Annotated in this window: 55 protein-coding genes, 2 tRNA genes and 1 other RNA gene (2 of these 58 only partly in view); 24 read left to right on the top strand and 34 right to left on the bottom strand. The window is 70.8% G+C overall.

The window, feature by feature from the left end:
• The 4 genes in view from ACVW00_RS21845 to nth are tightly spaced (at most 56 nt apart) and all read right to left on the bottom strand, a layout consistent with a single transcriptional unit that may run on beyond the window.
• On the bottom strand, nt 1-1001 hold the 5' portion of the coding sequence (locus ACVW00_RS21845; RefSeq protein WP_457112996.1) for a MarP family serine protease. The gene continues 169 nt to the left of window position 1, outside the view; 1001 of the gene's 1170 nt are visible here — the first part of the coding sequence; the start codon lies at nt 999-1001; its stop codon lies off the left edge, out of view.
• A gap of 56 nt (nt 1002-1057) precedes the next feature.
• Nucleotides 1058-1720 (bottom strand): NUDIX hydrolase, encoded by a 663-nt coding sequence (locus ACVW00_RS21840; protein WP_457112995.1) that lies wholly within the window; start codon nt 1718-1720, stop codon nt 1058-1060.
• Nucleotides 1717-2211 (bottom strand): TlpA family protein disulfide reductase, encoded by a 495-nt coding sequence (locus tag ACVW00_RS21835; protein ID WP_457112994.1) that lies wholly within the window; start codon nt 2209-2211, stop codon nt 1717-1719. Before ACVW00_RS21835 ends, ACVW00_RS21840 begins: the two co-directional genes overlap by 4 nt.
• Complete coding sequence (gene nth / locus ACVW00_RS21830) at nt 2208-2936, bottom strand: endonuclease III (RefSeq protein WP_457112993.1); 729 nt, start codon at nt 2934-2936, stop codon at nt 2208-2210. The genes ACVW00_RS21835 and nth overlap by 4 nt, the downstream gene beginning before the upstream one ends.
• Nucleotides 2937-3126: 190 nt before the next feature.
• On the opposite strand from nth, the gene ACVW00_RS21825 reads away from it, so the two are divergent.
• Complete coding sequence (locus tag ACVW00_RS21825) at nt 3127-3804, top strand: Crp/Fnr family transcriptional regulator (RefSeq protein ID WP_457112992.1); 678 nt, start codon at nt 3127-3129, stop codon at nt 3802-3804.
• Between the two features lie 92 nt (nt 3805-3896).
• On the opposite strand, the gene ACVW00_RS21820 is transcribed toward ACVW00_RS21825, so the two are convergent.
• The 5 genes from ACVW00_RS21820 to ACVW00_RS21800 all read right to left on the bottom strand — a co-directional run bounded on the left by ACVW00_RS21820 (nt 3897) and on the right by ACVW00_RS21800 (nt 7332).
• Complete coding sequence (locus ACVW00_RS21820) at nt 3897-4817, bottom strand: DUF559 domain-containing protein (protein WP_457112991.1); 921 nt, start codon at nt 4815-4817, stop codon at nt 3897-3899.
• A 166-nt stretch (nt 4818-4983) separates the two neighbouring features.
• Nucleotides 4984-5805, bottom strand: coding sequence for an MBL fold metallo-hydrolase (locus ACVW00_RS21815; protein ID WP_457112990.1), 822 nt, complete (start codon nt 5803-5805; stop codon nt 4984-4986).
• Nucleotides 5802-6686: an NUDIX hydrolase gene (locus ACVW00_RS21810; protein ID WP_457112989.1), complete on the bottom strand. Its 885-nt coding sequence runs from the start codon at nt 6684-6686 to the stop codon at nt 5802-5804. The genes ACVW00_RS21815 and ACVW00_RS21810 overlap by 4 nt, the downstream gene beginning before the upstream one ends.
• Before the next feature lie 5 nt (nt 6687-6691).
• Nucleotides 6692-7180, bottom strand: coding sequence for a RidA family protein (locus ACVW00_RS21805; RefSeq protein ID WP_457112988.1), 489 nt, complete (start codon nt 7178-7180; stop codon nt 6692-6694).
• The gene (locus tag ACVW00_RS21800; protein ID WP_457112987.1) at nt 7177-7332 is read right to left on the bottom strand and encodes a DUF4177 domain-containing protein; all 156 of its coding nucleotides are present in this window, start codon (nt 7330-7332) and stop codon (nt 7177-7179) included. Before ACVW00_RS21800 ends, ACVW00_RS21805 begins: the two co-directional genes overlap by 4 nt.
• Before the next feature lie 42 nt (nt 7333-7374).
• Here ACVW00_RS21800 and ACVW00_RS21795 point away from each other — a divergent pair, with 42 nt between their 5' ends.
• Nucleotides 7375-8097, top strand: a complete 723-nt coding sequence (locus ACVW00_RS21795; protein ID WP_457112986.1) for an alpha/beta hydrolase — start codon at nt 7375-7377, stop codon at nt 8095-8097.
• Here the strand turns inward: ACVW00_RS21795 and ACVW00_RS21790 are convergent.
• Both ACVW00_RS21790 and ACVW00_RS21785 read right to left on the bottom strand, forming a co-directional pair.
• Nucleotides 8090-8716 carry a CoA transferase subunit B gene (locus ACVW00_RS21790; protein ID WP_457112985.1) on the bottom strand — a complete coding sequence of 209 codons (627 nt, stop codon included), beginning with the start codon at nt 8714-8716 and terminating at the stop codon, nt 8090-8092. The two genes, ACVW00_RS21795 and ACVW00_RS21790, sit on opposite strands and share 8 nt — an antisense overlap.
• On the bottom strand, nt 8716-9492 hold the full coding sequence (locus ACVW00_RS21785; RefSeq protein ID WP_457112984.1) for a CoA transferase subunit A: 777 nt from the start codon (nt 9490-9492) through the stop codon (nt 8716-8718). The genes ACVW00_RS21790 and ACVW00_RS21785 overlap by 1 nt, the downstream gene beginning before the upstream one ends.
• Before the next feature lie 109 nt (nt 9493-9601).
• Between ACVW00_RS21785 and ACVW00_RS21780 the strand changes: the two genes are divergently transcribed.
• Together ACVW00_RS21780 and ACVW00_RS21775 are read left to right on the top strand one after the other, a co-directional pair.
• Nucleotides 9602-10603, top strand: a complete 1002-nt coding sequence (locus ACVW00_RS21780; protein WP_457112983.1) for an ArsA-related P-loop ATPase — start codon at nt 9602-9604, stop codon at nt 10601-10603.
• Nucleotides 10604-10637: 34 nt separating this feature from the next.
• The gene (locus ACVW00_RS21775; protein ID WP_457112982.1) at nt 10638-11801 is read left to right on the top strand and encodes an ArsA family ATPase; all 1164 of its coding nucleotides are present in this window, start codon (nt 10638-10640) and stop codon (nt 11799-11801) included.
• Nucleotides 11802-11847: 46 nt separating this feature from the next.
• Here the strand turns inward: ACVW00_RS21775 and ACVW00_RS21770 are convergent, their stop codons facing one another.
• Nucleotides 11848-12141 (bottom strand): WhiB family transcriptional regulator, encoded by a 294-nt coding sequence (locus ACVW00_RS21770; protein WP_457112981.1) that lies wholly within the window; start codon nt 12139-12141, stop codon nt 11848-11850.
• A 179-nt stretch (nt 12142-12320) separates the two neighbouring features.
• On the opposite strand from ACVW00_RS21770, the gene ACVW00_RS21765 reads away from it, so the two are divergent.
• Nucleotides 12321-14708 carry a penicillin-binding protein gene (locus ACVW00_RS21765; protein ID WP_457112980.1) on the top strand — a complete coding sequence of 796 codons (2388 nt, stop codon included), beginning with the start codon at nt 12321-12323 and terminating at the stop codon, nt 14706-14708.
• 26 nt (nt 14709-14734) lie between these two features.
• Here ACVW00_RS21765 and ACVW00_RS21760 read toward each other — a convergent pair whose 3' ends face one another.
• Entirely contained in the window at nt 14735-15199 is a 465-nt protein-coding gene (locus ACVW00_RS21760) for a GatB/YqeY domain-containing protein (protein ID WP_457112979.1), read from the bottom strand.
• Between the two features lie 138 nt (nt 15200-15337).
• Here ACVW00_RS21760 and ACVW00_RS21755 point away from each other — a divergent pair, with 138 nt between their 5' ends.
• The 3 genes from ACVW00_RS21755 to ACVW00_RS21745 all read left to right on the top strand — a co-directional run bounded on the left by ACVW00_RS21755 (nt 15338) and on the right by ACVW00_RS21745 (nt 17778).
• Nucleotides 15338-16264: a metallophosphoesterase gene (locus tag ACVW00_RS21755; protein ID WP_457112978.1), complete on the top strand. Its 927-nt coding sequence runs from the start codon at nt 15338-15340 to the stop codon at nt 16262-16264.
• Between the two features lie 70 nt (nt 16265-16334).
• Nucleotides 16335-16411 (top strand) — tRNA-Pro (locus ACVW00_RS21750).
• 380 nt (nt 16412-16791) lie between these two features.
• On the top strand, nt 16792-17778 hold the full coding sequence (locus ACVW00_RS21745) for a hypothetical protein (RefSeq protein WP_457112977.1): 987 nt from the start codon (nt 16792-16794) through the stop codon (nt 17776-17778).
• Nucleotides 17779-17784: 6 nt separating this feature from the next.
• Here the strand turns inward: ACVW00_RS21745 and ACVW00_RS21740 are convergent, their stop codons facing one another.
• The 6 genes from ACVW00_RS21740 to ACVW00_RS21715 all read right to left on the bottom strand — a co-directional run bounded on the left by ACVW00_RS21740 (nt 17785) and on the right by ACVW00_RS21715 (nt 23900).
• A complete protein-coding gene (locus tag ACVW00_RS21740; RefSeq protein ID WP_457112976.1) occupies nt 17785-18825 on the bottom strand; it encodes an aspartate-semialdehyde dehydrogenase in 1041 nt (346 codons plus the stop codon).
• A 121-nt stretch (nt 18826-18946) separates the two neighbouring features.
• Nucleotides 18947-20239: an aspartate kinase gene (locus ACVW00_RS21735; RefSeq protein WP_457112975.1), complete on the bottom strand. Its 1293-nt coding sequence runs from the start codon at nt 20237-20239 to the stop codon at nt 18947-18949.
• A gap of 70 nt (nt 20240-20309) precedes the next feature.
• Nucleotides 20310-20888 carry a DUF5063 domain-containing protein gene (locus ACVW00_RS21730; protein ID WP_457112974.1) on the bottom strand — a complete coding sequence of 193 codons (579 nt, stop codon included), beginning with the start codon at nt 20886-20888 and terminating at the stop codon, nt 20310-20312.
• 24 nt (nt 20889-20912) lie between these two features.
• Nucleotides 20913-21512 carry a recombination mediator RecR gene (gene recR, locus ACVW00_RS21725; RefSeq protein WP_457112973.1) on the bottom strand — a complete coding sequence of 200 codons (600 nt, stop codon included), beginning with the start codon at nt 21510-21512 and terminating at the stop codon, nt 20913-20915.
• A complete protein-coding gene (locus tag ACVW00_RS21720; RefSeq protein WP_457112972.1) occupies nt 21505-21882 on the bottom strand; it encodes a YbaB/EbfC family nucleoid-associated protein in 378 nt (125 codons plus the stop codon). The genes recR and ACVW00_RS21720 overlap by 8 nt, the downstream gene beginning before the upstream one ends.
• Before the next feature lie 8 nt (nt 21883-21890).
• The gene (locus tag ACVW00_RS21715) at nt 21891-23900 is read right to left on the bottom strand and encodes a DNA polymerase III subunit gamma and tau (RefSeq protein WP_457112971.1); all 2010 of its coding nucleotides are present in this window, start codon (nt 23898-23900) and stop codon (nt 21891-21893) included.
• A gap of 98 nt (nt 23901-23998) precedes the next feature.
• Here ACVW00_RS21715 and ACVW00_RS21710 point away from each other — a divergent pair, with 98 nt between their 5' ends.
• On the top strand, nt 23999-25759 hold the full coding sequence (locus ACVW00_RS21710; protein WP_457112970.1) for a metallophosphoesterase family protein: 1761 nt from the start codon (nt 23999-24001) through the stop codon (nt 25757-25759).
• Nucleotides 25760-25911: 152 nt separating this feature from the next.
• Nucleotides 25912-26571 carry an acyl-CoA thioester hydrolase/BAAT C-terminal domain-containing protein gene (locus ACVW00_RS21705; protein ID WP_457112969.1) on the top strand — a complete coding sequence of 220 codons (660 nt, stop codon included), beginning with the start codon at nt 25912-25914 and terminating at the stop codon, nt 26569-26571.
• Nucleotides 26572-26590: 19 nt separating this feature from the next.
• On the opposite strand, the gene ACVW00_RS21700 is transcribed toward ACVW00_RS21705, so the two are convergent.
• Together ACVW00_RS21700 and ffs are read right to left on the bottom strand one after the other, a co-directional pair.
• Nucleotides 26591-27544, bottom strand: coding sequence for a hypothetical protein (locus tag ACVW00_RS21700; RefSeq protein ID WP_457112968.1), 954 nt, complete (start codon nt 27542-27544; stop codon nt 26591-26593).
• A gap of 50 nt (nt 27545-27594) precedes the next feature.
• Nucleotides 27595-27684: signal recognition particle sRNA small type (gene ffs, locus ACVW00_RS21695), an RNA gene on the bottom strand.
• Nucleotides 27685-27743: 59 nt separating this feature from the next.
• On the opposite strand from ffs, the gene ACVW00_RS21690 reads away from it, so the two are divergent.
• The 3 genes from ACVW00_RS21690 to ACVW00_RS21680 all read left to right on the top strand — a co-directional run bounded on the left by ACVW00_RS21690 (nt 27744) and on the right by ACVW00_RS21680 (nt 29865).
• Nucleotides 27744-27831 (top strand) — tRNA-Ser (locus ACVW00_RS21690).
• 175 nt (nt 27832-28006) lie between these two features.
• Nucleotides 28007-29539 carry a hypothetical protein gene (locus tag ACVW00_RS21685; RefSeq protein WP_457112967.1) on the top strand — a complete coding sequence of 511 codons (1533 nt, stop codon included), beginning with the start codon at nt 28007-28009 and terminating at the stop codon, nt 29537-29539.
• Between the two features lie 53 nt (nt 29540-29592).
• Entirely contained in the window at nt 29593-29865 is a 273-nt protein-coding gene (locus ACVW00_RS21680; protein ID WP_457112966.1) for a transposase, read from the top strand.
• Here ACVW00_RS21680 and ACVW00_RS21675 read toward each other — a convergent pair whose 3' ends face one another.
• The 6 genes from ACVW00_RS21675 to ACVW00_RS21650 all read right to left on the bottom strand — a co-directional run bounded on the left by ACVW00_RS21675 (nt 29866) and on the right by ACVW00_RS21650 (nt 35509).
• Complete coding sequence (locus tag ACVW00_RS21675) at nt 29866-30297, bottom strand: Lrp/AsnC family transcriptional regulator (RefSeq protein ID WP_457112965.1); 432 nt, start codon at nt 30295-30297, stop codon at nt 29866-29868. It abuts the gene before it with no gap.
• A gap of 125 nt (nt 30298-30422) precedes the next feature.
• Entirely contained in the window at nt 30423-32159 is a 1737-nt protein-coding gene (locus ACVW00_RS21670; RefSeq protein ID WP_457112964.1) for an ABC transporter substrate-binding protein, read from the bottom strand.
• 134 nt (nt 32160-32293) lie between these two features.
• Entirely contained in the window at nt 32294-33331 is a 1038-nt protein-coding gene (locus ACVW00_RS21665) for a DUF5937 family protein (protein WP_457112963.1), read from the bottom strand.
• A 92-nt stretch (nt 33332-33423) separates the two neighbouring features.
• Nucleotides 33424-34443: a TIGR03617 family F420-dependent LLM class oxidoreductase gene (locus ACVW00_RS21660; protein ID WP_457112962.1), complete on the bottom strand. Its 1020-nt coding sequence runs from the start codon at nt 34441-34443 to the stop codon at nt 33424-33426.
• The gene (locus tag ACVW00_RS21655; RefSeq protein ID WP_457112961.1) at nt 34440-35273 is read right to left on the bottom strand and encodes an alpha/beta fold hydrolase; all 834 of its coding nucleotides are present in this window, start codon (nt 35271-35273) and stop codon (nt 34440-34442) included. Before ACVW00_RS21655 ends, ACVW00_RS21660 begins: the two co-directional genes overlap by 4 nt.
• Nucleotides 35274-35326: 53 nt before the next feature.
• The gene (locus tag ACVW00_RS21650) at nt 35327-35509 is read right to left on the bottom strand and encodes a hypothetical protein (protein ID WP_457112960.1); all 183 of its coding nucleotides are present in this window, start codon (nt 35507-35509) and stop codon (nt 35327-35329) included.
• Between the two features lie 97 nt (nt 35510-35606).
• Here ACVW00_RS21650 and ACVW00_RS21645 point away from each other — a divergent pair, with 97 nt between their 5' ends.
• Nucleotides 35607-36536: a LysR family transcriptional regulator gene (locus ACVW00_RS21645; protein WP_457112959.1), complete on the top strand. Its 930-nt coding sequence runs from the start codon at nt 35607-35609 to the stop codon at nt 36534-36536.
• 136 nt (nt 36537-36672) lie between these two features.
• Nucleotides 36673-36822: a hypothetical protein gene (locus ACVW00_RS21640; RefSeq protein WP_457112958.1), complete on the top strand. Its 150-nt coding sequence runs from the start codon at nt 36673-36675 to the stop codon at nt 36820-36822.
• A 54-nt stretch (nt 36823-36876) separates the two neighbouring features.
• Here the strand turns inward: ACVW00_RS21640 and ACVW00_RS21635 are convergent, their stop codons facing one another.
• Complete coding sequence (locus ACVW00_RS21635; RefSeq protein WP_457112957.1) at nt 36877-38448, bottom strand: helicase HerA-like domain-containing protein; 1572 nt, start codon at nt 38446-38448, stop codon at nt 36877-36879.
• A gap of 68 nt (nt 38449-38516) precedes the next feature.
• Between ACVW00_RS21635 and ACVW00_RS21630 the strand changes: the two genes are divergently transcribed.
• Together ACVW00_RS21630 and ACVW00_RS21625 are read left to right on the top strand one after the other, a co-directional pair.
• A complete protein-coding gene (locus ACVW00_RS21630; RefSeq protein ID WP_457112956.1) occupies nt 38517-38813 on the top strand; it encodes a type II toxin-antitoxin system VapB family antitoxin in 297 nt (98 codons plus the stop codon).
• Nucleotides 38810-39328 (top strand): LytR C-terminal domain-containing protein, encoded by a 519-nt coding sequence (locus ACVW00_RS21625; RefSeq protein ID WP_457112955.1) that lies wholly within the window; start codon nt 38810-38812, stop codon nt 39326-39328. The genes ACVW00_RS21630 and ACVW00_RS21625 overlap by 4 nt, the downstream gene beginning before the upstream one ends.
• A gap of 22 nt (nt 39329-39350) precedes the next feature.
• Here the strand turns inward: ACVW00_RS21625 and ACVW00_RS21620 are convergent, their stop codons facing one another.
• Nucleotides 39351-40850 (bottom strand): potassium/proton antiporter, encoded by a 1500-nt coding sequence (locus ACVW00_RS21620; protein WP_457112954.1) that lies wholly within the window; start codon nt 40848-40850, stop codon nt 39351-39353.
• A gap of 173 nt (nt 40851-41023) precedes the next feature.
• On the opposite strand from ACVW00_RS21620, the gene ACVW00_RS21615 reads away from it, so the two are divergent.
• The 4 genes from ACVW00_RS21615 (at nt 41024) to ACVW00_RS21600 (ending at nt 48987) form a co-directional block, all read left to right on the top strand.
• Nucleotides 41024-42511 (top strand): FAD-binding protein, encoded by a 1488-nt coding sequence (locus tag ACVW00_RS21615; RefSeq protein ID WP_457112953.1) that lies wholly within the window; start codon nt 41024-41026, stop codon nt 42509-42511.
• 201 nt (nt 42512-42712) lie between these two features.
• Nucleotides 42713-46903 carry a YDG domain-containing protein gene (locus ACVW00_RS21610; RefSeq protein WP_457112952.1) on the top strand — a complete coding sequence of 1397 codons (4191 nt, stop codon included), beginning with the start codon at nt 42713-42715 and terminating at the stop codon, nt 46901-46903.
• 69 nt (nt 46904-46972) lie between these two features.
• Nucleotides 46973-48148 carry a pyridoxal phosphate-dependent aminotransferase gene (locus ACVW00_RS21605; RefSeq protein WP_457112951.1) on the top strand — a complete coding sequence of 392 codons (1176 nt, stop codon included), beginning with the start codon at nt 46973-46975 and terminating at the stop codon, nt 48146-48148.
• The gene (locus ACVW00_RS21600; protein WP_457112950.1) at nt 48145-48987 is read left to right on the top strand and encodes an MOSC domain-containing protein; all 843 of its coding nucleotides are present in this window, start codon (nt 48145-48147) and stop codon (nt 48985-48987) included. The genes ACVW00_RS21605 and ACVW00_RS21600 overlap by 4 nt, the downstream gene beginning before the upstream one ends.
• Here the strand turns inward: ACVW00_RS21600 and ACVW00_RS21595 are convergent.
• Nucleotides 48984-49847 (bottom strand): polysaccharide deacetylase family protein, encoded by an 864-nt coding sequence (locus ACVW00_RS21595; protein WP_457112949.1) that lies wholly within the window; start codon nt 49845-49847, stop codon nt 48984-48986. The two genes, ACVW00_RS21600 and ACVW00_RS21595, sit on opposite strands and share 4 nt — an antisense overlap.
• Before the next feature lie 13 nt (nt 49848-49860).
• The gene (locus ACVW00_RS21590; RefSeq protein ID WP_457112948.1) at nt 49861-50460 is read right to left on the bottom strand and encodes a TetR/AcrR family transcriptional regulator; all 600 of its coding nucleotides are present in this window, start codon (nt 50458-50460) and stop codon (nt 49861-49863) included.
• Nucleotides 50461-50517: 57 nt separating this feature from the next.
• Between ACVW00_RS21590 and ACVW00_RS21585 the strand changes: the two genes are divergently transcribed.
• The 3 genes from ACVW00_RS21585 (at nt 50518) to ACVW00_RS21575 (ending at nt 53065) form a co-directional block, all read left to right on the top strand.
• Nucleotides 50518-51744 carry a cytochrome P450 gene (locus tag ACVW00_RS21585; protein ID WP_457112947.1) on the top strand — a complete coding sequence of 409 codons (1227 nt, stop codon included), beginning with the start codon at nt 50518-50520 and terminating at the stop codon, nt 51742-51744.
• Nucleotides 51745-51803: 59 nt separating this feature from the next.
• Nucleotides 51804-52370 (top strand): hypothetical protein, encoded by a 567-nt coding sequence (locus ACVW00_RS21580; RefSeq protein ID WP_457112946.1) that lies wholly within the window; start codon nt 51804-51806, stop codon nt 52368-52370.
• 95 nt (nt 52371-52465) lie between these two features.
• The gene (locus tag ACVW00_RS21575) at nt 52466-53065 is read left to right on the top strand and encodes a hypothetical protein (RefSeq protein ID WP_457112945.1); all 600 of its coding nucleotides are present in this window, start codon (nt 52466-52468) and stop codon (nt 53063-53065) included.
• Here ACVW00_RS21575 and ACVW00_RS21570 read toward each other — a convergent pair.
• The 3 genes from ACVW00_RS21570 to ACVW00_RS21560 form a co-directional block, all read right to left on the bottom strand.
• On the bottom strand, nt 53062-53808 hold the full coding sequence (locus ACVW00_RS21570; RefSeq protein WP_457112944.1) for an enoyl-CoA hydratase-related protein: 747 nt from the start codon (nt 53806-53808) through the stop codon (nt 53062-53064). The genes ACVW00_RS21575 and ACVW00_RS21570 overlap by 4 nt on opposite strands.
• A gap of 155 nt (nt 53809-53963) precedes the next feature.
• Nucleotides 53964-55124 (bottom strand): acyl-CoA dehydrogenase family protein, encoded by a 1161-nt coding sequence (locus tag ACVW00_RS21565; RefSeq protein ID WP_457112943.1) that lies wholly within the window; start codon nt 55122-55124, stop codon nt 53964-53966.
• Nucleotides 55121-55759 carry the 3' end of an ATP-binding protein gene (locus tag ACVW00_RS21560; RefSeq protein ID WP_457112942.1) on the bottom strand. The gene runs 1323 nt beyond the window's last position, so 639 of the gene's 1962 nt are visible here — the last part of the coding sequence; its start codon lies beyond the right edge, outside the window; it ends in the stop codon at nt 55121-55123. The genes ACVW00_RS21565 and ACVW00_RS21560 overlap by 4 nt, the downstream gene beginning before the upstream one ends.

The following is a 55759-nucleotide window of genomic DNA, read 5'->3' as shown; positions in this document are numbered from 1 at the left end:
TTGCCCGGTCGCACCAGGCCACGCACGGAGAACACCTCGCGCGTCACGGTGCCGCGACCGTAGATGTCCGGCGACCGCAGCCGCTGCTGCGCCCGGATCCGCGCCGGCTGCGCGTCGAACGGACCGTCGTTGGGGTAGCCGAGGATCACCCCTGGCTCCTTGGCCTCACCGCTGTCGTCGAAGTGGACGACCGGACCGTCGATGTCGACGTCGAGGACCGCGATGTCGATGTCGGAGTTGTAGTAGACGACCTTCGCGTCGACGTTGCGGGTGCCGACCCGCACGGTCGGGTCGGTGACCCCGGCGACCACGTGGGCGTTGGTCATCAGCCGGTGCGGCGAGTAGAGGAACCCGGTGCCCTCGATGCCGTCGCCGCAGCGGTTGTTGCCGCGGATCTTGAAGACGCTCAGCTCGGCCTTCTGGACCTCGGGATCGTGCACCACGTTGCCGGGCGCCGGGCTGACGTCGATGATCCGCTCGGGCGCGAACGGCTCGAGGTAGCGCGGGAAGAAGCTCGACCCGACGACGCGGTCGAACTGGCGCAGCACGCCCTGGGCGGCCGACGGCATCACGTCGTTGACCGAGGTGAGCACCTTGGAGTCGCGGACCATCGGGCCGATGCCGGGGATCCGCGACCCGCTGACGGCGACGCCGAGCATCCAGGTGACGATCAGCACCGCGACGACGCTGAGGACGGCTCCGCCCACCGCGTCGAGGGCCCGGACCGGCTGCCAGGTGATCTGGTCGCGCATCCGCGTGCCGGCGTACTGGAGCACGGCCTGGCCGAACGAGGCGCAGACCAGGACGGCGAACAGGGCGGTGAGCGACACCCACAGGGACGGGTCGGCGTCGCCCAGCAGGTGGGGCGCCAGCCAGATGCCGAGCAGCCCGCCCAGGAGAAGGCCGATGGTGGCGAACGCGCCGGTGATGAAGCCCTGCCAGTAGCCGGAGAGCGCGTAGGCGATGACGATGACCACCAGGCACCAGTCGAGCAGGTTCATCGTCACCTTCAGTCATGGCCCGTTGGTCGAGCCTGTCCAGACCCGTGGCCGCCGGGTCAATCCTGTCGTATGCCGAGCATGTAACCGGGCAGCGTGTGCGTCACCGACGTGTCCCACTCCCGGGTGAGGCCGACGAAGTCGAACAGCCGGTTGATGAGCCCGGCCGTGAATCCCCACAGGATCAGGTCCTTCGAGTCGCCGATGAGGAAGCCCGGGCTCGAGTACCCCGAGGGATGGGTGACCATGACGCGGTGTGCCGGGTCGAGCAGCTCCGCGATGGGGACTCGGAGGACGGCGTGCACCTCTCGGGGATCGACCACCCCGATCGGCGACTCCTCACGCCACCAGGCGAGCACGGGGGTCACCGCGAAGTTGCTCGGCGGCAACCACAGCTCCGGCAGCGTGGCCAGGACCTCGACGCCGGCCGGGTCGACGCCGACCTCCTCCTCGGCCTCGCGCAGGGCGGCCGCCACCGGGGACTCGTCGGTCTCGTCGACCGAGCCGCCGGGGAAGGACACCTGGCCCGGGTGCGACCGCATGTCGTGGGCGCGCTCGGTGAGCAGCAGGTCCGGACCGTGGTCACCCTCGCCGAAGAGCATCAGCACGGCGCCAGGTCGCGCACCGGCGTCCTCGGGCGGCAGGAACGCCGTGAGGTCCTTGCCGGTGATCGTCAACGCGGCGTCGCGGATCGTCGCGAGCCACGGCGGTACGTCGCTCACAGCGTCACTCCCAGGTGCTTCTCGACGAGCGCCTCGAGCTGGGCGAGGGACTTGATCTCGACGTACTCCTCGTAGGCGATGCGCCCGTCGGCGTCGACGAGAACCAGCTTGGGAAGGAACCGGCCGCGGATCGCCGGCTCGCGGTCGACGACCAGGGGATAGGTGAGGCCGGAGTCCTTCGCCAGCTGGCGGGCGCGCCCTGCCTGCACGTCCTGCCAGTCGACTCCGAGCACCGAGACCTGGGCGTGGTGGCGCTGGTAGAACGACTCGTAGATGGGCAGCTCGCGGCGGCACGGCTTGCACCACTGGGCCCAGAGGTTCACCACGGCCGGGCCGCGCAGCCGGCCGAGATCGACCGCCGCACCGCCGGTGAGGCTCGCCAGCGAGACCTCGGGCAGCCGGTCGGACGGGCCGGCCGTCGGCGCGGGGGTCCCGCTCGAGCACCCGGTCGCGAGCAGGGCGACGACGAGCGCGAGCGCCGCCTTCCTCACGCGGGCCCCTGCGTCTTCACCAGCTTCGCGGCCGCCTCCGGGTCGGTCGGTCCCTCGCCGAACGACGGGCACCACCGGGCCACCGTGCACGCGCCGCAGGCCGGCTTCTTGGCGTGGCAGACGCGGCGACCGTGCCAGATCAGGTGGTGGCTGAGCATCGTCCAGTCGCTCTTGGGGAACAGGGCGCCGACCTCGTGCTCGACCTTCACCGGGTCGGCCTCCGCGGTCCAGCCGAGCCGACGGGCCAGCCGCCCGAAGTGCGTGTCGACGGTGATGCCGGGGATGCCGAACCCGTTGCCGAGCACCACGTTCGCGGTCTTGCGGCCGACCCCGGGCAGCGTCACCAGGTCGTCCAGGCGCGGCGGCACCTGTCCGTCGTACCTCTCGACGAGCGCAGCGGAGAGCTTCAGCAGAGCGTCGGTCTTGGCGCGGAAGAAGCCGAGCGGCCCGATGATCCGCTCGAGATCCTCGCGCGGCGCCGCGGCCATGGACTTCGGGTCCGGGTACGCCGCGAAGAGCGTGGGCCGCACCGCGTTGACGCGCCGGTCGGTGGTCTGGGCGCTGAGCACCGTGACCACGAGAAGCTGGAAGGGGTCGTCGAAGTCGAGCTCGATCGTGGCCTCGGGGTAGGCCTGTGCCAGGACCCGGTCGACCTTGCGGGCGCGCCTGACCAGTCCGGTGTCGAGGCCGGTCGCGGCGGTCGCTGCCGGGGCTGTCTTGGGCACGAGCAGAAGAGTACGCGGGCGCACGTGAGGATCTCGGGGCCGATCTCAGGGCCACCTCCCAGGGCCACCGAGGGCAGGGCGCCGTGACGTGGAGCGCGTCGATGGGACAGACTGTGACCTGAAACACCGGGGCGGCCGGCTTTGCTGGCTGCCCTGATGGTGGAAGGGCTGACCATTGGAAGGATTGGCCGTGGACAACGACGTATTGCGCCAGGCACCGCTCTTCGGCGCCCTCGACGACGAGGCGGCCATGGCGCTGCGCTCGTCGATGACCGAGGCGCGGCTCCGTCGCGGTGAGGTGCTCTTCCACGAGGGCGACTCCGGCGACAAGCTGTACGTGGTCACCGACGGCAAGGTGAAGCTCGGGCGCACCTCGTCGGACGGCCGCGAGAACCTGCTGGCGATCCTCGGCCCGGGTCAGATGTTCGGCGAGCTCTCGCTCTTCGATCCCGGACCGCGCTCGGCCACGGTCACCGCCGTCACCGAGACGACCCTGCTCGCGCTCTCCCACGACGACCTCATGCGCTGGCTCGAGGGCCGGCCCGCCGTCGCCCTCGGACTGCTCTCCCAGATCGCCGGTCGGCTCCGGAAGGCCAACGACGTGAACGCCGACCTGGTGTTCTCGGACGTGCCCGGGCGGGTCGCGAAGGCGCTGCTGGACCTCGCGGACCGGTTCGGCCGCACCGCCGACGACGGCGTCCACGTCCACCACGACCTCACCCAGGAGGAGCTCGCCCAGCTCGTCGGCGCCTCCCGCGAGACCGTCAACAAGGCCCTCGCCGACTTCGCCTCCCGCGGCTGGCTCCGCCTCGAGCCCCGCTCGGTGGTCATCATGGACGTCGAACGGATGAAGCGCCGCGCCCGTTGAGTTGGGAGTCCCTGACCGTCGAGTTGGGAGTCCCTGCCCGTCCAATCGGGAGTCCCTGACCGTCGGGAGTCCCTGCCCGTCCAGTTCGGACTTCACCACCGACGGTTGCTGTACGCCGGCCTCAAGGCCGCCCGCAGCTCGGCGAGCCAGCGGTCGAGGCCCGCGCCGGTGAAGTCGCCCCGCCTGACGACAACGACCGTCCAACCGTTCTCCTCGAGCCACTCGCGCCGTTCGCGGTCACGCTGCCGCTGCCCCTCGTTGCGGTCGTGGAACTCCTCGCCGTCGTACTCGATGACGATGCGGTGCCGGGGATAGGCCAGATCCAGCCGGTACGTCGGCACCCCGTCGATCTCGATCCAGAACTGCAGCTCCGGCGCCGGCAGACCTGCGTCGATGATCTCGAGCCGGGTCCACGACTCGCGGGGCGACTCGGCACGGGGATCGGCGAGTGGGATCAGTCGCCGCAGCTGGACCACGCCGCGGCGGCGGAAGAAGCGCACCGCTGCGGCGGCGTACTCCTCGCGGCTCAGCCCGAACCCGCACATGAACTGGTCGAGCGCCGCCAGCGCATCACGACGACGCAGGTTGCAGCCGAGATCGAGCGCCGTGCGCAGTGGGGTCGTGACGCGCACGCCGTGGATCACCATGATGTCCTCAGGCGCCAGGTCACGGGTGCCGCCGTCGACACCGCGCCGATCGGATGGGCAGCGGAAGCGCACCACACACGTCTCGAGGGGCGGCATGACCTCGTGCTCGGGATGAGTGAGGACGTCCACGCCGTGCAGCCAGGCTGCTGTGCGGTCACGCAGGACGGACCCGGGCGCGATCACCAGCGCTGCGCACGCCGCCCGGTTCTCGACCGAGTCCGCCTGGTCGGCACGCAGGTACACGCCCTGCAGCACCCGACGGACCAGCTGGTTGCGCACAGCACCGGTCAGCTGTTTGCCGGAGATGCCGAGCTCACGGGCTCCAGCCGTGGTGAAGGGCGTCGGGGGAAGGTCGTCGAGGCGCATGACCGAACGGTTCGGGAGGAGCTCAACCGAGGCAACGGTCGCCTCCGCAGTTGTTGACGGAAGCCCCGATGAGACCGGTGTGGAGGGAAGAGGGCGACGCCGTACGGGCGGCCTCATCCAACTCGACGGTCAGGCTCTCCCAACTCGACGGGCAGGGAGGCCCAACTCAACGAGCCTGGAGGTGGGCGAGCTGGGCGCGGACCGAGAGCTCGGCGGCGCCCCAGAGCACCGGGTCGACATCGGTGTAGACGATCTCGACGACCCGGCGGGGGAGCTCGTCGGCGGCGACACCCTCGGGGTGCGGCTCGGCGGCGAGCTGCTCGAGTGCGGCCCGCACCTGGTCGAGGCGCTCGTGACGGTGCGCGATGTAGTAGTCGAGCGCGCCGAGCGCGTTGTGGATCACCGGGCCGTGGCCCGGCCAGATCGACTCCACCTCGTGTGAGTCGGCCAGCGCGTGCAGCCGGTCGAGGGAGTCCAGGTAGGCCCCCAGCTGACCGTCCGGGTGCGCCACGACGGTGGTCCCGCGACCGAGGACGGTGTCGCCCGTGAGGACCGACTGCTCGGCCGGCAGCAGGAAGGACAGGGAGTCCGCGGTGTGCCCGGGCGTGCCGACCACGCGGATCTCCAGGCCGTCGACCTCGACCACGTCTCCGTCGCGCAGGCCCTCGTCCCCCAGCCGGTACGCCGGGTCGAGCGCCCGCACGCCGCAGCCGAGTCGTGCCGCGAACTCCTTCGCCGACTCCGAGTGGTCGAGGTGGTGGTGGGTCAGCAGCACCACGCCGACCGGCCCGGCCGCCTGCTCGACGGCGCTCAGGTGCGCCGGGTCGGGAGGACCGGGATCGATCACCACCGCACGCCGGGCGCCGGGCTCGCGCAGCACCCAGGTGTTGGTGCCGTCCAGCGTCATCATGTTCGCGTTGGGGGCGAGCACGCAGGTGCCGCGCGCACCGACCGACCCTCCGGTCCAGCTCGGCGACGGGTCGCTCACGAGCGGGAGCCCCAGGTCGCCGTCTTCGCGCGCCGCTCCAGCAGCTCATCGGCCTGCGGCGGCCGGGAGAGCGTGAAGCCGCCACCGGCGTCCTCCTCGACGGCCGGGCAGAACATCTCCACCCGACGCCCGGAGGCGGCGTCGATCACGGCCTGCGGGTCGGCGTACTGGCTGACGTCGAGGCTGGTGATGTAGGTCGGCGGCAGCATCAGGATCTCGCGGGCCTCTGCCTGCTCGACGGCCTTGATCGCCGGCAGCCAGACCACCTGGTCGGACTCCGTGGAGACGTCGCGGGTGCGCTGACCTTCGGGCAGCTCGGCGACGAAGAACCAGGTGCGGTAGCGCTTCGGCTCGAAGACGGGCGTGAGCCAGCCCGCCCAGGCGCCGAGGAGGTCGGTCCGCAGCACGAGCCCGCGGCGCTCGAGGAGCTCGGTCATCGGCAGCTCTCGGCTCTCGAGCGCCGCCCGATCGGTCTCCCAGTCCTCCCCCGTCGTGTCGGCGACGACCGATCCGGCCGACTGCCCGGCCAGCAGCACCCCGGACTCCTCGAAGGTCTCGCGGACGGCGGCGCAGACCAGCGCCCTGGCCTTCGCCTCGTCGGTGCCGAGCCGCGCGGCCCACTCGGCGGGCGACGGCCCGGCCCAGCCGACGGAGTGGTCGAAGTCGCGGGGGTCGACGCCCCCGCCCGGGAACACGCACATCCCGCCGGCGAACTCCATCGACACGTGCCGGCGCAGGAGGTAGAGCTCCGGCCCGCCGGCTCCCCGGCGGAGCAGCACGACGGTGGCGGCATCGCGGGGCTCGGCAGGCGTCTTCGAGCCGTCGGCGAACGCGGCGGCCTGGACGGCGAACTCCTCCGGGAGGTGGACGAGGCCGGCCACTGCGCTCAGACCTCCACGACCAGCTCGACCTCGACCGGGGCGTCCAGCGGCAGCACCGGTACGCCGACCGCCGACCGGGCGTGCCGGCCGACGTCACCGAACACGTCGCCGAGCAGCTCGGACACGCCGTTGGCGACGAGGGGCTGTCCGGTGAAGTCCGGCGTGGAGGCGACGAACGCGACCAACTTCACGACCCGCTTGATCGCGGACAGCTCGCCGATCTCCGCCCGGATGGCGGCGAGCGCGTTGAGCCCGCACTGCCGGGCGCACGCCACGGCCTCTTCCTGGGTGACCTCGCCGCCGACCTTCCCGGTCGCCATCAGCTGGCCCTCGCGCATCGGCAGCTGCCCGGAGGTGAAGACCAGGTCACCGCTGCGGATCGCGGGGATGTACGCCGCGACCGGCGCCGCCACCTCCGGCACGCTCAGGCCGAGCTCGGCAAGCCGCTCCTCGGGAGTCGCAGCGTCGGACCGTCGCTCGCTGCGCTCGCTCATGCCAGCGGGCGCTTGAAGTAGGCCACCAGGTTCTCCGGGTTCATGCCCGGGACGACCTGGACCAGCTCCCAGCCGTCGGCACCGAAGTTGTCGAGGATCTGCTTGGTCGCGTGGACCAGCACCGGCGCGGTCATGTACTCCCACTTGTCCATGCGGCGACTCTAGCCTCCGGCGCACCGGCCTACGATCGCCCGGTGATCGTCCCCGCCGACCTGCCCGACGCGGTGCTCCGGTACGCCGATCACGAGGATGGCCTTCTCGACGTGCACCTCCCGGAGCGAGCGAACGGAGTCACCGTGCTCCTGCTGCACGGCGGCTTCTGGAAGACGGCCTACGACCGGACGCACACCCGGCCGATGGCGGTCGCGCTCGCCGCAGCGGGCTTCCAGGTCGTCATCCCGGAGTACCGGCGCGTCGGCCCCGGCGGCGCCGGCGGCTGGCCGCGCACTGGGGCGGACGTGCACCTGGCGGCCACGCGGCTGCCCGAGCTGCTCGCCGGCATCGGTCGAGAGGTCGGGACGCTGCGGGTGACCGGCCATTCCGCAGGCGGGCACCTGGCGCTCTGGCTGGCGACCCGAGGCATCCCCGTCGACCGGGTGGTCGGGCTCGCGCCCGTCTGCGACCTCCGTGAGGCGCTCCGGCTGCGGCTCGGCAGCGACGCGGCGCGCTCGTTCCTCGGCGACAGCGACCCGGACGTGGCAGACCCGATGGTGCTCCTCGACGAGAGGCCGGGCGTCGAGATCCGGATCGTGCACGGGGTCGACGACGACACAGTCCCGGTCTCGCTCAGCCGCGGGCTCGTGCGACGACACCCCTGGGTGCGACTCGAGGAGGTGCCCGGCGGGCACTACGAGCTGATCGAGCCCGGCTCGATCGTCTGGCCCGAGGTGGTCCGCGCCCTGGCCGACGTCAGCTGAGGACGGGCTCTGTCTTCTCGCGGACCTCGTCCTCGGTGATGTCCGGGGCGAGCTCGACCAGGTGCAGCCCGTCGGGTCGGACGTCGATCACGCACAGGTCGGTGATGATCCGCTGGACCACGGCCCGGCCGGTGTAGGGCAGCGAGCACTCGTCGACGATCTTGTAGGACCCGTCGCGGGCGACGTGCTCCATCAGCACGATCACCCGCTTCGCGCCGTGGACGAGGTCCATCGCCCCGCCCATGCCCTTGACCATCTTGCCGGGGATCATCCAGTTCGCGATGTCACCGGTCGCCGAGACCTGCATCGCCCCGAGGATCGCGGCGTCGATCTTGCCACCACGGATCATCCCGAACGAGGTGGCCGAGTCGAAGAACGACGCGCCCCGCCTGATCGTCACCGTCTCCTTCCCGGCGTTGATCAGGTCGGCATCCTCCTCACCGGCGTAGGGGTAGGGCCCGACCCCGAGGATGCCGTTCTCCGACTGCAGCACCAGCTCGACGTCCTCAGCGACGTAGTTCGGGACCAGCGTCGGCAGCCCGATCCCGAGGTTGACGTACGACCCGTCGGTCAGCTCGGAGGCCGCACGCGCGGCCATCTGCTCACGAGTCCAGGCCATCACGCACCTGCTTCCTGCGGACGCTCCCGGACCGTTGCCTTCTCGATCCGCTTGTCCGCCGCCTGCGCCGGGCTCAAAGCCACCACCCGCTGCACGAACACCCCGGGCGTGTGCACGTTGTTCGGGTCGATCTCGCCGGGCTCGACCAGGTGCTCGACCTCGGCGATCGTGACCCGCCCGCACATCGCCGCCAGCGGGTTGAAGTTGCGCGCGGAGTCGCGATAGACGAGGTTGCCGTGCCGGTCGCCCTTCCAGGCCCGCACCAGACCGAAGTCCGCGACGATCGCCTCCTCCAGCACGTACTCCCGGCCCCCGAACGTCCGCGTCTCCTTCGGCGGGCTCGAGACGATCACGTTGCCCTCGGTGTCGTACCTCCACGGCAGCCCGCCCTCGGCGACCTGGGTGCCGCCGCCGGTCGCGGTGAAGAACGCCGCGATGCCCGAGCCGCCGGCCCGCATCCGCTCGGCGAGCGTGCCCTGCGGGGTCAGCTCGACCTCGAGCTCGCCGTGCAGGTACTGCCGGGCGAACTCCTTGTTCTCTCCGACGTACGACGACACCATCCGCCGCAGCCGCTTCGCGAACAGCAGCCGGCCGAGCCCCCACTCGTCGACGCCGCAGTTGTTCGACACCGCCTCCAGGTCGGTCACGTCGGTCTCCAGCAGCGCGTCGATCAGCACCGACGGGATGCCGCACAACCCGAAACCGCCGACCGCGAGCGTCGAGCCGCTCGTGATGTCGGCAACCGCGTCGGCCGCGCTCGCGACGACCTTGTCCACGACACTCCACCTCCCGCATCGTCCGGCGACGGCCGGATCTCCCGTGATCCTAGTCACGCACCCGGCCGCAGAAGCGGTGCCCCGGACCTCCTCATCTAGGCTGCAACGCATGGCGTCGGCGAGCCCTGACTTCCCGGACGTGCAGCTGCACGTGGTCACCGGCAAGGGTGGCACCGGGAAGTCGACGGTGTCCGCCAGCCTCGCGCTCGCGCTCGCCTCGCGCGGCAAGACGGTGCTGCTCTGCGAGGTCGAGGGCCGGCAGGGCATCGCGCAGATGTTCGACGTGCCGCCGCTCCCCTACGAGGAGCGGCTGGTCGCGAAGGCCACCGAGCACGGTCACGGCGACGTCTACGCGCTGGCGATCGACGCCGAGGCGGCACTGCTCGAGTACCTCTCGATGTACTACCGCCTGGGCAGGGCGGGCAAGGCGCTCGACCGCTTCGGCGTGATCGACTTCGCCACCACCATCGCCCCTGGTGTGCGCGACGTGCTCCTCACCGGCAAGGTCTACGAGGCGGCGCAGCGCAACTCCCGCAACAAGGGCGCCCGCCGGTACGACGCCCTGGTGCTCGACGCGCCACCGACCGGCCGGATCGGCCAGTTCCTGAACGTCAACAGCGAGCTCGCCGGGCTCGCGAAGATGGGCCCGATCAAGTCCCAGGCGGACACCGTGATGACGCTGCTGCGGTCACCGCGCACGGCGGTGCACCTGGTCACCGTCCTGGAGGAGATGCCGGTGCAGGAGACGATCGACGGAGTCGCCGAGCTGCGTGCGGCCCAGCTGCCCGTCGGCGGCGTCATCGTGAACCTCGTCCGGCCGCAGGACCTCGACGACCAGGCCCGTGCCGCACTGCTCGAGGGCACCGTCGACGAGGTCGCGCTGGCCAAGGCGCTCTCGTCTGCCGGCATCGACGCGACGCCCGAGCTGGTCGGCACGCTCGTGGCCGAGGGTCGCGACCACGCGGAGCGCCGCCGCCTGGAGGACAGCCAGCGGGCCCTCGTCGAGCAGATCGACGTGCCGGCGTACGAGCTGGATCTGCTGGCCGGAGGGGTGGACCTCGGCGGGCTCTACGAGCTCGCGGAGTCGCTGCGCGAGCAAGGGCTCGCCTGAGATGCGCGCGCGGACCAATCCCCGCGTGGGACCGATGACCGCCACGCACGATCCGGTCCCGCGGCTCGACGTGGACGCACTCCTCGACGACCCGGCCCGCAGGATCATCGTGTGCTGCGGATCCGGCGGAGTCGGCAAGACGACCACCGCGGCGGCGCTCGCGCTGCGCGCCGCAGAGCGAGGTCGCAAGGTCGTCGTCCTCACCATCGACCCGGCCCGTCGCCTTGCCCAGAGCATGGGCATCGAGGCGCTCGACAACGTGCCCCGGCCGGTGCCGGGCGTCTCGACAGGCTCGACGACCGGAGGCTCGCTCGACGCGATGATGCTCGACATGAAGCGCACCTTCGACGAGGTCGTCGAGAGCCAGGCGAGCCCGGAGAAGGCGCAGCAGATCCTCAGCAACCCGTTCTACATCGCGGTGTCCAGCTCGTTCGCCGGCACCCAGGAGTACATGGCGATGGAGAAGCTGGGCCAGCTCGACAAGGACGCGCGCGCCTCGGGACGCTGGGACCTGATCGTCGTCGACACGCCGCCCTCACGGAGCGCGCTGGACTTCCTCGACGCTCCCGAGCGGCTCTCCAGCTTCCTCGACGGGAAGTTCATGAGACTGCTGCTCGCGCCTGCCAGAGGTCCCGCGAAGCTGATGAGTGCCGGCTTCAACATGGTCACCAAGGCGGTCACCACGATCATCGGTGGCCAGGTGCTCTCCGACATGCAGGCGTTCGTCTCCGCCTTCGACACCCTCTTCGGCGGGTTCCGCCAGCGCGCCCAGCGCACCTACGAGCTGCTGCAGGCCGACCGTACGTCGTTCGTGGTGGTCGCGGCGCCCGAGCCCGACGCGCTCCGCGAGGCGGCGTACTTCGTCGAGCGGCTGAGCGCCGAGCGGATGCCGTTGGCCGGACTGGTGGTCAACCGGGCGAGTGTCCAGCCCGGGGTCGACCTCAGTGCGGCGTCGGCCATGTCCGGCTACGAGAAGCTGCGTGACTCCACCGACGACGCCAGCCGGATGGCGGCAGGGCTGCTGCGGCTGCACGCCGACCGGCGGCTGATGGTGGAACGGGAGACGCGCCTGCGCGGCCGGTTCGCCAGGGCGCACCCGGATGTCCGGACGGTCGTGCTGCCCGCGCTGCCGACCGACGTGCACGACCTCGACGGCCTGCGCAGCATCGGAGACCTGCTCGGCGAGGGCGCTGCCTAGCAGAGCCCGTCGCCGGCCGTGTGCGGTTCGTCGAAACCGGTAGGGCTCAGGCGGTTGCGGAGGCCTCGAGGTGGGCCTCCTTGGCTGCTGCCAGGAGCGCGCGCCACGACGTGATGTTGGGGCGCTTGCGGAGCACCGCGCGACGCTCCCGCTCGGTCATGCCGCCCCAGACACCCCACTCGATGCGGTTGTCGAGCGCCTCGGCGAGGCACTCGGCCCGCACGGGGCAGCTCGCGCAGACGACCTTGGCCTTGTGCTGCTCGGCACCACGGACGAACAGCTCGTCAGGACGGGACTGCTTGCACGTTGCGGCTGCGGCCCACTCTTCGTTCCAGCTCATTGCACTACCCCCATTGGAAACCCGCGGCGCCGGTCCTCTAGACCAGCTCCCCCACATACAAGAACTTAAGGTTCTTTACCGTCTCGGAAACAGGGCCGTTTGTACCGAATCGGGATGACCCAGAAGGACTACCCGGGTGACCTGACTAGGTGGTCGGGGTCCCGACCTAGACTCACTGCATGCCGCGCCAGCGCTCGACAACGCCCCACGGGCTCACCTACGGGTCGGTGACGTCGCAGGTCACCGTGCTGGTCGCGTTGTCGGCACTGATGGGCGTCCTGGTGGCGGGCCTGGCCATCCCCTTCGCCGGCGTCCTCGGCATCGGCACCAAGTCCGTGTCGAAGTCGATGAAGAACTTCCCGATCAAGATCGCCGACCAGCCCCTCGCGGAGCGCTCCCGCGTCCTGGACGCGCAGGGAAACCTGATCGCGACGTTCTTCGACGAGAACCGCGTGAACGTCCCGCTGAGCGAGGTGGCTCCGGTGATGCAGCACGCGCTGCTGGCCATCGAGGACGCCCGGTTCTACGAGCACGGCGCCCTCGACGTGAAGGGCACGTTGCGCGCGTTCATCACCAACCAGGCGAACGACGGGGTCACCCAGGGCGGTTCCTCGATCACCCAGCAGCTGGCCAAGATGACCCAGCTCAACCAGGCGAAGACGAAGGCGCAGCGCGAGGCCGCCACGGCCGACACCTACCAGCGCAAGCTCCAGGAGCTCCGGCTGGCGGTCGCGTTCGAGAAGAACTACTCGAAGGACTGGATCCTCGAGCGCTACCTCAACATCGCCTACTTCGGCGACGGCGCCTACGGCATACAGGCCGCCGCGCGGCACTACTTCAGCGTCAACGCCAAGGACCTCGACCTCCAGCAGGCCTCACTGCTGGCCGGGCTGGTGAAGAACCCCGTGGGCTACGACCCCACCACGTTCCCCGACCGCGCCCTCGCCCGTCGCAACACCGTGCTCACCCGGATGGCGGGCCAGCACATGATCAGCCAGGCCGAGGCCGACCAGACGGCGGCGACCAAGCTCGGCCTCGAGGTCAGCCCCACCCGCAACGGGTGCCTCGGGTCGTCGGCCGCCTTCTTCTGCGACTACGTGCGCCGCTACCTGCTCGCCGACCCGTCGCTCGGCAAGACCGTCGACGACCGTCAGCAGCTGCTGAACTCCGGGGGCCTGACCATCAGGACCACGATCGACATGAGGTACCAGCGGGCGGCCGACCGGGCGACCTCGGCGCACGTGAAGCCCACCGACCAGGCGATCGGGGCGCTCGCGATGGTCGAGCCCGGCACCGGCGACGTCAAGGCGATCAGCCAGTCACGACCGATGGGCCGGAAGAAGAAGCAGGGCCAGACGTTCCTCAACTACGTGGTCGACAGCAAGTACGGCGACTCCAACGGCTTCCAGGCCGGGTCGACGTTCAAGCTGTTCGTGCTGGCCAGTGCCCTCGAGCAGGGCCTGCCGACGAGCACGAGGTTCCACTCGCCCAACACGCTGAACATCCCCGGCAACGACTTCCAGGACTGCGACGGCCCGTACAGCGACCCGACGGTGTGGGCGGTGCACAACTCCACCGGCGAGGGCACCTTCGACATGTACAAGGGCACCCAGCTGTCGGTGAACACCTACTTCGCGCAGCTCGAGGAGAAGACCGGGCTGTGCAAGCCCTACGCGATGGCCCGGTCCATGGGTGTCGACCTCTCGGACCCGGCACACGAGCGGGTGCCGTCGTTCACCCTCGGTGTCGCCGACGTGAGCCCGCTCGAGATGGCCGGCGCGTACGCCACCGTGGCCGCACGCGGGCTGCACTGCGACAACCGCCCGGTGGCGCGCATCCTCAACAGCGAGGGCCGGGTCTTCAAGACCTACCCGAAGGTCTGCCAGCAGGTGATGCAGCAGAACACCGCGGACACCATCAACGACATCCTCAAGGGCGTGATGGCGCCGGGCGGCTTCGGCGCCGCCCTCGTCCTGGACAAGCCGTCGGCCGGCAAGACCGGCACCCGGTCGGAGAACAAGGCGGTCTGGTTCGACGGCTACACGCCGGCGCTGGCGACCGCGTCGATGATCGCGGGAGCCAACCAGGAGGGCCAGCCGATCACCCTCAACGGGCAGACCGTCGGCGGGTCGTACATCGCCAGCGCGCACGGCTCGACGACCGCGGGACCGATGTGGGCGGACGCAATGCGGGCGATCCAGGACCTGCTGCCGGACCTCGACTTCGTGCAGCCGATCAAGACCCAGGGGTCCCCTGACCTCTCGATCGTGCCGAACGTGGTCGGCATGACCGCGCAGGACGCGCGCACCACGCTCGAGGGGCTCGGGTTCATCGTGAACCTCGCCGGTCAGGTGCCCTCCGCCCTGGAGCCCGGACTGGTCGCCCAGACCAGCCCGGAGGCCGGTTCGACGATGTACAACGGGTCGACGATCTCGCTCTACGTGTCAGCCGGTCCGGGAGCGCCGGTGACGACCGCTCCACCGGCGCCTGGCGGCACGCCGACCTCCGGCACGTCGCCCGGTCCGGGCAACGGCAACGGCAACGGGCACGGCCCCCCGCACCACTGAGCCGGCGACCAGCGCTTCGACCGGGCTCAGGAACCGGCGAGCTGGCGGCGTACCTCTGCGGCGACGACGCCGCCGTCGGCCCGGCCCTTGACCTTCGGCTGGAGAGCACCCATCACCTTGCCCATCGCGCGCGCACCCTCCTCGCGAGCCCCGGTCGCCTCGATCGCCCCGGTGACGAGCGCAGCGATCTCGTCGGCGCCGAGCTGCTCGGGAAGGTAGTCGGCGAGCACGTCGAACTCCGCGCGCTCCTTGGCCGCCTGCTCGGTGCGGCCGGCCTGGTCGAACGCCTCGGCCGCCTCGCGGCGCTTCTTGCCCTCGCTGGTGAGCACCCCGAGCACGTCCTCGTCGGTGAGCTCGCGCGCCTCCTTCCCGGCGACCTCCGCGTTGGTGATCGAGGTCAGCACCATCCGCAGGGTCGAGGAGCGGATCTCGTCCCGCGCCTTGATCGCGGTGGTGAGGTCGGCACGAAGACGGTCCTTGAGGTCACTCATGCCGCGTCCTCGCTCCGCTGCGGGCGCACATGAGGCACTCGCACTCTGTGTTGGATGATTCGCTCGCTTCGCTCACTCATGGCGCCATTGTCGCAAGCGGCTCCCAGCACGGCGCGGGCCGTGTGGCAGCCTTGTCGCGTGGCACCCTCCCCGCTGGCACGACTGGTCGGCCTCGGCGCGCTCGCCGGCGCCGCTGGGCTCGGCTACGCGGCGGGGATCGAGGTCCGCAGCTTCACCCTGCGCCGTGTCGACGTGCCGGTGCTGCCCGCCGGCAGCAAGCCGATCAAGGTGCTCCACCTGAGCGACCTGCACCTGACGCCACACCAGGCGCACAAGCTGGCCTGGCTCGAGTCGCTCTCCCGGCTCGGACCGGACCTCGTGGTGAACACCGGCGACAACATCGCCCACCCCGACAGCGTCCGGCCGCTGGTCGCCGCCCTCGGACGCCTGCGCGACGTCCCGGGGGTGTTCGTCTTCGGGTCCAACGACTACTTCGCGCCGGCGCTGCGCAACCCCGTGCGCTACCTGCTGCCCGACGACGGCAGTCGCAACGTGCACACACCGCAGCTTCCCTGGAAGGACCTCCGCGCGGAGTTCGCCGACGCCGGCTGGACGGACCTGACCAACACCACCGCGAGGCTGGCCGTCGGCGACAGCCTCCTCGCGTTCGCCGGGGTCGACGACCCGCACCTGGGGTACGACGACCTCGCGGCTGTCGCAGGGCCAGCGCCCGCAGATGCCGACCTCAGGGTCGGGGTGACGCACGCGCCGTACCTGCGGGTGCTCGACCAGTTCGCCAGCGACGGCTACGACCTCACCTTCGGCGGCCACACCCACGGTGGCCAGCTGTGCCTGCCGGTCAAGGGAGCTCTGGTCACCAACTGCGACCTCGACACGGCGCGCGCCAAGGGTCTCCACCGGCATCCCGCGGACTCGCGGCCGGGCGATCCCGGGTCGTCGTGGCTGCACGTGTCCGCAGGGGCCGGCACGTCGCCGTACGCGCCGGTGCGGTTCTGCTGCCGTCCGGAGGCCACGCTGCTGACGCTCCTGCCGACCGCGTCCTGAGCCTGCGACGGACGCCGTCCGGAGCCCGGTTCGGAGCACCCCTCGGGCTCTAGTAGACTTCCCACGCCTTCGGGCTGTGGCGCAGTTTGGTAGCGCGCGTCGTTCGGGACGACGAGGCCGCAGGTTCAAATCCTGTCAGCCCGACCATGTGATGTCTCAGGACATCGGTGACACCCGGACCCACGGAGACGTGGGTCCGGGTGCTCGTGGTTTCGGGCCCGGTCTGCGCGCGGCGGCAGTGCCGTGGAGGCGGGTTGTAACGCCGATTCTCGCGCGCAGTAGTGGCAGAATCCGCGGCATGCCCCCAGAGTCGGACGTCCCCGGCAAAGAGCCGAAGCTCGAGCTGCCCAGCATCGGGTTCGGGCGGAAGAAGAAGCGCGGCAAGGCCACCCGTGAGGACGCGGCGGAGCAGCCGGGCGAGGGCGCCCCGGCGGCGGAGTCCGGACCCGGACCGGCTGGATCCTCGCCGGCACGCCCGGCGGCACCCAGGGCACCGGCTGCGCCTCCGGTGCCCGCCCGCACGACCGGTGCGGGACCGACCCCGCCGCGCCCTCCGGCTCGACCGCCGGCGCGCCCCCCGGCCCGCCCCAGCCCTGACCTCGACGCCACATCCGGCCACCCCGGCCGCGGCCGCCGCTCCGACCCCACCGAAGCCGGCGCCGGCGAAGCCCCCGACCCGGCCTGCGGAGCCGACGGTCGACGCGACCGAGGAGACGACCGCCGAGGAGACCGCCGCCGAGGCCACCGTCCAGCTGCCGGTCGACCTGAGCACGCCGGCGCCGGCCGCCGACACGCCGTCACCGGACGTGCAGGACGACACCACGACCGACCCGATCGAACGTGCCGGGGCCGCCCTCGACGCCCGCGCCGCGAGGAAGCCCAAGCGCGACAAGACCGCCGCCGAGGCACGCGGTCGCAGGCGGGAGCAGAAGCGCGACGCGAAGGAGCAGAAGCGTCAGGCCAAGCGCGCGCAGGAGGAGGAGCGCGAGGACCGGGCACTGGTCGCACCGGCCGAGGCGCTGGTCGCCCGGCTGCCCGCGATCAAGCCCGTCTACGCGGCGCTCCTCACCGGTGTGCTCACCGGGCTGTCGGCCGTCCTGCTCACCCTCGGTGCGAGCAAGGGCTGCGAGGCGGTCCGGGACACGTCGAGCTGCGGCGGTGGCGTCGGACTGCTCGCGGTGGTCGCGATCCTGGCGGTCGAGGTGCTGATCGGTGCGAACCTGCTGAAGGCCTGGCAGATCTCGGACCCCTTCAGCACCAGCTTCCTGGGCGTCGGCATGGTCGCGATCATCGCGATGCTGACGTTCCTGAGCCACCTCGACTCGCCCTGGATGCTGCTGGTGATCCCGCTGATGACCGCGGTCGCGTTCGCCTTCTCCTGGTGGGTGACCGTCCGCTTCGTCGACGAGCATCCGATGGCCAGCGAGGTCGACGCCGAGCGCGGTGAGCCGGCGTTCGCCGAGAAGCCGGCGACACCGGACGACGCCAGCGAGGACGACGCTCCGCGCAGCTGAGCGCGGTCAGAGCCGCGCGGCCACCAGCTCGGCGATCTGCACCGTGTTGAGGGCCGCTCCCTTGCGCAGGTTGTCGTTGCTGACGAAGAGCGCGAGGCCGCGGTTGTCGGGCACTCCGGGATCATGGCGGATCCGCCCCACGTACGACGGGTCGCGACCCGCCGCCTGCAGCGGGTTGGGGATCTCGGTCAGCTCCACACCCGGAGCGGCGGCGAGCAGCTCCCTGGCCCGGTCAGGGGTCATGCTGCGCGCGAACTCGGCGTTGATCGCCAGCGAGTGCCCGGTGAACACGGGGACGCGCACGCAGATGCCGGAGACGGCCAGGTCGGGGATGCCGAGGATCTTGCGCGACTCGTTGCGCAGCTTCTGCTCCTCGTCGGTCTCCTCCAGGCCGTCGTCGACCAGGTTGCCGGCGAAGGGCAGCACATTGTAGGCAATGGTCCGGCGGTAGATCGAGGGCTCGGGGAACGAGACCGCCTCGCCGTCGTAGGCGAGCTCACGGGCCTTGTCGCCCGCGGCCGCGATGCCGGTCGCAAGCTCCTCGACGCCGGCGACACCGGAGCCCGACACCGCCTGGTAGGTCGAGGCGATCAGGCGCACCAGGCCTGCTTCGTCGTGCAGCGGCTTGAGCACCGGCATTGCCGCCATCGTGGTGCAGTTCGGGTTGGCGATGATGCCGCGACGTGCGGCCACGACCGCGTCGATCGCCTCGGGGTTGACCTCGGAGACGACCAGCGGGATGGCGGGGTCCTTGCGGAAGGCCGACGAGTTGTCCACGACGATCACGCCGGCGTCCACGAACCGCGGGACCTGCGCACGCGACGTCGTGGCTCCGGCGGAGAACAGCGCGATGTCGAGCCCGTTCGGATCGGCCTCGGCGGCGTCCTCGACGACGACGTCGCGATCGCCGAAGGGCAGCACCTTGCCGGCCGAGCGAGCCGAGGCGAAGAACCGGACCTCGTCGAGCGGGAGACCGCGCTCGAGGAGGATCTGGCGCATCGCGACGCCGACCTGCCCGGTAGCGCCGACAACACCGATATTCACCATGACGTCTCCCGGCAGAGCTGGGGTCCCCGCGACGTTGTTCGCGGGGGAGCGAAGCGGAGGAGGGGAGAACGTCGTGGGGTGTGCTGTCCGGTGGCGCCGACGACGCCGATGCGGAGGCCGCTCATCGCCCGGTCCCGCCGTAGACCACGGCCTCGACCTCGTCGGAGCCGAGGTCGAACGCGTCGTGCGCGGCGCGCACGGCGTCCTGCACCTGGGTCTCGGCGACGACCACGGACACCCGGATCTCCGAGGTCGAGATCATCTCGATGTTCACGCCGGCGTCCGACAGCGCCTCGAAGAAGCGCGCCGAGATGCCCGGCGACGTGCTCATGCCGGCGCCCACGATGGACACCTTGCCGACGCTGTCGTCGTACTGGAGGCTCTCGAAGCCGATCGACTCCTGCAGGCGGGCCAGGGCGGTCATCGCCGTCTGGCCCTCCCCACGCGGGAGGGTGAACGAGACGTCGGTGAGGTTCGTCGCGGCCGCGGAGACGTTCTGCACGATCATGTCGATGTTGATCTGCGCGTCCGCGATCGCCCGGAAGATCGCCGCGGCCTCGCCGGGCTTGTCCGGTACGCCGACGACGGTGATCTTCGCCTGGCTCCGGTCGTGAGCGACACCGGTGATGATGGCAGCTTCCATGGCGGTCTCCCCGTGGGTGTTGGGCGCGACGACGTCCTCGGCCTTGACGACCCAGGTGCCCTCCTTCTCGGAGAAGGACGAGCGGACGTGGATGGGCATCCCGTAGCGGCGGGCGTACTCGACGCAGCGCAGGTGCAGGATCTTGGCGCCCTGCGCCGCCATCTCGAGGGTCTCCTCGTAGGAGATGCGCGGGACCTTGCGGGCGCGTGGCTCGATGCGGGGGTCGGCGGTGAAGATGCCGTCGACGTCGGAGTAGATCTCGCAGACGTCGGCCTGCAGGGCGACCGCGAGAGCCACCGCAGTCGTGTCGGATCCGCCGCGCCCGAGGGTGGTGATGTCCTTGGTCGTCTGGGAGACGCCCTGGAATCCGGCGACGATGGCGATCGCGTCCTCGTCGATCGCCGCCTGGATCCGGCCGGGCGTGACGTCGATGATCTTCGCCCTGCCGTGCTCGGAGTCGGTGATCACCCCGGCCTGCGACCCGGTGAACGAGCGCGCCTGGTGGCCGAGGTTCTGGATCGCCATCGCGAGAACCGCCATCGAGATCCGCTCCCCGGCGGTGAGAAGCATGTCGAGCTCGCGGGCCGGCGGGAGCGGCGAGACCTGGTTGGCCAGGTCGATCAGCTCGTCGGTGGTGTCGCCCATGGCCGAGACGACGACGACGACGCTGTTGCCCGCCTTCTTCGTCTCCACGATGCGGCGGGCGACGCGCTTGATGCTCTCGGCGTCGGCGACCGAGGAGCCGCCGTACTTCTGCACGACAATGCCCACGGCTCGCCTCCTGGTCGCTACTCGGGGTCGCCCTGTGGGGACGTCCGCACCAGCGAGATTCTACCGACTCCTACAGGCCGTCCCCGGCGACGTCCAGCACGGACTCCGCCTCCTCGACCAGCTCCGACTCGCCCTCGATGTCGAGGTCGAGCCGCGAGTGGGCGACGATCGAGTGGAGGGCAGTGAGGACACCGCACGCGTTGTTGCCCCACGAGGCGAGGTAGGAGAACTGCCACCACCACAGCGCCTCCTCGACGTTGCCCGTCCGGAAGTGCCGCAGCCCGTTGGCGACGTCGGTGGCGATCAGGGTCAGGTCGTCGGAGATCTGGGCGGGAACGGTGTCGGGGTCGTACGGCTCGATGTTGTGGGCATAGGTGTCCAGCTCACCGAGCTTGTCGGCCAGGCGGAGGCGCATCGCGTCGAGGTCGGGGTCGGGCCCGACGTCGGGCTGGTACTGGGTCTCCGGCTGGAAGTCGCGCTGCGCGCCCAGCCGCGCGCCGGCGAGCAGCAGCTGGCTCACCTCGAGCAGCAGCAGGGGCACGGCCGCCCCGCCGTCGTCCTCGCTGGAGATCGCCTGCAGGCCGAGCAGGAACGCCTCGCAGGCGTCCGCGATCTGCTGGCCGAAGTCCTCGAGCTCACTGTCGGTCATCGGCTTCCCACTCTCCCGCCCCAGTCATTCACCAGCACTGCGCCGTCCGGCGAATGCTCTCCCCAGGGTGACCTCGTCGGCGTACTCGAGATCACCGCCTACCGGTAGTCCACTCGCCAAACGCGTCACCTGCAAGCCCATGGGCCGCAACATGCGCGTGAGGTACGCCGCAGTGGCGTCGCCCTCGATGTTCGGATCGGTGGCCAGGATGATCTCGGTGACGGTGCCGTCCTCGAGCCGGGCGATCAGCTCGCGGATGCGCAGCTGCTCCGGTCCGATGCCCTCGAGCGGCGAGATCGCGCCGCCGAGCACGTGGTAGCGGCCGCGGAACTCGCGGGTGCGCTCGATGGCCACGACGTCCTTGGACTCCTCGACCACGCAGATCTGTGAGGGGTCGCGGCGCGTGTCGCGGCAGATGCGGCACTGCTCCTCCTCGGCGACGTTGCCGCACACCGAGCAGAAGCGTGCCTTGGCCTTGACCTCGAGGAGCACCTCGGCGAGACGGCGTACGTCGACCGGGTCGGCGGCGAGCAGGTGGAACGCGATCCGCTGGGCTCCCTTCGGCCCCACCCCCGGCAGCGTGCCGAGCTCGTCGATGAGGTCCTGGACGACACCCTCATACACCGGGTGAGCCGCCCGTCAGTCCTCCGAAGCCGCCGCCGAGGTCGCCGCCGAGACCGCCGGCGAGCGGGCCGAGCGCCTGGGCGGCCAGCCCGTCGGCCTTCGCCTTGGCGTCCCGGAAGGCCGCGACCACCAGGTCGCCGAGATCGGCGAGGGACTCCTCGTCGTTGGCGTCGAACGTGCCCGTGGGCAGCCGTACGCCGACCAGCTCACCGGTGCCGGACACGACCGCGGTCACGCCGCCGGCGCGGCCCTCGACCGTCTGCGCGGCCAGCTCGGCCTGGGCGCTGACCAGCTGGGCCTGCATCTGCTGCGCCTGCTCGAGCATGGCGCCGAGGTCGAATCCACCCATCGGGCTCGGGTCGTCGGTCATGGCCTCTCCTACTCGTGGGGGATCTCGTCGATCACGGTGGCACCGAGCTCGCGCTGGAGCAGCTCGGCCCCGCCGATCCCGGAGTCGTCCGCGTCGGGGTCGTCGCGGTCGACCTCGGCGTCGCGGTCGTCGGTGGGCCTCGCGGGTCGCTCGCCCGTGCGGGTGGGCGCGATGTTGCTGCGCACGGACGCGATCGCCTCGGGCTGTCCGGCCGGGCGCGCGGCGGGCGCGGGCGCAGCGGTCGGCTCGACCGGCTCGGGCGCCGAGCTCTCGACGGCCGGCTTGGTGACCCGGGGCGCGATGCCGGCTCCGGGATCGGCGGACGGGTCGACGATCGCCTCGACCTTCCAGTCGACCCCGATGACGTCGATCGCGGCCTGGCGCAGGATCTCCTCGCTGCCGCCGCCGATGAACGAGTCGCGGGCGCCGGCGTTCTTGAACCCGACGGTGAGCACGTTGGCCTCGAGGGCGACCACCTGGGCGTTCTGGCTGAGCAGGATCCAGGTGTAGCGGCGCATCTCGCGCACCTTCTCGAGCAGGTCGGGCCAGATCCGGCGGACGTCGACCAGGCCGAGCGTCGTCGTCGCGGGTGTCGCCGGTGCGGGGGGCGGCTCCGGCCGGGTCTGCTGCGCAACCTCCGCGGGCGCGGGGGCAGCCTGCGGTTGGGTCTGCGGGGGCGGCACGGGATCTCGAGACGGTTGCTGCGCAACCTCCTCGACCACCGGAGGCCGTGCGGGTGCGGGGGCAGCCTCGGGCTGGGTCTGGTCCGACGACCCCTCGTTTCGAGACGGTTGCTGCGGGTCTCGGGACGGTTGCTGCGCAACCTCCTCAACCACCGTTGCCGGGGGTGCCATCGCCATCCGCCGCTCCAGGCGGTCCATCCGGGCCGCGAGCCCGTCGGTGCCGTGGTCGGCGGCGGGCAGCAGCACCCGGGCGCAGATCAGCTCCAGGAGCAGGCGCGGCGTGGTGGCTCCCCGCATCTCGGTGAGGCCGGCCGCCACGCAGTCCGCGGCGCGCACGAGCTCAGCCTTGCCGAACCGCGCGGCCTGCGCCACGAGCCGCTCGGCCTGGTCCTGTGGGGCGTCGATGAGTCCGGTCGCCGGCGCATCCGGCACCGCGGCCACGATCACCAGGTCGCGGAGCCGGCGCAGGAGGTCCTCGGTGAACCGGCGCGGGTCCTGACCGGTCTCGATGACCTTGTCGACGACCGAGAACACCGTCGCCCCGTCGGCGGCGGCGATGGCGTCGACGACCTCGTCGAGGAGCGTGTCGGGCGTGTAGCCGAGGAGGCCGGCGGCGACGGCGTACGTGACGCCCTGCGGGCCGACCCCGCCGAGCAGCTGGTCGAGCACGGACAGGGAGTCCCTCGCCGAGCCGGCTCCGGCACGGACCACGAGCGGCAGCGCTGCCGGCTCGATGCTGACGCCCTCCGCCTCGCAGATCTGGGCGAGGTAGTCCGACAGCACGCGCGGCGGGATCAACCGGAACGGGTAGTGGTGCGTGCGGGACCGGATGGTCGCGATGACCTTCTCCGGCTCGGTGGTGGCGAAGATGAACTTCAGGTGCTCGGGAGGCTCCTCGACCAGCTTGAGCAGCGCGTTGAAGCCCTGCGAGGAGACCATGTGGGCCTCGTCGATGATGTAGATCTTGTAGCGGCTGGCGACCGGGGCGAAGAACGCCCGCTCCCGCAGGTCGCGCGCGTCGTCGACACCGCCGTGGCTGGCCGCGTCGATCTCGATCACGTCGAGCGAACCCGGCCCGCCGCGGGCCAGGTCGCGGCACGACTGGCACTCGCCGCACGGGTCGGCGATGGGAGCCTTCTCGCAGTTGAGCGCGCGGGCGAGGATGCGGGCGCTGGTGGTCTTGCCGCAGCCGCGGGGACCGGAGAACAGGTAGGCGTGGTTGACCCGGTTGTTGGCCAGCGCTGCCCGGAGCGGCTCGGTGACGTGGTCCTGCCCGATCACCTCGGCGAAGGTCTCCGGCCGGTAGCGGCGGTACAGGGCAAGGGTGTGCTCCACACGTGAACACTAGCCAGCGCCGGGGACATCCGGGCGGGCGCACGGGATCCGGTCGGGAACCGCCCGTGCCCTCGGACCCGGCCGGTAGCCTCGGAGCGATGGACACCCGCAGTCGACCGCCTCGAGCGAACGTCGCGGCGCGGGGTCGTCGGCTCGTGTCGATGGTGGACTCGCGCCACCGCCGGGCGGTGGTCGCGTTCCTGCTCTGCGTCCTGGCAGCTGCGGTCGTCGCAGCGCCGGTGACCATCGAGCGGGCCATCGAAGGCGTCCGGTTCCGCGACGCGGTGGGCACGTTCCCGGTCGAGGTGAGCCTGTGCCACGACGGGCGGTCGACGCTCGACACCGGAGTCCTCGGCAGGGTGTTCTGGGACCAGACCGGCGCGCTCGGCTTCGGTGCCTACGCCCGGGCGACCGGTCCGCCCGAGGCCGGCGGCACGCTCGCGTCGTACGTCGATCCGGCGTTCTTCCAGGCCAACGTCGCCTTCATCCGTGACCCGGACACCGTCGTCGCGGCGTACTCCGACCAGATGCGGGACTCGCTGCGCCGGCAGATCCTGCGCGAGGAGCTCGTCGCCGGCCTGATCGGCGGCACGGTGCTCTTCCTCGTGGTTCCGCGACGCCGCCTCCGGGGTGTCCGCCGCGCGCACGCGGCGGTGGCGGGGTTCCTCGTCGTCGATGCGGCACTGGGACTCTCCGCCCTCGGAGCACTGCAGATGTTCCGCGACTGGGACTGCAGCAAGGCGACGGGCGCGACCTACGCGGCCCACGACATGAGCAATCCGACCTTCAGCAGCCCGCAGCTGAGCGAGATCGTCTCGCAGGTGCGGCCGTTCATCGACAAGAACACCCGTCGCCTCGACGCCGCGGCCGAGCAGTACGAGCAGACCGCCGCTGCCAGCCTCGCCACGGTCGTCCCGCAGCACGCCGGAGCCCTCGCACCGCGGGACGGCGAGAAGGTCGTGCTCGGCGAGGCCGACACCCAGGGCAGCTTCGTCGGCGTGAACGTCCGCACGACCTTGTACGCCGACCTCGTCGACGCACTCGGCAACGACGCGATCGCCCTGCGGACCATCGCCGGCGACGTGACCTCGAACGGCACCGTCGCCGAGCGGTCCTACGTCAAGGCGGAGGCCAAGGTGGCCCCGGACGTGCCGGTCGCCGCCGTGGGCGGGGACCACGACTCGGAGAACACGTGGAAGCAGATGAAGGGCGCCGGGATCGCCGTACCTGACCTGACGACCGCGACCGTCGGCGGGCTGTCTGTGACCGGCGCCAACGATCGCGAGCACAAGACCCTCTTCGGCGGCGAGGTCACCAACCCGTCCGGCGTCAGCGAGGAGGAGCTCGGCCAGAAGCTGCGCGGGAAGGCGGGCAGCACGGCCGGCATCGTCGTGATGCACCAGCCGTCCGCACTCGTCGGGTACCTCGGGCTCGACTCGCTGAGCCCGTTGCGCGACCGTCCGGACAGCGCCTCGCTGACCACGCCGTACGACGACGGCATCGCGGACCTGCCACCGGGCATCGTCGACGTCGGGCACCTCCACGAGCCCGACGGACCCTGGGTCGTGTGGAACACCGACGGCCCCGCGGTCACCTGGACGGTCGTCGACCAGCTCGGCACCGCCGGGGGCGTCGAGAACGCGCCGACGTTCAGCCGGTTCAGCACGCCGGTGTCGGCACCGCTGAAGCCGGTGATGGTGCGGCTCCAGTACGTCAACACCGAGACCGGCCTGCAGACCGGCTACGTCACCGTCGAGTGCGGCCTCGACGCCACCTGCACGATCTCGGACCGGACCGACGTGGGCCTCCCCGGCGGGCGGCCGGGTACACGCGACACGGGCCTGCCAGGCACGCCGTGATCGCGGACTCCGACCTGCACTGGGCACGACCCGCCGACGCCACCGGCACCGGCGCGCTGGTCGTCGCGGGCTCCAGCGGCGCCTCGACGTCAGCCGCGCACAGATGCTCGCCTCGCAGGGCGTGACGGCGCTCGCGCTGCGCTGGTTCGGCGGTGAGGGTCAGCGCAGCGTGCCGTGCGAGATCCCGTGAGACGTTCACCGAGGCTCTGGACCTGCTTGCCGCCCGGTGCGACCGGATCGTGCTGATCGGTCTGTCCTACGGCGCGGAGGCAGCGCTCTTGACCGCGACCCTCGATGACCGCGTCGACGCGGTCGTCGCACTGGCTCCCACCGACGTCGTCTGGGAGGGACAGCACCAGCACCACGAAGATCCCCGGCGCAGCAAGTGGACCCACCGCGGCGCACCGTTGCCGTTCGTGCCGCTCGACCGCGACTGGGAGCCGGGGCCCGGTGCCCCGGCGTACGTCGAGCTCTACGAGCACAGCCGCGCCCTGGCCGGACCCGGCGCCGTGGAGGAGGCGACCATCGCCGTCGAGCGGTTCGGCGGAGACCTGGTCCTCGTCGTGGGCGGCGACGACCGCGTGTGGCCGAGCGGCCGGGCGGCACGGAACATCACGGCTCGCCGCGCACGCCACGGTCTGGAGACCGTCGTCGTCGAGGACCCGCTCGCCGGACACCCGGTCGTGCTGCCCGGCGAGCCACCGGGGAACCCGGCGCGGCCCTACCAGGTCGGCGGCGACGCGGATGCACCGCAGCGCCTGGGCGCATCGGCGTGGCCGGCTGTCCGGCGAGTGCTGCGGCTCGCAACCTGACCGGCGAGGGCGACCAGGCTCAGTACTGGTGGAACCACGTCGCCAGGTCGTCCACGGCGCCCGGGCACGTGATGTCGCGGTCACGGCCGTCCTCGATCCACTGGCCGAGGACAGCCGGGCCACCCTGGAACGACCAGTCCGCGCCGCAGCGGCTCAGCGCCTCGGCCTGGCCGCGCGATCCGGCTGGCCGCCACTCAGGTGCACCGAACCTCAGGCCACCGACGGTGCGGCTCCACAACGACGCGAGCGAGTAGAACCCGATCCGGTAGCCGCCGTCCTGGTAGCCACGAGCCACCCCCTCGACGACGGCGCCGTTCGCCTGCAGGTCAGGGCTCCAGTCGAAGCCGACCACCGGCTCGACGTCGATCCAGACCACCGGCGTCTGCAGGCCGGCGCGGCGCATCGTGGCGATGTTGTACAGCGCCGCCTGGTAGCCGACGTTGCGCAAGGCGCCGATCCTGGTGTCACCCGGGTACGGCCCCTGGTCGCCGAGGTCTGCCAGCGTGCGGCGGTCCGGATAGCTCACCACGGAATACGCCGCGACCATCAGGTGCCGGTCCTTCACCCACTGCAGCTGGCTCTCGAGGCAGGGGTTCGCGACGAACGACGGGCCGTTCGTGAGGCCGAGGACGACGAATTCGGCGGCGTCGGTCGGCATCGGCCGGCCTTCGGTGCGCTTCTCGGGGATGCCCAAGCCCTTCGGGCACTGCGGCCAGCTGGCATCCGCACCGAAGGCCTGGCCCACCTTCGCGAGCTTCGGGGCGGCCTTCGTGTGCCTCTGCTTCGGTGTCCGGCTGAGCGTGGGCAGGGACGGCACGAGCTCGCCGTTCGCGTCGGCGGTTGCGAGTGGGTCGGATGGGGTCACGGCGCTCGTCGGCTGGTGCGGCCCGTCGGCGGCCTGCTCGCCGCAGCCGCCGACGACGCACAGCACGAGGACGAGCAGGGCCGCGCCTCCCCCACGAGTCAGCCCCATGCGGCGATCGTAGGTCGGCCCGCTCGGTGGCGAACGGCGTACGGGAACGAAAAGGCCCCCCATGCACCCGGAAGAGCCCACCTGCCCTTGCTGCCTTCCGGCCCTGGGGGATTCAGTGAGATACCGCCGCACGGGGGGTTGGCCCGAGTCTACGGATCCGATTTCGCCCGGGCGAATCGGGGCGGGTAACCTTCGCGGCGGAGGATTCGCCTAGTGGCCTATGGCGCTCGCTTGGAAAGCGGGTTGGGTGCAAGCCCTCAGGGGTTCGAATCCCCTATCCTCCGCCAGGTCGTCATCGCTGATCCGGACTGCGGATCCGCCCGTGCGCGCTGCGGAATCCGCTCGGTTCCGCTGGTGCGCCGCCGATACCGCGGTATCCGGCTCTCGGCCCTTCCTTCGGTCTGTCTCGACGCGGCACGCTCTGCCGGCCAGCTGAACTTCGAGACTGACCGGAGACGTTCCATGCGCAAGATCGCCCTGGTGGCCGCTGCCGCCCTCGTCCCCCTGATCCCGGCCGCGCCGGCGTACGCGGCCGACCACGTGATCTGCGTGAACAATCCCGTCGGCGTCACCTGTGACCAGAGCTTCGCTCTGCTCGGGCCGGCCGTCACCGCCGCGGACGGGAACGGCCTCGACGACACGATCGTCCTCGCACCTGGGACCTACAGCGACGGGCCCTACAACCTGAAGGAAATCGGTCACCACGAGACCCTCACCGGCTCGGGCCAGGGCACGACCTTCATCACGCTGCCCGCGGGCCCCGTCCAGCGCTACCTCGCGGTGGCGGGCGCCACCGTCAGTGACCTCACCGTTCAGATGAATTGGACGATGTCGCAGAGCGACGAGGGCATAGGCGCGACCGACTCGACGCTCAGTGATGTGACCGTCGACGGCGTAGACACTGACTCTGCCACTGGCGTGCTGTTGGTTGGGTCGTCCCTCACCGACTCGACCGTGGCGATGACCCGCGCCGCTGCCGCGAACACGCAAGGGATCTTCCAGAACGGCAACGGCACGGTCACCGACACCGCGATCACCGCAAGCATTGCTTACACCCACTCGATCCCGGACACCACGGCGACGCTCTCCCGCCTACTGGTTCGCGGCTCCTCCGGCGGGATCTGGACGACCGCAGGATCTGTGATTGTCGACGACACGCTGATCGACCTCGGGACATCGCCGGAGGGCACCGGGCTGGCAGCCTTCAACGACAATTACTCCAGCAGTCCGAAGTCGATCACCGCCGACCACGTCACGATCATCGGCGGCGGCAACTTCTCGGTGGGCGTCGCCGCCTACGCACGGGCTCCGGGCGCGCTCCAGCAGGCGTCGGTCCAGCTGACCAACTCCATCGTGGCAGGCCCCAAGACCTCGTTCGACGTCCAGGCGACCAACGACGGTCTCCAGGGCGCGAACAGCACCGCCTCGATCACCACGTCGTACTCGGACTGGTCGACCCAGAGCGTGAGCTCGGGACCGAACGGCGCGGCCACCCTGACCAATGGTGCCGGCCACCTCGCGGTCGACCCCGGGTTCCGCAACGCAGCTGGCGGGGACTACGGACTGGCCGAATCGTCACCGGTCATCGACAAGGGTGCGCCAGGGAGTGGTGGTCCGGCGCTCGACCTGAGCAAGAGCGCGCGCATCCTCGACGGCAACGGCGACGGCGTCGCGGTGCGGGACATGGGTGCCTACGAGGCACCGACCAAGGTCATGGTGCCGGGCACCGTGACACCCGACACCACCGCACCTGACACGGCGCTCTCTGCGCACCCGAAGAAGCGCATCACCAAGCGCCGAGCGGTCTTCGGGTTCACCTCGAACCAGTCGCAGGTGACGTTCCAGTGCCGACTGGACAAGAAGGCCTGGGCCTCCTGCACGTCGCCGAGGTCCTACCGCGTCACCCGCGGCTGGCACGTCTTCAAGGTCCGCGCCCGCGACGCCGCCGGCAACCTCGACCCGACACCAGCCTCGTGGCGATTCAAGCGCGTCTGATGCCGGGCACCGAGCCGGCGACAACCACTGATCACCGAACCGGAGGGCAACGCATGGAACGCCACACGGCAGAAGCGATCGCTGCGGCACTCCGTGACGGCGAGCGGATGGAGCGCGCGGGCCGGACCGTCGCAGAAGTGGCAGGCGTGCTCGGTATCTCGCCCAGCACCTACCGGTCGTGGCGGCGACGCTTCGGCCAGTCGCACGACGGCGACGTGGCCCGGATCAAGAGCCTGGAACGCGAGAACGCGTCGCTGCGCCGGATCCTCATCGACAAGGAGCTGGAGAACGAGGCGTTGCGGGAGCTCTCCCGCGGCGTCTGGTGATCAGACGACCCGCAGGATGAGCCTGGTCTGCGTGTCGCGGACGCCCCCGTTCTCCTTCATCTCCGTGATGAGCTCGTCGAGCTGGGTGGGGTCGTCGCAGGCAGCGCGAAGCAGGTAGTCCGCGGGGCCGGTCAGGTGGACCGTCTCGACCACGCCCGGGTGGGCGCGCACGAGCCGCTCGAACTGGGCCGCGTGGTCGGGAGAACGAAGGCGTACGTCGAGGAACGCGTGCAGGCGCTTGTCGATGCGTCCCGGGTCGACGTGTGCGTGGAACCCGGTGATGACGCCGCGGGCGAGGAGACTGCGCACCCGGTCACGGGCGGCGTTCGAGCTCAGGTTGACCCGCTCACCCAGCTCGCGAAAGCTCAGCCGGGCGTCCTGGCGGAGACATTCCACGATCGCGGCGTCGGTGTTGTCGAGCGCTCCGGCCATGGGCGTCATTATCGCTGCAGCCCGCCCGGATCTCAGGACTTCCGTCCGCGGCGTCGCCAGGCCTACCTCGACCGGGTGGGCGGCTCGCGCCGCCCACCCGGTCACCCCTCTCGGTTCACTCGGCGTTACTTCACCCCGATCGGGCCCAGGTCCGGATAGCCGTTGGAAGCGGCCGTGTTCACGAAGCCCTTCACCCCGGATCCGTGGACGAAGTAGAAGACCGCGGTGTCGATGGGGATGTAGGCGACATCCTTGGCGAGCACCTTGTCGGCATCCTGGAGGACCTGTGTCTGCTCGTCGAGGTCGGTCGCGGCCTGTGCCTGGTCGACGAGCGCGTTGAACTCGTCGCTCTTGTAGGCCCCGTAGTCCTGGCCGTTGGAGTTCTTGGTCAGGTTCGGGCGGCTGTCGAAGAGCGGGGCGGTCACCGTGATCGCGGACGGCCAGTCGGCACCCCAGCCGGCCCACACGATGTCCGCGTCCTGACCCGGGTTCTGGATGTCGGTGTAGTAGGTGTCCTGGTTGGCGATCCCCTTCAGGGTGACCTTGAAGCCGCCCTTCTCCCAGCCTTCCTTGAGCGCCGAGGCCTGCTTGTCCGCAGTCGGGGTGCTTGGGTAGGTGAAGGTGATGGCGTACGGCGTCTGCACGCCGGCCTGCTGGAGCAGCTGCTTGGACTTGTCCGCGTCACCGGAGCCGCCCGGGAACAGGCCCTTCTGGTAGCCCTTCACCGCCGGGTTCACGATGTCTGTGGCCTCGGTGAAGGCCTTGTCACCTCCGCCCGCCGAGACCCAGGCGGTGTCGTCGGTCGACGCCGCCAGGGCCTGCCGGACCTGGAGGTTCGTCAGCCGCTTGAAGTTGAGCGTCAGGTAGTCGGTGTACGGCGAGGTCACCGTGACCGACCGGTCGGCGATGTTGCCGGTGATCTGGCTGTAGTACGACGGCGGGATCCGCGCCTCGGTGACAGCCGTCCTGTCCGCCCCGCTGTCCGCGATCAGCTGGTCGGTGATCTGCTCGCTGGTCTTGCCGATGTCGAAGACGATCTTCTCCGGCAGGGCCCGGCGTACCTTCGTCGAGTCCGTCGAGGGGTCGTAGCTGGCGTTGCGCACGAAGGTGCCGCCCTTGTTCTTGTCCCAGGTCCCGGACAGCTCGTACGGGCCGCTGGAGAAGACCGAGTAGTTCGACTTCTCGCCCTGGTCCTGGTCCTGGCGGTACGGGTCCATCATGTGCAGCGACGCGACCGCGAGCGGGAAGTCCGCCCACGGCTTCTTGAAGTTGTAGGTGATCGTGCTGCCGTCGCAGGTGATGGCCTTGTCGAAGGCTGCCTTCCCCTCGGGCGTGCTGTTGTAGGGCCCGGTGTAGCTCGGCAGGTCGGACTTCGGGTCGGCCGGGACGTCCAGGTAGGTCAGCAGGTAGTTCGGACCACCGGTGATCACGTCGGTCGCGAACACGCGAGACGCGCCGTACTTGAAGTCCGCACACGTGATCGGCTTGCCGTCCTGCCACTTCACGCCGTCCTTCACGGTGAACTTCCAGACCTTGCCTCCCTCGGAAGAAGTGCCCGTGTCGGTCGCGAGGTCGGGAACGGGCGTGGTCGACTCCTGCACGTCCTCGGAGATCGGGAACGTGACCAGGCTGCGGTAGACCGTGCGGCTCCAGTTGGTGATGTCGCGTCCGTTGTAGGTGCGCTGGGGGTCTGTGTGGTCGACGGCCGAGCGGATGTAGTAGGTCAGCGTCCCGCCTCTGGACCCGGCGGCGCCGCCGGAGCTGCTGCTCGGTCCGCCACCTCCGCCTCCGCACGCGGCGAGTGCGACCGACATCGACGCCGCGGCCACGACCGCCAGCGCCTTTCGTTGACCGTGGGCCATGGGTCTCCTCCAGTTGTGATCACGCCGGGCGAAGTCGCGCGCGGCAGTGCCGCCCATGCTGGGCGCGCTGCACCGACGTCCCCAACGATTCGGGCTCGCCCGAATGCACGGCCCGAATCGTTACCAAGAGCCGACTAGCGCAGCTCCGCGGCGGACTGCCGGTGGTCGCTGGACGCGATGATCGACGAAGCCAGTGCGGTCCGGCGGTAGAGCACGCTCCGTCCCGAGCGCCAGGAGCTGAGGAGCCCGTTGCGCTTGAGCACCGTCAGGTGCTGGTTGACCGTGCCCGGGCTCTGGCCGAGCTCTCGCGCGAGCTGGGTGGTCGTCATCGGGATGTCGAGTCGGCGCAGGATCGCAGCCCGGTTGCGTCCGAGCAGCGCGCCGAGGTCGTTGTCCACGGCATCGCCGGCGGGCATGCCCTCCCAGACCTTGCCGACGCCTCGCGCTGCGTAGGTGAGCGTGAAGGTGTTCTCGCCGTCCTCGACGACGATCAGTCCGGGCCAGAGGAACACCGACGGGACGAGCGTGATCTGGTCCCCGGTGTACACGCCGCTCGCGTGGTGCGGCTTGTCCACCCGGATGAGCCGGTCGACCCGGCTGACCTCGGGATGCAGGTCGTCGAAGACCGTGAGGATGCCCTGGGAGAGGGCGCGGCCGCCGTGGTAGGAGACGTCGTCGTCGAGGACCGCGCGGATGCGCGACCAGTACGGCGCCACGGCCGCCTCCCAGTAGTCCCAGACGGCGTCGGCGATGACTGCGCCGGGTCGCTCGTCGGCCAGCAGGCGCACGAGCACCTCGGGCATGTCGTCCGTGCGCCAGCCCTGCTCCATGTCTCTGCGGATCTGCGCGGCCGGAAGCGCCGCCAGCAGGTCCAGCTGGTGCTCGATGGTGACCGTGGGCTCGGCCGACCAGGGGAACAGGAAGTCAGGTGCCCAGGGACCCGCCGGTGAGACTGCGCGGAGCAGCTCGAGGTCGACCGATCCGAGCTGGCCGGCGACGTCGGAGAGCCATGGCTGCATCACGAACCCGGGCGACGGGGTGGCGAGCAGGCGCAGGCTCGAGGCAGCCTCGCCCAGTGGTGAGTAGCCGAAGCGGGTGTTGCCGAGTGCCTCGACGCTCAGCTCGAAGTCGATCACGCCGTGCCGCTCCCTCCGAGCGCCACGAACGGTCATGGCGTCCGTGACCAGTCTGCAACAGGCCGGACGCCCGGCCGACGATTCGGCCCCCGCCGAATCCGTCCTGCGCCACGAACGCGCGGATCCGCTCAGGTGCTCAACAGGTCCAGCGCGAGCAGGTCGTCGGCCTCGTAGGGCATCGACGTGGTGACCCGATCCGCCACGCCTGCAAAACGGGCGCGGACCTCGGCCCCGACCAGGTCGAGCTCGCCGACCACGGCAAACGTCGCGAGCACCTCGTCGTCGACGAGGTCACCGAGCTCGTCCCACCGCCCGGCCTTGGTCAGCGCGTGCGCGTCGCCGTGCAGGTCGCCCCAGCCGTGGTGCTCCAGCACGGGCGCGTACGCCGGCGTCGAGGCGTAGAAGCCGATCTGCTGCCGCACCCCGGCGACGGCCGCTGCCAGCTGCTCCTCGGTCCGGCCGGTCGCGACCATGCAGAGCGTGGAGATCTCGAAGGGCCGGCCGTCGCGGTCGTGGGCCGAGCGGCTGCGCCGTACCGACGGTGCCACCACGTCGGCGAGGTAGCTGCGCGAGAGCAGCGGATGACAGATCACCCCGTCGGCCACCGCGCCGGCCGCCTCGAGCATCCGCGGGCCGACGGCGGCCAGCCACACGCGCGGGCTCGGGCCGTCGAGCGGCCCCGGCGAGAACAGCGGCGGCATCAGCGTGTGCTCGTAGAAGTCGCCCCGGAAGTCGAGCGCGTCGCCGGTCTGCCACGAGTTCCAGATTGCGCGAAGCGCCTCGACGTACTCCTGCATCCGGGCGGCCGGTTGCGACCACGGCATGGCGTACCGGCGGGTGATGTGCGGCTTGATCTGCGAGCCGAGGCCGAGGACGAGGCGGCCCCCGGAGAGCCGGTGCAGGTCGTACGCCGAGTAGGCGGTCGACATCGGGGTGCGGGCGAACGCGACCGCGATGGAGGTGCCCAGCTCGATCCGCTCGGTCGTGGTGCTGGCCAGGGCCAGCGCCACATAGGGGTCGTGGGCCGCCTCGGCGACGAACAGGCCGCGCACGTCCCCGCGTGCCTCTGCCTCCCGGGCCAGGTCCGCGATCCGCCCGGGGTCGCCGTGGAACGCGATGTCCACCGCGACCGCGGCCTCGTCGCTCATGCGACCGCACGGCTCCCGACGAACGCGCGGACCCTCGCAGCGACCAGGTCGGGCTGCTCGGTGACGACCCAGTGCCCACCGGGGATCTCCTCGACGGTCAGGTCGTCGACGTACGGCACCGGTGACTGCGTCGCCATCGGCAGCCGGACGTACGGGTCGTCGACCGGCGCGAGCACCAGCACGGGGACCGGGACCGGTGCGGGCCGGGGACGCAGAACCCGTCGTGTCACGTTGGCGCGGTAGAGGTTGATCGCGTTGGTCTTGTCGGCCGCGCTGCGGCGGAAGGAGCCACCGGCGACCCGCTCGACCGGCGCCCGGCGCAGCACGAGCTCGGGGACCGCGGGCACCTGGAAGGCGACGACGTACGTCGAGGAGACCAGCTGGCGCAGGGTCGCGCGACCGTGGCCGCGCCCGCGGAACCACGCGCCCACGTAGTCGAGAGAAGGCCCGGAGACCGAGGTGAAGGTGGCCACCCGCTCGGCGAGCCGAGGTTCGGAGAGCGGCTGCCACAGCTGGATCGAGCCCCAGTCATGGCCAAGCAGGTGGACCGGCGCGTCCGGGCTGACCGCGTCGAGCACCGCGAGGAGGTCGTCGCCGAGCTGGTCGATCCGGTACGCCGCTCGCCCGGCGGGCTTGTCGGACTCGCCGGCACCTCGGACGTCGTAGGAGACGAAGCGGTAGTCCCCGGCGAGCTCGCCGGCCACCCCGTCCCACACCGCGTGGTTGTCGGGGTAGCCGTGGACCGCGACGATGACCGGCCTGTCGGAGCGGCCGGACTCGTGGACCGCCAGCCGGACACCGTCGGTCGAGGACACCCATCGCGTCGCCATGCGGCCACGCTCCCGGTTCATTGAACGGGTGTCAACAGCCCCGGCGAGTGACCTCAGGCAGCGTGGGCGGTGGCGGGCGCAGCGGCGCCGGAGCGCTCGACGCGCCACGTCGCCATCGCACCGCACGAGCAGGCGTAGCGCACGTCGAACCCCTGTGCGGTCTGCTGAAGGCTGCGGATCTGGTCGGTGAAGACGAGCTCCCGCTTGCCGCACGCGGTGCAGACATTGGCGAACATGGTGACCTCCTGTGATCTTGTCTCTCACCCTCAAGTGTGGGCTGCGGTGATCGATAGGGGTAGCCTTGGTTTCCTTGTGAAGGCATAGGCTGTGCCTATGCTTTCCCTGCACCAGCTGACCTGCTTCCTGGCGGTCTACGAGCGCGGCTCGCTCACCGCCGCCGCCGAGCAGCTCGGCTATGCGCAGCCGAGCATCTCCGAGCAGATCCGCGGCCTCGAGCGGACCCTCGGTGTCGCGCTGTTCACGCGGGTGGGCCGCGGGGTGGTCCCGACGACCGCGGGCGAGTCGCTGCGACCGCACGCTGAGCGGACGATCGCCGCCGCCGACGAGGCGCGACGTGCGGTGCAGAGTGTCACGGCGCTGGAGACGGGGACGGTGCGCTTCGGCATCTTCGGCACGGCCCGCCTGTACGCCGGCGCTGCGCTGGTCGCCGACATGCTCCAGGACCATCCCGGTGTCCGCGTGGAGCTGATCGGCCAGAACTCGGCCGACGTGCAGGAGCAGCTGCGCCGCGGCTGGATCGAGGCGGCGATGATCGCCGTCACCCAGGTCAGCAGCGAGGGGCTCGACGTCACGCCGGTCGCGCGGGACGAGCTCGTCTACATCAGCACCGACCCGAGCCGGCTGAGGTCACCGGTGACCGCCGACCGGCTGGCCCGCGCGTCGCTCGTCATGCCCGAGACCACCTGGCGAGCGACCGACTCGACGCGGGTCGTGCTGCGCCAGATGATCCACGAGACCGGCTACACCCCGACGACGCGGATCGAGGTCGAGGACGTCGAGACCGCGGTGGAGCTGGTGGGCATGGGCCTGGCCGACTCGGTCGTGCACCTCGGCGTCGCGCGGCAGCTGATCCCCCGGTTGGCACCGAAGGCCGGCCACGTGTCGCTGCGACCGAAGCAGTTCGACACCCTCGCGATCGTGCACCGGGCGGGGGCGACCCTGTCACCGGCGGCGCGGCTGATGGCCGAGCTGGCCACCCGCCGGATCCAGGCGGTCGCCGAGCCGGTCGGGCGCTCCCGCTGAGCCAGGACCGGCCGCGGCACGTCTGCCCGCGTGAACGAGTTTTCACCGCGGATTTCGTCGTCTGTAACACCCCGGACACCTGATCTGGACATATTGGATCGTGACAATCCGCTGATGTTCGAGATGGGGGTCTCCGATGAGCCAGTCCGACCAGGACCAGATCCAGCCCGACTTCGAGAGCCGGCTGCGGCTGGGTCTCAACGGGGTGCTCAACGAGCGCCCCGAGCTGCGCGAGGTGCTGCCGCTGGCGGCGCTGATGGACGACGCGCTGCGCTGGTGCGCCTGAGGCAGGTCGCGTCGAGCGGGGGTCGTCCGGTGAGGGACGGCTCCCGCTCGATCGTCATCTGCGGCCGGTCTTGAAGATGCCGCGGACGATCTCGCGCGCCGCGGTGTTCATCGCCTGCCGGAAGGCGCTCGACCGCACCACCGTCTCCACCACCGAGGGGTCCTTGCGCACCCGGCTCCCCGCCTTCGGCGCGGGCTTCTGGGCAGGCTTCTGGGCAGACTTCTGGGCAGGCTCCGCCGTCGCGGCGGCCTCCGCCTGAGCCTTCGCGGCTCCCGCCTCGAGCCTGGCCGCCAGCAGCTCGCGCGCCGACTCGCGGTCGATCGGCTCGGCGTACTTGGCGAAGAGCGGGGATGCCTTGACCTGTCCCTGCATCGCGGCCGCGTCGGCCGCGGCCATCAGCGACTGCGGCGCCCGCAGCCGGGTCCAGGCGACCGGGGTGGGCGCGCCCTTCTCGTTCATCACGGTGACGATCGCCTCGCCGATGCCCAGCGACGTGATCACCTCGCCGAGGTCGGCGTACGAGCTCGTCGGGTAGGTGTTCACCGTCTGCTTGAGCGCCTTGGCGTCGTTCGGCGTGTGCGCGCGGAGCTGGTGCTGGATCCGGGAGCCGAGCTGGGCGAGCACGTCGTCGGGTACGTCGGTCGGTGACTGGGTCACGAAGAAGACGCCGACGCCCTTGGAGCGGATCAGCCGCACGGTCTGCGCGATGGCGTCCAGGAAGGAGGTGGAGGCGCCCTTGAACAGCAGATGGGCCTCGTCGAAGAAGAACACCAGCTTCGGCTGGTCGACGTCACCGACCTCGGGCAGGTCGTGGAACAGGTCGGCGAGCAGCCACATCAGGAACGTGGAGAAGACAGCGGGCCGGTCCTGCAGGTTGGGCAGCTCGACCAGGGAGACGATGCCCTTGCCGTCGGCGGTGGTCCGCAGGAAGTCGGTGGTCGCCAGCTCCGGCTCACCGAAGAAGGCGTCCGCACCCTGGTCGGAGAACGCGATCAGCTCGCGCAGGATCACTCCGGCGGTCGCGGCCGAGAGCCCGCCCAGGTCCGTCAGGTCGGCCTTGCCCTCGTCGGAGGTCAGCCACTTGATCACCTCACGCAGGTCGGCGAGGTCGAGCAGCGGCAGGCCGGCCTTGTCGGCGTAGTGGAAGATCAGCCCGAGCGAGGACTCCTGCGTGTCGTTGAGGCCCAGCACCTTGCTCAGCAGCGTCGGGCCGAAGGCGCTCATCGTCACGCGGAGCGGGATGCCGGTGCCCTGGCCGCCGATCGCGTAGAACTCCACCGGGAAGGCGGTCGGCTTCCAGTCCTGGCCGACCGAGGCGGCCCGGGAGCGGATCTTCTCGCTGTCCTCGCCCGCGACCGACATCCCGGACAGGTCGCCCTTGATGTCGGCAGCGAAGACCGGGACGCCGGCGGCGCTCAGCTGCTCGGCCATCAGCTGCAGGGTCTTGGTCTTGCCCGTCCCGGTCGCGCCCGCGACCAGGCCGTGGCGGTTGAGCATCGCCAAGGGGATCCTGACGTGCACCTGCGCGAGGTCGGTGGCGTTGAGCATCAGGCCGCCGAGCTCGAGCGCCGGCCCCTCGAACTGGTAGCCCGCCGCAACCTCGGCGCTGATGGCGTCATCGCTCATGTCAGGAGACTAGGCCGTCGCAGAGTCCGTCCGGGCGGGCATCGTGGGGTTCTTCCTATGATGGCCGGGTGATCTTCAAGCGCGTCGGCGAAGGCCGCCCGTACCCGGACCACGGTCTCGGGCCTCGGGACTGGGCCGCGCTGCCGCCGCGCCCGGTCCGCCTCGACGACCTGGTCACCACCAAGGACACCCTCCAGCTCGCGGCGCTGCTCGACGAGGACTCGACGTTCTTCGGCGACCTGTTCGCCCACGTCGTGCTCTGGCGCGACGAGCTCTACCTCGAGGACGGCCTTCATCGTGCCCTCCGCGCGGCGCTGCAGCAGCGGCACGTCGTACACGCGCGGGTGCACGAGGTCGCGGGATGATCGGACGCAGGCTCCTCACTGGCGCCACCCTGATGGGCCTGGTCGTCGTCGTCTGCGTGATGGCCGTGTGGGGCTACCACGCCGCCACCGCGCCCATCGGTGACACGTCGAGCGGGTCCAGCAGCGACGGCCCGACGTGTGCACCCCAGGACCAGACCGTCACCAAGTACGTACGCCGCAGCGACGTCACCGTCAGCGTCTACAACGCCGGTGAACGCGCGGGTCGTGCGCAGGAGACGATGGACCTCCTCGAGCACGCCGGCTTCAAGCCCGGTGAGGTGAACAACGCGCCGGACGGCGTCGAGGCCCAGCGGGCGGCCGTCTACAGCACCAAGGACGACGACCCGGCCGCCGAGCTGGTCGCCAAGGCGCTCGGCAAGAAGACCCAGGTCGTGCACAGCGACGAGGCCCTCGGTCCGGGCGTCGACGTGGTGATCGGTGACAGGTTCAAGGGTCTCGACGCCGCGGCCCCGACACGGCTGGCCCTCCCGAAGCCCGAGACCTCCTGCAAGTAGCCGGCCGCACCGGTCGAGGCCGCTACTCGGCGGCGTCCGAGCCGAGCCAGTGCGCCAGCCGGCCGCGGAGCGACACGGCGCGGAGGCGCTGCTCGGTCTGCTCCCGGGACTTCCGCGGGGCGACCACGAGCAGCTCGTCACCGTGGCGGAGCACCGTCCGGTCCTGTGGGACCAGCGTGCGGCCGTCCCGGACGATCAGCGACACCGAGGCACCGGGTGGCAGCCGCAGCTCGCCGACCTCGACACCGTGCATCAGCGACCGGGGCGAGATCGTCACCATCAGCAGGTCGGCCGCGATCCGCTCGAGCGGGGCCGCCTCGACCTCGAGGTCGCGCGGCTCGCTGCGGCGTGCGACCCGCAGGACGCGGGCGACCCGCGGCAGGGTCGGCGCGGTCAGCAGCGTGTAGATCACCACCATCACGAAGACGATGTCGAAGAGCCGGGTGGCGCCCTCGACGTGCTCGGAGAGCGGGATCGTCGCGAGCACGATCGGCACCGCCCCGCGCAGGCCGGCCCAGCTGACGAACGCGAGCTCGGGCCACGGCATCGGCTGGACGAGGGCCGCTGCCATCACCGAGAGCGGGCGGGCCACCAGCGTGAGCGCCAGCCCGGCCGCGAAGGCGAGCCCGACGTGCTCCCAGGTGATCCGCCCCGGCGACACGAGCAGGCCGAGCATCACGAACAGGCCGATCTGCGCGAGCCACGCCATCCCCTCGGCGAACGAGCGTGTCGCCGCCCGGTGCGGCAGCTCGGAGTTGCCCAGGATCAGTGCCGCGACGTACACGGCCGCGAAGCCGGAGCCGTGCAGGAGCGCGCTCGAGGCGTAGGCGAAGAGGGTCAGCGACAGCACGGCGAGGGGATAGAGGCCGGAGGCGGGGAGTGCCGCGCGCCGCATCAGCCACGCGCCGGCGTACCCGACCAGCGCGCCGATCGCGAGGCCGACGGCCAGCTCGAGCACCACCTCGCCGGCGAAGGACAGGATGCCGTGGTTGCCGCCCGCGCTCACCAGCGTCACCAGGACGACCGTCGGCGCGTCGTTCAGGCCGGACTCCGCCTCGAGCGTGGCGTTCAGCCGGCGCGGCAACGGCACCCTGCGCAGCACCGAGAACACCGCTGCGGCATCGGTGGGCGACGTGACCGCGCCGAGGAGCACCGCCAGCTCCCAGCTCATCCCGAACAGGAAGTGGGCGACCACGGCCATCACGCCGACGCTGACCGCGACGCCGATCGTCGCCAGCGAGGCACCGAGGCGGATGACCGGCCTCATCTCACCCCAGCTCGTCGTGAGACCGCCCTCGGCCAGGATGACCACGAGTGCGGCGAAGCCCAGCGCATGGGCGAGCTCGGCGTCGGAGAAGTCCACGCCCAGCCCGGCGTCGCCCAGGCCGACTCCGATGAGGAGGTAGAGCAGCAGGCTGGGGAGGCCCAGTCGTACGGAGCCGCGGACGGCCAGGATCGCCACCAGCAGGACGCCACAACCCGCCAGGAGAGCCTGGTTGAGGGTCTGGACGTCGAGTGTCATGGGTGGCACCTCGGCGGTCGGCGGTGAGCCCGAGTCTAGGGGGCGCGCAGCCCGTGGGTGATCGCCAGACGCCGGTGGTCGCCTCGACTGAGCTCGACGCAAGGAGCAGCGAGCGCCAGCGAGCGATCAGTCGAGACCTAGAACTCGTTCTAGTTTCCACCTACCCTTGGCCCATGACCACCGAGCTGCCGGCCGTCGTCCGCGCGTCCGACCTGCCCGACGACACCGAGACCGTCGACGTCGTCGTGATCGGCTTCGGCATCGCCGGCGGCTGCGCGGCCCTCGAGGCGGCGCGCGCCGGCGCCCGGGTGGTGCTGCTCGAGCGGGCGGCCGCGTATGGCGGCACCAGCGCGATGTCGGGCGGCCACTTCTACCTCGGCGGCGGCACCGCCGTGCAGAAGGCGACGGGCCACGAGGACAGCACCGAGGAGATGTACAAGTACCTGATGGCGGTCAGCCGCGACCCGGAGCCCGACAAGATCCGCGCCTTCTGCGAGGACAGCGTCGAGCACTTCGACTGGATCGAGTCGCTCGGCTTCGAGTTCGAGCGGTCCTACTTCCCCGGCAAGGCGGTGATCCAGCCGAACACCGAGGGCCTGATGTTCACCGGAAACGAGAAGGTGCATCCCTTCCGGGACCTGGCCGTCCCGGCGCCGCGCGGCCACAAGGTGCCGGTGCCCGGCGACACCGGCGGAGCCGCCATGGTCATGGACCTGCTCGCCAAGCGGGTCGAGGAGGCCGGCGTGGAGATCCGCTACGAGACCGGCGTGACGAACCTCGTCACCGATGGTGGTCGAGCAGCGAGCGCCAGCGAGCGATCAGACGAGACCCGCGTCGTCGGCGTCGCCTGGAAGCGCTTCAAGGAGACCGGCCACCTCAAGGCGAAGGCGGTGGTCGTCGCGGCGGGCGGGTTCGTGATGAACCCCGAGATGGTCGCAGAGAACACCCCGGCGCTCGGCTCGAAGCTCTTCACGCTCGGTAGCACCTACGACGATGGGCTGGGCATTCGGCTCGGCCGGTCGGCCGGGGCGGAGCTGCGGTTCATGGACGAGCCGTTCATCACCGCGCCGTTCTACCCGCCGTCGCAGCTCGTCACCGGCATCGTCGTGAACGAGCACGGTGAGCGCTTCGTCGCCGAGGACAGCTACCACTCGCGGACGTCGGGCTTCGTGATGGACCAACCGGACCAGGCGGCGTACCTGATCGTGGACTCGGCGCACATCGAGCACCCGTCGATGCCGCTGTGCCCGTTCATCGACGGGTGGGAGACGGTGCCGGAGATGGAGCAGGCGCTCGGCATCCCGGCGGGGCGGCTCGAGGCGACGCTCGCGTCGTACAACGAGCACGCGCGGGTCAAGGAGGACCCGGCCTTCCACAAGGCACCGGAGTGGCTCGAGCCGCAGGACCAGGGCCCGTGGGGCGCCTACGACCTGAGCCTCGGCAAGGCGCTGTACGCCGGCTTCACCCTCGGTGGGATGCGCACCACCGTCGACGGCGAGGTGGTCGCCGACGGTGGTCAGGTGATCAGCGGCCTGTACGCCGCCGGCGCGTGTGCGGCGAACATCGCCCAGGACGGCAAGGGCTACTCCTCGGGGACCCAATTGGCCGAAGGGTCCTACTTCGGACGCCGCGCCGGGCGGCACGCGGCCACCGCGGGCTAGACCACCACATGTCCGACCTGTCGCCTTTGTCCGACATGAGGATCGGCCGGACGTCCACCCGGAGATAGCCCGTTCGGGCCATGGGTGACGTCGGTCAGTCGGTCTGGTCGCGGCTGCCCGGAGCGCCACGCATGATGAGCGGCAGCGGATCAGTTTCAAGGCCGGGCGGGGGCTCGGCCACTCACCTGGGGGTCGTCTCGCATGTCTTCTCGTCGGTCACTGGCGCGTCCGCGCCGCGCGTTCATCGGCGCCATCGCCGTCAGCCTGGCGTTCCTCGGTCTTGCGATCCCGCGCGCTGCTGATGCAGCTCCCGGTGACAACGCAGCGGTCGCGACGGTCACGCCCGCCTCCGTGACGGCCGGCTCGCACACGAACTTCACCCTGAAGGTGACCGGCGGCAACCTCAACGGCAATGTCGCCTCACGCATCGAGGTGGACGTGCCCGCCGGCTTCAACAACGTGAACGTCGTGGCGAACTCGTTCACCACGTCTGCCGGCCTGACGGGATGGAGCCAGGGCTTCCAGTCTCCGCAGACGATCGTCTTCACGCAGAGCAATGCCAGCAAGGGCCTCGGGTCGTCCGAGTTCGTCCAGGTCCACGTGACGGCCGACGCGATCGGCAGCGGCGACCAGAGCTGGACGACCCGCGCATGGAAGGGCCCCAAGGACTCGAGCAACGCCCTCCCCGTCCTGGCCTCGCCGGTGGTGACCATCACGGGCGGCACCCAGGCGATCTCGCTGACCGACCCTCCCGACACGACGTGGCCCGTGGCGGACTTCGACGCGGCGGCGACGTCGACCAGCAGTGCGAACCCGATCACCTTCGGCGGCGGCCAGGGCGCGGTCTGCACGGTGAGCGCGGTCGGCCACGTCCACGTGGTCGCTCCGGGCGACTGCACCATCGTCGCGAACCAGGCGGCCGGCAAGGGCTACACGGCGGCGCCCGAGGTCCAGCAGACCTTCACGATCGCGAAGGCGAGCCAGACCATCACCTTCGCCGACATCTCCGACGCCCAGGTCAACGACCTTCCGATCACACCTCACGCCACGTCGAGCTCCGGGCTCACTGTCGCCTTCGACGTGACCGGTGACTGCTCGTACGACGGCAGCAAGGTCACCATCGTGCGCGCCGGCGCGTGCTCCGTGACGGCTCACCAGCCTGGAGACGCCTTCTACAAGACCGCCGCCGCCGTCACGAAGAGCTTCGGCATCGCCAAGGACAGCGCGACCGTCTCGCTCTCCGACCTGACCTTCACCTACGACGGCCACGCACACGCACCGACCGTCACGACGGTCCCCGCCGGCCTCGGCGTCACCCTGACCTACAGCAGGAGCGGGGCGCCCGTCACCTCTCCGACGGACGCCGGTGCCTACGTCGTCACCGCCACGGTCGACGACCACGACTACACCGGAGCACAGTCCGGGTCCCTCGTGATCAACAAGGCGGTCGTCGTCGGGCACTTCACCGCTCAGTCGAAGACCTATGACGGATCGACCGACGCCACGAAGCTGACCGAGACGCTCTCCGGAGCCGGGGATCTCGCGAACGACGACGTGCACCTCACCGGAGGAGTTGCGAGCTTCGAGAGCAGGGACGCCGGCTCGGACAAGACAGTGACGCTCACCGGCGCATCGCTGACCGGCAACGACAGCGACAACTACACGCTGTCCACGGCGCTCCCGATCACCGCGACTGCCGACATCGACCGGCGACCGATCCACGCGCTCCTCGACGCCACCGACAAGGAGTACGACCGCACGACGGACATCGTCGCCGGGGAGGTGAGCGCCACCCTCGAGGACGGAGTCGTCGTCTCGCCCGACGTCGTCGGCGTCGCCATCGACGCGGCGAGCTTCGACGGCACCGACGTCGGTGCTCACATCGTCACGGCGACCGTCCACCTGACCGGCGGTGACCGGTCGAACTACGAGCTGGTCAGCGACTCGATCAGCGATGCCGCCGGCATCTCGAAGCGGCTCGTGACCGGCAGTCTCACGGTCGCCGACAGGGTGTACGACGGTTCGACCAACGCCGTGGCGGCCTCCACCGACCTCGACCGCGACCTGCCGGCCGACGACGTCCACCTCGTGGTCCCCCACGCGACGTTCACCTCCAGGGACGTGGGCACGTGGACGGTCAACGCCGACTTCGCCCTCGGCGGTGCTCGCGCATCCCAGTACGCCCTGACGCTGAGCACGGGCACCACGACGGCGAGCATCACGCCTGCCGGCCTGACCGCACATGTCTCCGCCGACAGCCGGACCTACGACACCACCACCTACGCTGCTGCCCACGCCGTCGGGGATGGGCTCAGCGACCTGGCGGACCCCGATGACGACGTCCAGCTCGTCGTCGGCAGCGCGCACTTCGACACCAAGACCGTCGGCGCGGCCAAGGACGTGACCGTGGACGTCACGCTGGCAGGCACGGACGCCGGCAACTACTCGCTCGCGGGAACCGCCCACACGGTCGCGGACATCACCCCCGCACCGCTGACCGCGACCATCACGGCGGCGAGCAAGTCCTACGACGCGACCACCCACGCCGACACGACGTCCGGCCTGAGCGGCGTCCTCGGCACCGACGTCGTCCATGGCCACAGCGACGGCGCGTTCGAGGACAAGAACGTCGGCACCGGCAAGGTCGTCTCCGCGGCCATCACCATCGACGGAGCCGACTCCGGCAACTACACCGTCAACGACACTGCGACGGCGACCGCCGACATCACGCCCGTCGACCTGACCGCCACTGCCAAGGCCCACGACAAGGTCTACGACTCGACCACGGACGCGACGTCGTACGACGGCGAGCTGCACGGCCTGGTCAACGACAACGAGAAGGTGACCCTCCACCTGGGCCAGGCCCACTTCGACGACAAGAACGTCGGCGCGGACAAGCTCGTCACGGTCGCTGTGTCGATCGACGGGGCGGATGCGGCCAACTACACCTTCGGCCCGACGCTCACGACGAAGGCCGGCATCACGCCGCTCGCCGTGACGGCCTCGATCACGGCCGACCCGAAGACGTACGACGGCACGACGGGGGCCACGGTTCACCCCTCGGTGACCGGCCTGGCCGGCGATGACCTGTGGGTCTCAGGGACCGGCAGCTTCGCCAACAAGAACGCCGGCACCGGCAAGACCGTCACGTCGACCGACCTCACCCTGCACGGCGCAGATGCGGGCAACTACACCGTCAACAGCACGGCCACCACGACTGCCGACATCGCGCCGGTCCACCTCCTCGGCCTGTGGTCGGCCGCGAGCAAGGTCTACGACGGCGACGCGACCGCGACCGTGACGACGTACCCGCTTGCAGGAGTCGTTCCCGGCGACTCCGTCACCCTCGACGTCGCCGGCGCCCATTTCGACGACGAGCTGGTGGGCACGGGCAAGACCGTCACCACAACGGTCTCGATCATCGGCGGCAACGGCAACTACGTGCTGACCAATGCCGGCGACCAGACGACGACCGCGGACATCACCGCGCGCCCGGTGACCGGCTCGATCACTGCCGACAACAAGGGGTACGACGGGACGTCGACGGCAGTGGTGCACGCCCACCTCGGGGCGTTCGTCAGCGGAGACGACCTGACGCTCAGCGGCACCGGGACCTTCGCCGACAAGAACGCGGGTGCCGGCAAGAAGGTGACCTCCACCGACCTCGCCCTTGCTGGCGCGGACGCCGGCAACTACAGCCTGGTTCCGGGGCCGTGGACCACCACGGCCACGATCACCGCGAAGCCCGTCACCGGCTCGTTCACGCCGAACAGCAAGGTCTGGGACGGCACGGACTCGTTGACGACCTCCGGACTCAGCCTGACCGGTGTTCTCGCAGCCGACGCGGCCAACGTCACCCTGACGGGCGGACCGACCACCTTCCCGTCCGCCGCCGTCGGCGACTACGTCGTCGCGGGCACAGGCTTCAGCCTCACCGGCTCGGCAGCAGGCAACTACTCGCTGACCACGCCGCTGGCTGCGAAGCCGGCCTCGATCACGCCGCTGTACTCCGGCAAGGGCTTCTACGCCCCGGTCGACATGCCCAACCCGGCAATCGTGTGGAACACGGTCAAGGGCGGGCAGACGGTGCCGTTGAAGTTCGAGATCTTCAACGCCTCCGGGACGGTCGAGCAGAGCTCGCTCGCGGTCTTCGGCAGTGATCCGACGAAGGCCTTCACGGCGAAGCAGGTCACGTGTGACGTGAACGCGACGAACGTCGACGCTCTCGAAGTGGTGACCACCGGTGGCACCAGCCTCAGGTACGACTCGACCGCCGGCCAGTACATCCAGAACTGGAAGACGCCGGTCACGGCGAACGCCTGCTACAAGATCTGGGTCACGACCCAGGACGGCACCACCGTGGGCCCGGCGTACTTCCAGCTCAAGAAGTAGTCCGCGCGACAGCACGTACGAGGACCCTGCCGAGGGAGGGCAGGGTCCTCGTGCGTCTACCGTGACCTCGTGAGCAAGCAGCACGCCCAGCGCCTTCGCGTCGCCGAGCGGGCGAACGTGCCCCCGTTCCACGTGATGGACCTGCTGGCCGCGGCCAAGGAGCGGCAGGCCCGGCACGGCGATCTCGTGAACTTCGTCGCCGGCCAGCCCTCCACCGGCGCGCCCGTTGCCGTGCGCGAGGAGGCGAAGCGGCTGCTCGACGAGGACCTGCTGGGCTACACCGTCGCGACCGGCGTACCGGAGCTGCGGGCCGCGATCGCGGCTCATCACCGTCGGGCCTCCGGCATCGAGGTCACCGCCGACGACGTGGTCGTCACCACCGGGTCCTCGGGTGGCTTCCTGCTGGCGTTCCTGGCCGCCTTCGAGCCGGGCGACCGCGTGGTGATGGCGCGTCCCGGCTACCCGTGCTACCGCAACGTGCTGACGGCTCTCGGCTGCGAGGTCGTCGAGGTCGACTGCGGGCCCGCGACGCGCTTCCAGCCGACCGTCGAGCTGCTCGAGGCGGTCCCCGGCCCGGTCGCCGGCGTCGTTCTCGCCTCCCCGGCCAACCCGACGGGCACGATGGTCCCGGCTGAGGAGCTGGCCGCGATCGCGTCATGGTGCGAGGAGCAGGGGGTGCGGTTGATCTCCGACGAGATCTACCACGGGATCACCTACTCGGGCTCTACCTCCTCGGCCTGGCAGACCTCACGCACCGGCGTGACCTTCGGGTCCTTCTCGAAGTACTTCTCGATGACCGGCTGGCGGCTGGGCTGGATGCTCGTGCCCGACGACCTGCGCCGGCCGGTCGACGTCCTCACCGGCAACTTCACGATCTGCCCACCCGTGCTCGCCCAGTACGCCGCCCTGGCCGCGTTCACCCCCGAGTCCTACGCCGAGCTCGACGGCCATGTCGCGCGCTACGCGAACAACCGGCGGACGTTGCTCGAGGGCCTTCCTCGCCTCGGGATCGACCGGCTCGCGCCCGCCGACGGCGCGTTCTACGTCTACGCCGACGTCGGCCACCTCACCGACGACTCCTACGGCTGGTGCCTGCGGATGCTGGAGGAGACCGGAGTCGCGATGGCGCCCGGGATCGACTTCGACACCCGGCGCGGCACCGAGTTCGTCCGCCTCTCGTTCGCGGGCACGTCGACCGAGATCCTCGAGGGCCTCGACCGCCTCCAGGGTTGGCTGTCCCGATGAGCGTCGAGCTGCGGTCGATCGCCGTGCACCCGGTGAAGAGCACCGCGATCCGGCACGTCTCCTCTGCCGAGGTGCGTCCCTGGGGCCTGGCCGGCGACCGGCGCTGGATGGTGGTCGACGCCGACTCGGCGCTGGTCACCGCCCGTGAGCTGCACGAGCTGTTCACGATCACCGCCGACACCCCGCAGACCGATCCACCGGCTCCCAAGGCGCTGCGGCTGTCGGCAGACGGTCACGATCCGCTGGACCTGGCCGAGCCGGACTCCCAGCTCGTGCCGGTGCGCCTCTTCGACCACGACCTGCTCGCGCGGCCGGTCGACGACGAGGCGAACCACTGGCTCCGCACGGTGCTCGGGCGCGACGACCTCTCCCTGGTGTGGTGCGACGACCCGACGAGGCGATCGCTGAACCCGTTGCACAGCCGCCCCGGCGACCACACCGCGTTCGCCGACGGCTACCCGGTCACCCTCGCCTCACTGGAGTCGCTGGCCCGGCTCAACGACTGGATCGCCGAGGACGCCCTGCTGCGGGGCGAGGAGCCGGGCCCGCGGCTCCCGATCGAGCGGTTCCGGCCCAACCTGGTCGTCCGCGGTGCCGAGCCGTTCGCCGAGGACGGCTGGGACCGGGTACGGATCGGTGAGGTCACCTTCCGCAAGGCCAAGCTCGTCGACCGCTGCGTGATGACCACGATCTCCCTGCTCGACCTCGAGACCGGCAAGGAGCCGATCCGCACGTTGGCACGGCACCGGCAGTGGGACGGCAAGACGTGGTTCGCCGTCCAGCTGATCCCGGAGACCACCGGCACGATCACGGTGGGCGACCGCGTGGACGTGGACTAGGCGCGAGCCGACACGGCGTCGAACGGCGACTCGATGACGGCCTGCGGCGCCTCGGACGGAGCGTCCACGGGTGCCATCCGGCCGTCAGCTCCCAGGGTCGTGAAGCAGTAGCCACGGTGGCGAGCGACGCGGATGACGGTCGGCACTGCGGCGATCGACGCCGGCGAGTTCCGGACGCCGTCGTGCTGGAGCACGATGTTGCTCTCGTGCGGTCGGAGCTGGTGCAGGATCGCGCTCGCGATCTGCCGGCTCGAGCCTCCGCGCCAGTCGTCGGAGTCGACGTCCCAGAGCACCGGGACCAGCCCGAGCGCATGCACGTCCGCGCGCACCCGGGCGTCGACGTCGCCGTACGGCGGCCGCATCAGCGTCGTCGACGGGATCTGCTCGCGTCGCAGGATCGTGGCAGTGCGCCGCACCTCCGTGCGGATCTGCGCGTCCGACAGCCGGGTGAGCAACGGGTGCGACCAGGTGTGGTTGCCGACGGCGAATCCGGCCCTGCTGACGAGCCGCGCCTCGCGTGGCGCGGTGCGGACACGGCTGCCGACCATGAAGAAGGTCGCCGGCACCTGTTCGTCCTGGAGGATGCGGACCAGGCGCGCAGTCACGCCGCGCGCGGGGCCGTCGTCGAAGGTGAGCGCCACGAGGCCCGCCGGGCACGAGATCGGCGTGGACTGGCGGCTGCTGCTCAGCGACGCGGTGCGGACGACAGGCTTCACGCCCGCGGCCGCCGCGGTCCCCGTGGACCTCGCTGTCGAGGCCACGGTGGTCGTCGAGGCCACCGCACTCGTGTTGCCCGCGACCAGTGCGACCAGACCGGTCAGCGCAGCTCCGAGTGCCGCGACCCGCATGTCCAACCCCATGTGAGGAAGAGTCTCAGGCGCTGAGCGCCGCGCTGAGCACATCCGCGAGGTGCGAGACGAACTTCTCGTGGTTGAGACGCTGCCGCCGCCCCGCCGCGCGGGAACGAGCGCGCTCGGCCAGTGCGCCGGTGAGGAAGGTCACCATGAGGGCCGTCCTCTCGCGCGCCAGCACCGGACCCACCTCGGAGACCAGGAGCGTGCCGAGGCCGCGCAGCTGTGCCTCGAGCACCGTGCCGGCCAGGACCGGGTTGGGACGCCCGGCACCTACCCCGGACCAGTCCGAGACCTGTTCCATGATCTGCAGGAAGTCCCGCCCCGACTCGGTCTCGAGCAGCGCTGCCGTCGGCTCGACGATCGCGACCACGACCGCGTGCAGGCCGGCATCCGGCGAGGGAGGTCGGCGCCGCTCGTCCATGTCGGCGAGGTGGCCGGCGACGATGGCGCGGAGCAGCCCCTGCCTCGAGCCGAAGTGGTAGCCGACGGCCGAGTCGTTCGCCTGGCCCGCGTCGCGCACGATGTCGGCCAGCCGTGCTCCCTTCACGCCGTCACTGGCGAAGCGACGCTCGCCCGCCCTGATCAGCCGAGCTCGTGTGCGGGTTGCGTCGCGGGCCATGGTCGCTGATACTAACAAAGCGCGTTATTAACAGGTGTTGTTAGGAGGAGGTGAGTCGTGACGGTCGCCTACGACCCCCTTGACCCCGCTGTGCTGGCCGACCCCTACCCGGCCTACGCCTGGCTGCGCGACCACGACCCGGTGCACCACCACCCGGGTGACCACCGGGCACCCGCGTTCTGGGCGCTCTCGCGGTTCGACGACGTGTGGGACGCGGTGAGACGACCCGAGATCTTCTCGTCGGCGAGCGGTCTGACCTTCTTCGTGGACGAGATCGGCCGGCTCGGCATCCCGCCGACGATCGTGATGCTCGATCCCCCGGTCCAGCCGCGGTTGCGAGCCCTGATCGGGCGGGGGTTCACGCCGAAGCGGGTGATGTCGCTCGAGGGCCGGATCCGCGCCTTCGTCCGGTCGCGCCTCGGCGAGCTGGCCGCGCGCCACGCCGACGGGGCGGCAGTCGACTTCCACGCCGAGTTCGCGAGCACCGTCCCGACGTACGTGCTGGCCGAGCTGTTCGGCGTGCCCGAGGAGGACCGGGCGCTGTTCGCCCCGTGGGTGCACGCGCTGACCCGGCTCCAGAACGACGGCTTCGGCAGCGCGGCCCTGGCCGCGGGCCAGGAAGGTCCCGGAGCCCTCCAGGCGATGGCCGAGATGATGGAGTACTTCTCGGGCGCGATCGCCGACCGGCGCGCCCGTCCGCGGGAGGACCTGCTCGGCGCGCTGGTCGCCGCGGAGCTCGACGGCGAGGTGCTCTCCGACTGGGACATCCTCGGCTTCTGCTTCGTGGTCGTCGCCGGCGGGAGCGACACCACTGCGGCACTGATCTCCCACGCGGTCACGCTTCTCGGCGAGGCGCCCGACCAGCGCCGGCTGCTTCTCGACGACCCGGGCCTGATCCCCAACGCGTTGCTCGAGTTCCTGCGCCTGGAGTCCTCCGTGCAGGGCCTTGCGCGGACGACGCTGGCCGACGCCGACGTCGGGGGCGTCACGATCCCGGCAGGGCAGAAGGTGATGATGCTGTACGCCGCCGCGAACCGCGACCCGCGCGAGTTCGGGCCGGACGCCGACGTCCTCGACGTCCGGCGGGAGATCCCGCGCCACCTCGCCTTCAGCAGCGGGCCGCACTTCTGCGTCGGGAGCCACCTCGCCCGGCTCCAGGCTCGAGTGGCGCTCGAGGAGCTGCTCGCCGCGCATCCACAGGTGGCCGTCGACCCGGCTGCCGGCCGGCGGCACGAGTCGGCGTTCGTGCGCGGATGGGTCTCGCTGCCGGTCGCTTCGCTCTGACCGGCGCTGCGTGCGGGTCCGCGCTCGGTCGTCCTCTACGCTGCGGCCCGGGAGGTCGGATGAGGGTTCGCTGGATCGTCGCGCTGTGCGGCGTACTCCTGCTCTCCGCGCCGGGCACCGCCTCCGCCGAGATCGTCCGCCACCGCGACCCGGTGGGCGACGTCGCCCGGAGCCCGGTGGGCGCCAACGCCTACGCACCGGCGCCGACCCAGGTCCAGGGGGACATCCTCTCGACCCGGGTGAGCTTCGCGCGACGGGCGGTCTGGATCCGCTACCGGCTGCAGGACCTCGCCATGACCGGCAACGGCAACTTCCACCTGGTCGGGATCACCTCTGACCGGCGCGACCGCTCGGTCGAGATCGACGCCTTCCCCGGTCACTGGGAGGGCAGCGCCGTCGTCACGACACCACGAGGGCTCGCCGTCGCCTGCGCGGTGTCGTACCGCATCGACTACGACCGGAACCGGGTGAGCCTGCGGATGCCACGCACGTGCCTGGGCAGGGCCAGCTGGGTCCGGGTCGGCATCCGCACCACGGTGGCCGGAGCCAAGTACGCCTACGTCGACGACGCCCGCGCCACCGGCTACTCCGCGGACCTCCACTACGGCCGGCGGGTGCACCGCTGAACCGGGAGTTCCCGAAAATGCCAGCGACTGGTTCGCCGGGCGACATACGCTTCCGCCTGCTGCGGTCACAGGGACCGCTGATCCCGGGAGATCCCATGAGACTCGTTCGTTCCGCCCTGGTCGTCGCCGCCGCTGCCGCGGTCGCGCTCGCCCCGGCCACCGCCCTCGCTGACGGGGCCAGCCACACCGACACGACCGGCGACGTGCAGTCCGTGCCGATCACCGGGAGCGCGAACGTGCCCGTCGGCACGCCCGCCACCCCGGAGCCGACCGTGAGCAACGGTGACATCACCTCGGTGCGAGCGACCAACAGCGCCCGGAAGGTCAAGGTCGTCCTGCACTTCGCCGACCTGCACACCTCAGGCGAGTACCAGGTCCACGAGGCCTACATCGCCACCAAGGGTGCCGACCGGGTCGCGGTCGTCACCGCCGGACCGGGCAACTGGGCCGGCAAGGCCAACCTGTTCACGCCGAAGTTCAAGAAGGTGCGCTGCAGCGTCCGGCGCCACATCGACTACACGCGCCACACGGTCGTCCTGAAGGTCCCGTCCTCCTGCCTGGGCCACCCCAAGGTCATCAAGGTCGGCGCCGCCACCGTGATCAACGAGGCCGGGAAGTTCTTCTACGACGACGGGTACAAGACCCTCGGCGGGTTCCGGGACTCCTTCGCACTGAGCCCCAAGATCCACCGCTAGGCACGTCTGGACAGGAACGCGAGCATCGCCTCGCGGGCCTCGTCCGAGCCGAAGAGGCGGGCGCTGAGGGCGATCATGTCCTCGGCGCCCGCTTCGAGGTTCTCCAGGAGACCCCGCGCGAGCAGGGCCTTCGTCTCGCGCAGGCCCTGGGCATGCGCCTTCGCGAGGTCCGCACACGCGGCGCTCACCGCCTCGTCCAGGTGGGCGTCGGGCACCGACCGCGTGACCAGGCCCATCGCTGCCGCCTCGGCCGCGTCGAACGTGCGCCCGGTCAGCAGGGTGTCGTACGCCGCCCGGCTGGTCAGCCGCGGCAGCACCGTCAGCGAGATCACCGCCGGTGCCAGCGCCAGCCGCGACTCGGTGAACGCGAAGCTGACCTCGTCGCTGCAGATCACCAGGTCGCTCGCGGCCACGATCCCGAGGCCGCCGGCCCGCACCGGCCCGGCCAGGCGGGTGATGACCGGCAACGGGTGGCTGAGGATCCGGCGCTGCAGGTCGACGAGCGCCCGCGCCCCCTCCTGCATCGAGCCGGCCGCCGCCTCGTTCAGGTCGGCGCCGGAGCAGAACACCCGCTCCGCCGACCGCAGCACCACCACCTTGGCCTGGTCGTCGCCCGCCGCCCGGTCCAGGCGCTCGAAGAGCTCGCCCACCAGCTGGCGCGACAGCGCATTGCGGTTGTGCGGGGAGTCCAGCGTGATCGTGGCGACCCCGTCGGCCACCCCGTAGTGCACCAGCTCGGTCATCCGGCTCCTCGTTGAGTTGGGTCCCACTACCCGTCGAGTTGGGTGTTCCTGTCCATTGAATCGGGAGTTCCTGCCGTGCGCTGGGCAGGTACGCCGTACTCACCGGTCCGGGACCCCCGACTCAACGGTCAGGGAGTCCCGACTCGACGAGTCTTTCAGTAGGACTTCGGCAGGCCCAGGGAGTGCATGCCGACGTAGTTCAGGATCATCTCGCGGCTGACCGGGGCTATCCGGCCGGCGCGCGCGGCGACGAGGAGGCCGGCGACGCCGTACTCCTGGGTGATGCCGTTGCCACCGTGGGACTGCACGGCAACGTCCGCAGCGGCACAGGCCACCTCGGCGGCCGCGTACTTGGCCATGTTCGCCGCCTCGCCGGCACCCATGTCGTCCCCGGCCTCGTAGAGCGCCGCGGCCTTCTGGGTCATCAGCCGCGCCAGCTCGATCTCGATCTTCGTCTGCGCGAGTGGGTGCGCGAGGCCCTGGTGCGAGCCGATCGGTGCACCGAAGACCTCGCGGCCCTTGACGTACTCGACCGCACGCTCCAGGGCGTGCCGGGCCAGGCCGGTCGAGAAGGACGCCGCCATGATCCGCTCCGGGTTCAGGCCGGCGAAGAGCTGGACGAGCCCGGCGTCCTCGTCGCCGACCAGCGCGTCGGCGGGGAGCCGGACGTCGTCGATGAACACCTGGAACTGCTTCTCGGGGCTGACGATCTCCATCGGGATCGCGGTGTACTCGAAGCCCTTCGCGTCGGTCGGTACGACGAACAGGCACGGCTTGAGCTTGCCCGTCTTCGCGTCGGCGGTCCGCGAGACGACGAGCACGTTGTCGGCCTCGTCGACGCCGGAGATGAAGATCTTCTGGCCCTTGAGCACCCACTCGTCGCCGTCGCGCCGCGCCGTCGTGGTGATGTTGTGGGAGTTGGTCCCCGCATCGGGCTCGGTGATGGCGAAGGCCATCGTCGAGGTGCCGTCGGCGATCCCGGGCAGCCACCGCTCCTTCTGGGCAGCCGTGCCGAAGCGCGAGATCACGGTGCCGCAGATCGCCGGGGACACCACCATCATCAGCAGCGGGCAGCCCTGCGCGGCAAGCTCCTCGCAGACCGCGGCCACGTCTCCGATGCCGCCACCCCCGCCGCCGTACTCCTCGGGGATGTTGACCCCCAGGTAGCCGGCCTTCCCGATGGCCAGCCACAGGTCGGTGGTCTTCTCACCCGAGCGGGCCTTGTCGGTGAAGTACTCCCGGCCGTACGTCGAGGCCAGCTTGGCGACCTGGCGCCGCAGCTCCAGGCGCTCCTCCGACTCGGTGAACGCGGTCATCCTTCTTCTCCTTCATCTGACGTCACGACGGCGAGCACGTCGCCCGCCGAGACCTGTTGCCCGACCTGCACGGCGACGTCGACCGCGCCGCTCGCCGGAGCGTTGATCGTGTGCTGCATCTTCATCGCCTCGAGCACGAGCAGGACCTGCCCGGCCTCGACGGTCGTCCCCGACTCCGCGTGGACCGCGATCACCGTGCCGGGCATGGGCGCGAGCAGCGAGCCTGCGCTGAGCTGCTCCGCCGGGTCGACGAACCGCGGCACCACCCGGTACGTCGCCGAACCCGTGCCCGAGTCCACGTGGACGACGTCCTCGCGCAGGACCACGTCGTAGCCGATCCGCAGGCCGTCGTGGTCGAGGACCACGCGCGACGGGCTCGCCTCGACCACCCTCGGCCCGTCGGGCAACGAGTAGCCGTCGCGCCCGCCGAACCACTCGACGTCGAGCTCGCTGCCGTCCGGCCGGGCGAGCCGGGTGAGCTGGGGCTGCGACACGACGTTGCGCCACGCCACCGGGATCCCCTGCTGGACCCGACGATTCGCCCCGTCGCGCTCGGCCAGCGCGATCGCCGCGGCCTCGCACAGGCCGTGGTCGGAGCGCTCCGGCCCGGCCAGGTCGTAGGACTCGAGGAAGTC

Source organism: Marmoricola sp. URHA0025 HA25 (genome assembly GCF_054059435.1).
The sequence above is the reverse complement of the archived record's forward strand: the minus strand, read 5'-3'. Positions and strand labels throughout refer to the sequence as shown.

Coding starts and splice junctions, on each gene's coding strand:
- ACVW00_RS21820 (WP_457112991.1), bottom strand. CDS start 4,817: ATGCGCCTCGACGACCTTCCCCCGACGCCCTTCACCACGGCTGGAGCC.
- ACVW00_RS21805 (WP_457112988.1), bottom strand. CDS start 7,180: ATGAGCGAGCGCAGCGAGCGACGGTCCGACGCTGCGACTCCCGAGGAG.
- ACVW00_RS21800 (WP_457112987.1), bottom strand. CDS start 7,332: ATGGACAAGTGGGAGTACATGACCGCGCCGGTGCTGGTCCACGCGACC.
- ACVW00_RS21790 (WP_457112985.1), bottom strand. CDS start 8,716: ATGGCCTGGACTCGTGAGCAGATGGCCGCGCGTGCGGCCTCCGAGCTG.
- ACVW00_RS21780 (WP_457112983.1), top strand. CDS start 9,602: ATGGCGTCGGCGAGCCCTGACTTCCCGGACGTGCAGCTGCACGTGGTC.
- ACVW00_RS21775 (WP_457112982.1), top strand. CDS start 10,638: ATGACCGCCACGCACGATCCGGTCCCGCGGCTCGACGTGGACGCACTC.
- ACVW00_RS21770 (WP_457112981.1), bottom strand. CDS start 12,141: ATGAGCTGGAACGAAGAGTGGGCCGCAGCCGCAACGTGCAAGCAGTCC.
- ACVW00_RS21765 (WP_457112980.1), top strand. CDS start 12,321: ATGCCGCGCCAGCGCTCGACAACGCCCCACGGGCTCACCTACGGGTCG.
- ACVW00_RS21760 (WP_457112979.1), bottom strand. CDS start 15,199: ATGAGTGACCTCAAGGACCGTCTTCGTGCCGACCTCACCACCGCGATC.
- ACVW00_RS21740 (WP_457112976.1), bottom strand. CDS start 18,825: ATGGTGAATATCGGTGTTGTCGGCGCTACCGGGCAGGTCGGCGTCGCG.
- ACVW00_RS21730 (WP_457112974.1), bottom strand. CDS start 20,888: ATGACCGACAGTGAGCTCGAGGACTTCGGCCAGCAGATCGCGGACGCC.
- ACVW00_RS21720 (WP_457112972.1), bottom strand. CDS start 21,882: ATGACCGACGACCCGAGCCCGATGGGTGGATTCGACCTCGGCGCCATG.
- ACVW00_RS21710 (WP_457112970.1), top strand. CDS start 23,999: ATGGACACCCGCAGTCGACCGCCTCGAGCGAACGTCGCGGCGCGGGGT.
- ACVW00_RS21700 (WP_457112968.1), bottom strand. CDS start 27,544: ATGGGGCTGACTCGTGGGGGAGGCGCGGCCCTGCTCGTCCTCGTGCTG.
- ACVW00_RS21685 (WP_457112967.1), top strand. CDS start 28,007: ATGCGCAAGATCGCCCTGGTGGCCGCTGCCGCCCTCGTCCCCCTGATC.
- ACVW00_RS21680 (WP_457112966.1), top strand. CDS start 29,593: ATGGAACGCCACACGGCAGAAGCGATCGCTGCGGCACTCCGTGACGGC.
- ACVW00_RS21675 (WP_457112965.1), bottom strand. CDS start 30,297: ATGGCCGGAGCGCTCGACAACACCGACGCCGCGATCGTGGAATGTCTC.
- ACVW00_RS21670 (WP_457112964.1), bottom strand. CDS start 32,159: ATGGCCCACGGTCAACGAAAGGCGCTGGCGGTCGTGGCCGCGGCGTCG.
- ACVW00_RS21665 (WP_457112963.1), bottom strand. CDS start 33,331: ATGACCGTTCGTGGCGCTCGGAGGGAGCGGCACGGCGTGATCGACTTC.
- ACVW00_RS21660 (WP_457112962.1), bottom strand. CDS start 34,443: ATGAGCGACGAGGCCGCGGTCGCGGTGGACATCGCGTTCCACGGCGAC.
- ACVW00_RS21655 (WP_457112961.1), bottom strand. CDS start 35,273: ATGGCGACGCGATGGGTGTCCTCGACCGACGGTGTCCGGCTGGCGGTC.
- ACVW00_RS21650 (WP_457112960.1), bottom strand. CDS start 35,509: ATGTTCGCCAATGTCTGCACCGCGTGCGGCAAGCGGGAGCTCGTCTTC.
- ACVW00_RS21645 (WP_457112959.1), top strand. CDS start 35,607: ATGCTTTCCCTGCACCAGCTGACCTGCTTCCTGGCGGTCTACGAGCGC.
- ACVW00_RS21640 (WP_457112958.1), top strand. CDS start 36,673: ATGAGCCAGTCCGACCAGGACCAGATCCAGCCCGACTTCGAGAGCCGG.
- ACVW00_RS21635 (WP_457112957.1), bottom strand. CDS start 38,448: ATGAGCGATGACGCCATCAGCGCCGAGGTTGCGGCGGGCTACCAGTTC.
- ACVW00_RS21625 (WP_457112955.1), top strand. CDS start 38,810: ATGATCGGACGCAGGCTCCTCACTGGCGCCACCCTGATGGGCCTGGTC.
- ACVW00_RS21620 (WP_457112954.1), bottom strand. CDS start 40,850: ATGACACTCGACGTCCAGACCCTCAACCAGGCTCTCCTGGCGGGTTGT.
- ACVW00_RS21615 (WP_457112953.1), top strand. CDS start 41,024: ATGACCACCGAGCTGCCGGCCGTCGTCCGCGCGTCCGACCTGCCCGAC.
- ACVW00_RS21610 (WP_457112952.1), top strand. CDS start 42,713: ATGTCTTCTCGTCGGTCACTGGCGCGTCCGCGCCGCGCGTTCATCGGC.
- ACVW00_RS21600 (WP_457112950.1), top strand. CDS start 48,145: ATGAGCGTCGAGCTGCGGTCGATCGCCGTGCACCCGGTGAAGAGCACC.
- ACVW00_RS21595 (WP_457112949.1), bottom strand. CDS start 49,847: ATGGGGTTGGACATGCGGGTCGCGGCACTCGGAGCTGCGCTGACCGGT.
- ACVW00_RS21590 (WP_457112948.1), bottom strand. CDS start 50,460: ATGGCCCGCGACGCAACCCGCACACGAGCTCGGCTGATCAGGGCGGGC.
- ACVW00_RS21580 (WP_457112946.1), top strand. CDS start 51,804: ATGAGGGTTCGCTGGATCGTCGCGCTGTGCGGCGTACTCCTGCTCTCC.
- ACVW00_RS21575 (WP_457112945.1), top strand. CDS start 52,466: ATGAGACTCGTTCGTTCCGCCCTGGTCGTCGCCGCCGCTGCCGCGGTC.
- ACVW00_RS21570 (WP_457112944.1), bottom strand. CDS start 53,808: ATGACCGAGCTGGTGCACTACGGGGTGGCCGACGGGGTCGCCACGATC.
- ACVW00_RS21565 (WP_457112943.1), bottom strand. CDS start 55,124: ATGACCGCGTTCACCGAGTCGGAGGAGCGCCTGGAGCTGCGGCGCCAG.